Origin of the sequence: Geothrix campi (assembly GCF_024609265.1) — a bacterium.
Classification (GTDB): domain Bacteria; phylum Acidobacteriota; class Holophagae; order Holophagales; family Holophagaceae; genus Geothrix; species Geothrix campi.
Genome location: NZ_JANHMP010000001.1, coordinates 1 through 55358, shown reverse-complemented (window position 1 = coordinate 55358; position 55358 = coordinate 1). Strand labels below are relative to the sequence as shown.

General features: G+C 67.1%; 50 protein-coding genes, 1 tRNA gene and 1 rRNA gene (1 of these 52 running past the window's edge). 19 read left to right on the top strand and 33 right to left on the bottom strand.

Annotated elements, in window-relative coordinates:
• From lpxK to NOV65_RS00235, 6 genes are all read left to right on the top strand, one after another.
• Positions 1–862: the 3' portion of a tetraacyldisaccharide 4'-kinase gene (lpxK, locus tag NOV65_RS00260; protein ID WP_257303191.1), read on the top strand. It extends 167 nt beyond the left edge of the window; the window shows 862 of its 1029 coding nt (coding positions 168–1029); the start codon falls outside the window, past its left edge; it ends in the stop codon at positions 860–862.
• Positions 863–970: 108 nt separating this feature from the next.
• Positions 971–2248: an ABC transporter substrate-binding protein gene (locus NOV65_RS00255; protein ID WP_257303190.1), complete on the top strand. Its 1278-nt coding sequence runs from the start codon at positions 971–973 to the stop codon at positions 2246–2248.
• A gap of 75 nt (positions 2249–2323) precedes the next feature.
• Positions 2324–3202, top strand: coding sequence for a branched-chain amino acid ABC transporter permease (locus NOV65_RS00250; protein ID WP_257303188.1), 879 nt, complete (start codon positions 2324–2326; stop codon positions 3200–3202).
• Position 3203: 1 nt separating this feature from the next.
• A complete protein-coding gene (locus NOV65_RS00245) occupies positions 3204–5159 on the top strand; it encodes a branched-chain amino acid ABC transporter ATP-binding protein/permease (protein WP_257303187.1) in 1956 nt (651 codons plus the stop codon).
• 11 nt (positions 5160–5170) lie between these two features.
• Positions 5171–5887, top strand: a complete 717-nt coding sequence (locus NOV65_RS00240) for an ABC transporter ATP-binding protein (protein WP_257303185.1) — start codon at positions 5171–5173, stop codon at positions 5885–5887.
• A gap of 47 nt (positions 5888–5934) precedes the next feature.
• A tRNA-Gly gene (locus NOV65_RS00235) sits at positions 5935–6009 on the top strand.
• A gap of 73 nt (positions 6010–6082) precedes the next feature.
• Here NOV65_RS00235 and NOV65_RS00230 read toward each other — a convergent pair.
• From NOV65_RS00230 to NOV65_RS00210, 5 genes are read right to left on the bottom strand one after another with little or no spacing between them, the layout of a single operon-like run.
• Entirely contained in the window at positions 6083–7192 is a 1110-nt protein-coding gene (locus NOV65_RS00230) for a hypothetical protein (protein WP_257303184.1), read from the bottom strand.
• Positions 7189–8004 (bottom strand): helix-turn-helix domain-containing protein, encoded by an 816-nt coding sequence (locus NOV65_RS00225; protein ID WP_257303182.1) that lies wholly within the window; start codon positions 8002–8004, stop codon positions 7189–7191. The genes NOV65_RS00230 and NOV65_RS00225 overlap by 4 nt, the downstream gene beginning before the upstream one ends.
• Complete coding sequence (locus NOV65_RS00220) at positions 8001–8984, bottom strand: AAA family ATPase (protein ID WP_257303180.1); 984 nt, start codon at positions 8982–8984, stop codon at positions 8001–8003. Before NOV65_RS00220 ends, NOV65_RS00225 begins: the two co-directional genes overlap by 4 nt.
• Positions 8981–10234 (bottom strand): sigma-54-dependent transcriptional regulator, encoded by a 1254-nt coding sequence (locus NOV65_RS00215; protein WP_257303179.1) that lies wholly within the window; start codon positions 10232–10234, stop codon positions 8981–8983. The genes NOV65_RS00220 and NOV65_RS00215 overlap by 4 nt, the downstream gene beginning before the upstream one ends.
• 33 nt (positions 10235–10267) lie before the next feature.
• On the bottom strand, positions 10268–11647 hold the full coding sequence (locus tag NOV65_RS00210) for a bifunctional type I 3-dehydroquinate dehydratase/shikimate dehydrogenase (protein WP_257303178.1): 1380 nt from the start codon (positions 11645–11647) through the stop codon (positions 10268–10270).
• A gap of 172 nt (positions 11648–11819) precedes the next feature.
• Between NOV65_RS00210 and NOV65_RS00205 the strand changes: the two genes are divergently transcribed.
• A complete protein-coding gene (locus NOV65_RS00205; protein ID WP_257303176.1) occupies positions 11820–13157 on the top strand; it encodes an anaerobic C4-dicarboxylate transporter in 1338 nt (445 codons plus the stop codon).
• A 59-nt stretch (positions 13158–13216) separates the two neighbouring features.
• On the opposite strand, the gene NOV65_RS00200 is transcribed toward NOV65_RS00205, so the two are convergent.
• Positions 13217–14992: an anion permease gene (locus tag NOV65_RS00200; protein ID WP_257303174.1), complete on the bottom strand. Its 1776-nt coding sequence runs from the start codon at positions 14990–14992 to the stop codon at positions 13217–13219.
• A 147-nt stretch (positions 14993–15139) separates the two neighbouring features.
• Here NOV65_RS00200 and NOV65_RS00195 point away from each other — a divergent pair, with 147 nt between their 5' ends.
• Positions 15140–16195, top strand: coding sequence for a tartrate dehydrogenase (locus tag NOV65_RS00195; RefSeq protein ID WP_257303172.1), 1056 nt, complete (start codon positions 15140–15142; stop codon positions 16193–16195).
• A gap of 164 nt (positions 16196–16359) precedes the next feature.
• On the opposite strand, the gene NOV65_RS00190 is transcribed toward NOV65_RS00195, so the two are convergent.
• From NOV65_RS00190 to NOV65_RS00175, 4 genes are all read right to left on the bottom strand, one after another.
• Positions 16360–16884, bottom strand: coding sequence for a hypothetical protein (locus NOV65_RS00190; RefSeq protein WP_257303170.1), 525 nt, complete (start codon positions 16882–16884; stop codon positions 16360–16362).
• Positions 16881–17669, bottom strand: coding sequence for a nucleoside triphosphate pyrophosphohydrolase (gene mazG, locus NOV65_RS00185; RefSeq protein ID WP_257303168.1), 789 nt, complete (start codon positions 17667–17669; stop codon positions 16881–16883). The genes NOV65_RS00190 and mazG overlap by 4 nt, the downstream gene beginning before the upstream one ends.
• 109 nt (positions 17670–17778) lie before the next feature.
• Positions 17779–19731: a L,D-transpeptidase family protein gene (locus NOV65_RS00180; RefSeq protein ID WP_257303166.1), complete on the bottom strand. Its 1953-nt coding sequence runs from the start codon at positions 19729–19731 to the stop codon at positions 17779–17781.
• A complete protein-coding gene (locus tag NOV65_RS00175; RefSeq protein ID WP_257303163.1) occupies positions 19731–21674 on the bottom strand; it encodes an aconitase family protein in 1944 nt (647 codons plus the stop codon). The genes NOV65_RS00180 and NOV65_RS00175 overlap by 1 nt, the downstream gene beginning before the upstream one ends.
• A gap of 157 nt (positions 21675–21831) precedes the next feature.
• On the opposite strand from NOV65_RS00175, the gene NOV65_RS00170 reads away from it, so the two are divergent.
• Positions 21832–22623, top strand: coding sequence for a VOC family protein (locus tag NOV65_RS00170; protein ID WP_257303162.1), 792 nt, complete (start codon positions 21832–21834; stop codon positions 22621–22623).
• A 63-nt stretch (positions 22624–22686) separates the two neighbouring features.
• Here NOV65_RS00170 and NOV65_RS00165 read toward each other — a convergent pair whose 3' ends face one another.
• The 5 genes from NOV65_RS00165 to NOV65_RS00145 form a co-directional block, all read right to left on the bottom strand.
• Complete coding sequence (locus NOV65_RS00165) at positions 22687–23034, bottom strand: DUF1292 domain-containing protein (RefSeq protein WP_257303161.1); 348 nt, start codon at positions 23032–23034, stop codon at positions 22687–22689.
• Between the two features lie 153 nt (positions 23035–23187).
• Positions 23188–23391 (bottom strand): cold-shock protein, encoded by a 204-nt coding sequence (locus NOV65_RS00160; protein WP_243285857.1) that lies wholly within the window; start codon positions 23389–23391, stop codon positions 23188–23190.
• Between the two features lie 152 nt (positions 23392–23543).
• Positions 23544–24488, bottom strand: a complete 945-nt coding sequence (locus NOV65_RS00155; RefSeq protein WP_257303160.1) for a diiron oxygenase — start codon at positions 24486–24488, stop codon at positions 23544–23546.
• Between the two features lie 97 nt (positions 24489–24585).
• Entirely contained in the window at positions 24586–25383 is a 798-nt protein-coding gene (locus tag NOV65_RS00150) for a C40 family peptidase (RefSeq protein WP_257303159.1), read from the bottom strand.
• Between the two features lie 64 nt (positions 25384–25447).
• Positions 25448–25747 (bottom strand): PilZ domain-containing protein, encoded by a 300-nt coding sequence (locus NOV65_RS00145; protein ID WP_257303158.1) that lies wholly within the window; start codon positions 25745–25747, stop codon positions 25448–25450.
• Positions 25748–25848: 101 nt separating this feature from the next.
• On the opposite strand from NOV65_RS00145, the gene NOV65_RS00140 reads away from it, so the two are divergent.
• Together NOV65_RS00140 and NOV65_RS00135 are read left to right on the top strand one after the other, a co-directional pair.
• Positions 25849–26409, top strand: coding sequence for a helix-turn-helix transcriptional regulator (locus NOV65_RS00140; RefSeq protein WP_257303157.1), 561 nt, complete (start codon positions 25849–25851; stop codon positions 26407–26409).
• An 85-nt stretch (positions 26410–26494) separates the two neighbouring features.
• Positions 26495–26758 (top strand): Ada metal-binding domain-containing protein, encoded by a 264-nt coding sequence (locus NOV65_RS00135; protein WP_257303155.1) that lies wholly within the window; start codon positions 26495–26497, stop codon positions 26756–26758.
• Positions 26759–27033: 275 nt separating this feature from the next.
• Here NOV65_RS00135 and NOV65_RS00130 read toward each other — a convergent pair whose 3' ends face one another.
• Positions 27034–28062: a DUF2911 domain-containing protein gene (locus NOV65_RS00130; RefSeq protein WP_257303153.1), complete on the bottom strand. Its 1029-nt coding sequence runs from the start codon at positions 28060–28062 to the stop codon at positions 27034–27036.
• Positions 28063–28367: 305 nt separating this feature from the next.
• Entirely contained in the window at positions 28368–28976 is a 609-nt protein-coding gene (locus NOV65_RS00125) for a hypothetical protein (protein ID WP_257303151.1), read from the bottom strand.
• Positions 28977–29939: 963 nt separating this feature from the next.
• Here NOV65_RS00125 and NOV65_RS00120 point away from each other — a divergent pair.
• The 4 genes from NOV65_RS00120 to NOV65_RS00105 all read left to right on the top strand — a co-directional run bounded on the left by NOV65_RS00120 (position 29940) and on the right by NOV65_RS00105 (position 32895).
• Entirely contained in the window at positions 29940–30596 is a 657-nt protein-coding gene (locus NOV65_RS00120; RefSeq protein WP_257303150.1) for a nucleotide-binding protein, read from the top strand.
• A 103-nt stretch (positions 30597–30699) separates the two neighbouring features.
• On the top strand, positions 30700–31092 hold the full coding sequence (locus NOV65_RS00115) for a TIR domain-containing protein (protein WP_257303148.1): 393 nt from the start codon (positions 30700–30702) through the stop codon (positions 31090–31092).
• A gap of 9 nt (positions 31093–31101) precedes the next feature.
• Entirely contained in the window at positions 31102–32076 is a 975-nt protein-coding gene (locus NOV65_RS00110; protein WP_257303146.1) for a caspase family protein, read from the top strand.
• Positions 32077–32262: 186 nt separating this feature from the next.
• A complete protein-coding gene (locus NOV65_RS00105; protein WP_257303144.1) occupies positions 32263–32895 on the top strand; it encodes a hypothetical protein in 633 nt (210 codons plus the stop codon).
• Positions 32896–32983: 88 nt separating this feature from the next.
• Here the strand turns inward: NOV65_RS00105 and NOV65_RS00100 are convergent, their stop codons facing one another.
• The 7 genes from NOV65_RS00100 to NOV65_RS00070 form a co-directional block, all read right to left on the bottom strand.
• Positions 32984–33286, bottom strand: a complete 303-nt coding sequence (locus NOV65_RS00100) for a helix-hairpin-helix domain-containing protein (protein ID WP_257303143.1) — start codon at positions 33284–33286, stop codon at positions 32984–32986.
• Positions 33273–33803: a DinB family protein gene (locus NOV65_RS00095; protein ID WP_257303142.1), complete on the bottom strand. Its 531-nt coding sequence runs from the start codon at positions 33801–33803 to the stop codon at positions 33273–33275. The genes NOV65_RS00100 and NOV65_RS00095 overlap by 14 nt, the downstream gene beginning before the upstream one ends.
• Positions 33804–33902: 99 nt before the next feature.
• Positions 33903–34313, bottom strand: coding sequence for a nuclear transport factor 2 family protein (locus tag NOV65_RS00090; RefSeq protein WP_257303141.1), 411 nt, complete (start codon positions 34311–34313; stop codon positions 33903–33905).
• A gap of 76 nt (positions 34314–34389) precedes the next feature.
• Positions 34390–34911, bottom strand: a complete 522-nt coding sequence (locus tag NOV65_RS00085; RefSeq protein ID WP_257303140.1) for a DinB family protein — start codon at positions 34909–34911, stop codon at positions 34390–34392.
• Between the two features lie 84 nt (positions 34912–34995).
• Complete coding sequence (locus NOV65_RS00080) at positions 34996–37935, bottom strand: helix-hairpin-helix domain-containing protein (protein ID WP_257303139.1); 2940 nt, start codon at positions 37933–37935, stop codon at positions 34996–34998.
• 8 nt (positions 37936–37943) lie between these two features.
• Entirely contained in the window at positions 37944–39065 is a 1122-nt protein-coding gene (locus NOV65_RS15355) for a Y-family DNA polymerase (protein WP_306671895.1), read from the bottom strand.
• A gap of 181 nt (positions 39066–39246) precedes the next feature.
• Positions 39247–39681: a molybdenum cofactor biosynthesis protein MoaE gene (locus tag NOV65_RS00070; protein ID WP_257303138.1), complete on the bottom strand. Its 435-nt coding sequence runs from the start codon at positions 39679–39681 to the stop codon at positions 39247–39249.
• Between the two features lie 54 nt (positions 39682–39735).
• Between NOV65_RS00070 and lat the strand changes: the two genes are divergently transcribed.
• Positions 39736–41076: an L-lysine 6-transaminase gene (lat, locus tag NOV65_RS00065; protein ID WP_257303137.1), complete on the top strand. Its 1341-nt coding sequence runs from the start codon at positions 39736–39738 to the stop codon at positions 41074–41076.
• Complete coding sequence (gene rnhA / locus NOV65_RS00060; RefSeq protein WP_257303136.1) at positions 41073–41516, top strand: ribonuclease HI; 444 nt, start codon at positions 41073–41075, stop codon at positions 41514–41516. Before lat ends, rnhA begins: the two co-directional genes overlap by 4 nt.
• A gap of 126 nt (positions 41517–41642) precedes the next feature.
• Here the strand turns inward: rnhA and NOV65_RS00055 are convergent, their stop codons facing one another.
• The 3 genes from NOV65_RS00055 to NOV65_RS00045 all read right to left on the bottom strand — a co-directional run bounded on the left by NOV65_RS00055 (position 41643) and on the right by NOV65_RS00045 (position 45648).
• Complete coding sequence (locus NOV65_RS00055) at positions 41643–43466, bottom strand: energy transducer TonB (RefSeq protein ID WP_257303135.1); 1824 nt, start codon at positions 43464–43466, stop codon at positions 41643–41645.
• Positions 43467–43565: 99 nt separating this feature from the next.
• On the bottom strand, positions 43566–44234 hold the full coding sequence (locus tag NOV65_RS00050) for a hypothetical protein (RefSeq protein WP_257303134.1): 669 nt from the start codon (positions 44232–44234) through the stop codon (positions 43566–43568).
• The gene (locus NOV65_RS00045; protein ID WP_257303132.1) at positions 44227–45648 is read right to left on the bottom strand and encodes a sigma-54-dependent transcriptional regulator; all 1422 of its coding nucleotides are present in this window, start codon (positions 45646–45648) and stop codon (positions 44227–44229) included. The genes NOV65_RS00050 and NOV65_RS00045 overlap by 8 nt, the downstream gene beginning before the upstream one ends.
• Before the next feature lie 66 nt (positions 45649–45714).
• Here NOV65_RS00045 and NOV65_RS00040 point away from each other — a divergent pair, with 66 nt between their 5' ends.
• Positions 45715–48057, top strand: a complete 2343-nt coding sequence (locus NOV65_RS00040) for a ComEC/Rec2 family competence protein (RefSeq protein WP_257303131.1) — start codon at positions 45715–45717, stop codon at positions 48055–48057.
• Here NOV65_RS00040 and NOV65_RS00035 read toward each other — a convergent pair.
• From NOV65_RS00035 to ettA, 4 genes are read right to left on the bottom strand one after another with little or no spacing between them, the layout of a single operon-like run.
• Positions 48026–48607: a phosphorylase family protein gene (locus NOV65_RS00035; RefSeq protein ID WP_257303129.1), complete on the bottom strand. Its 582-nt coding sequence runs from the start codon at positions 48605–48607 to the stop codon at positions 48026–48028. The genes NOV65_RS00040 and NOV65_RS00035 overlap by 32 nt on opposite strands.
• Positions 48608–48616: 9 nt before the next feature.
• A complete protein-coding gene (locus NOV65_RS00030) occupies positions 48617–49483 on the bottom strand; it encodes a DNA cytosine methyltransferase (RefSeq protein WP_257303127.1) in 867 nt (288 codons plus the stop codon).
• A complete protein-coding gene (locus NOV65_RS00025) occupies positions 49483–50073 on the bottom strand; it encodes a hypothetical protein (protein WP_257303125.1) in 591 nt (196 codons plus the stop codon). The genes NOV65_RS00030 and NOV65_RS00025 overlap by 1 nt, the downstream gene beginning before the upstream one ends.
• A gap of 26 nt (positions 50074–50099) precedes the next feature.
• Positions 50100–51797: an energy-dependent translational throttle protein EttA gene (gene ettA, locus NOV65_RS00020; RefSeq protein ID WP_257303122.1), complete on the bottom strand. Its 1698-nt coding sequence runs from the start codon at positions 51795–51797 to the stop codon at positions 50100–50102.
• A gap of 209 nt (positions 51798–52006) precedes the next feature.
• On the opposite strand from ettA, the gene NOV65_RS00015 reads away from it, so the two are divergent.
• Complete coding sequence (locus NOV65_RS00015) at positions 52007–52402, top strand: DUF6982 domain-containing protein (RefSeq protein ID WP_257303120.1); 396 nt, start codon at positions 52007–52009, stop codon at positions 52400–52402.
• Between the two features lie 8 nt (positions 52403–52410).
• Here the strand turns inward: NOV65_RS00015 and ppdK are convergent, their stop codons facing one another.
• Both ppdK and rrf read right to left on the bottom strand, forming a co-directional pair.
• Positions 52411–55125 (bottom strand): pyruvate, phosphate dikinase, encoded by a 2715-nt coding sequence (gene ppdK, locus NOV65_RS00010; RefSeq protein ID WP_257303119.1) that lies wholly within the window; start codon positions 55123–55125, stop codon positions 52411–52413.
• Between the two features lie 115 nt (positions 55126–55240).
• Positions 55241–55356: ribosomal RNA gene (rrf, locus tag NOV65_RS00005) — 5S ribosomal RNA — on the bottom strand.
• Positions 55357–55358: the final 2 nt, after the last annotated feature.

Sequence of the window (55358 nt, the reverse complement as noted above, 5' to 3'; positions counted from 1 at the left end):
CACCCTGTTCCTGGCCGAAGGGCTCGAGGCGGCCGGCTGGAGCAACGCCGTGCTGTCCCGGGGCTATGGTGGGCGGCGCGAGATTGATCCCATGAGCGTGGAGGCGGATTCGAACCCCCGGCAGACCGGCGACGAGCCCCTGCTCATGGCCCGGCGCCTGGGACCGGAGCGGGTGGTGGTGGGGCGGAAGCGCCACGCCGCGGCCCTCCGCGCCCTGGCCCAGAGGCCGGGTTTACGCTGCCTGCTGCTCGACGACGGCTTCCAGCACCGCGCCCTGCACCGGGACCTGGACCTCCTGGTGCTTGATGGCGTGCGGCTCTGGGGCGATGGCCGCATGCTCCCCCTGGGGGATCTGCGGGAACCGCAGGAGAGCTCCCGGAGGGCCCATGCCCTGGTCGTCACGCGCGCCGGTCGGGTGCGGGATCGCACCGCCGTGGAAGCCTGGTGGGCTCGTTTCGGCAGCGGCGGTCCCATCTTCTGGGTGGACTTCGCCCTGGGCGCTCTGCGGCGTTGGGGTACGGAAGCGTCTTTCCCCATCCCCCTTCCTGAGCAGGGGCCAGCCTTCGCCTGGTGCGGTCTCGGTCACCCGGAGGCCTTCTACGCCGATCTGCTGGTGGCCGGCCAGGTGTGGGCGGGATCCCATAGCTATCCCGACCACCGGGGCCCCACCCCCGCGGAACTAGGCCGGCTCCAGCTCCGTGCCCAGGCAGCAGACGCCGCCTGGCTGGTCTGTACGGAGAAGGATGCGGTGAAGCTGGGGCCCGAACATGCCAGCGTGCTGGAGATGCCCCTGCTCATCGCCGAGCAGCGCATCGTCGGTGGGGAACCTTTGCTTGCCTGGGTGCAGGCCCATCTGGCTTGAAAGCCCGGCAAGGAAGGAACCGGCCAGTCTTTCCAAAGCCTGGCCGGACCGCTATGCTAGCGCCCACCTTGCCACTCCAACCAGATCCACCTCTCTACGGGGGATACGATGCTCAGGCAGATCTTCTACAGTTCTCTTTTGCTGGCGGCCCTCGGCCTTCACGCCGGGGATTCGGTCAAGCTCGCCATCACGGGCCCGTTCACCGGCGGCTCGGCCCCCATGGGCGCCTCCATGCGGGACGGCGCGAAGTTGGCCATCGCGGAGATCAACGCCGCGGGCGGCATCCAGGTGGGTGGGAAGAAGCTGAAGATCGAGACCATCGAGCGCGATGACGAAGCCAAGAACGAGCGCGGCGCCCTCATCGCCCAGGAACTCGCCGCCATGAGCGACCTGTCAGGGGTCATCGGCACCGTGAACACCGGCGTCTGCATGGCGGGCGACAAGCACCTGCAGGAGAAGGGCGTCACCAAGATCATCTGCCCGGCCGCAGGCTCAGCTTCCATGACCCAGTGGAGCAAGGCCGGCGTGAAGGATCTCTCCATCTTCCGGTTCGCCGCCCATGACGGCATCCAGGCCGCCATGGTGGTCGAGGAGGCCATCAACCGCAAGTTCACCAAGGTGGCCGTGATCTTCGATTCCACCAACTACGGCGTCTCTGGCCGGGACGACATGCTGAACCAGATCAAGCTGCAGGGGAACAAGCTCCAGGTCGTGGCACAGGAGAAGTTCAACATCGGCGACAAGGACATGACCGCCCAGCTGCTCCGCGCCAAGGCCGCGGGCGCCCAGGCCGTCCTGATCTGGGCCATCGGCCCCGAGCTGGCCGCCGTGTCCAACGGCATGGCCAAGATCGGCATGAAGGCGCCCCTCATCGGCGGCTGGACGCTGTCCATGTCCAACTACATCGACAATGCCGGCAAGAACGGCAACGGCACCCTCATGCCCCAGACCTTCATCGAGGAGCCCATCACGCCCAAGGCCAAGGCATTCATCGACGGCTACCACAAGACCTACAAGGTGGAGCGCATCCCTTCCGCCGTGGCCGCCGCCCAGGGCTACGATGCCGTCCTCATCTTCGCCGCCGCCGTGAAGCAGGCCGGCACCACGGACACCCACAAGATCAAGGAAGCCCTGGAGGATCTCAGGGAGCCCGTGAAGGGCGTTATCGCCACCTGGAACCACCCCTACACCAAGTGGAATCCAGCGGACGTGACCACTCACGAGGCCTTCCGCCGCGAGCAGACCGTCATGGGCATGGTGCAGGACGGCCGCGTGGTCTTCGGCAATGCCGCCGACAAGGCGCGCCTGATCAAGGAAGCCGCCGGGACTCCCGCCAAGCCCGCCGCGAAGCCGGCCGCCAAGCCCACCAAGGGCAAAACCAAGTAGCCGATCCGGCACCATCGCCGCTCCGGGGGGCTTCGGCCCCCCGGCTTTTCCGCCCTTCCTCCAGGAAGATCCGGTATGAACCCTTCGATCATCGGACAGATGGCCGTCAGCGGCGCCCTCATGGGCCTCGTGTACGCCCTCATCGCCTACGGTTTCCAGCTCACCTACGCCACCAGCAAGAGCATCAACTTCGGCCAGGGCGAGCTGGTGATGGTATCTGCCTTCTTCAGCCTCACCCTCACCAACCTGGGCCTGCCCTATTGGCTGATGGTGCCGGGGGGCCTGCTCTTCGGCGCCCTGATGGGGCTGGCCATCGAGCGGGCGGGCATCCGCCTGGCCCTCGAGCAGAAGAGCGAAGGCTGGATCCTGCTCTCGATCATCATGGGTCTCTTCCTCTTCTCGGCCGCAGAGAACATCTGGGGGCGCGACGATCGCCCCTTCCCCACACCCATCTCCGCCGATCCGATCCGGGTGCTGGGCGTGGATATCACGCGGCTGGAACTCTCCGTGGCGGTGGGCGTCTTCGCCATCATGGGCCTCATCGAGCTGTTCAAACGCCGCACACTGCTGGGCAAGGCCTTCGAGGCGGTCTCCGCTGACCGGGACGCCGCCGAGCTCATGGGCATCTCCGCGACACGGACCGTGATGCTGTCCTACGCGCTGTCGGGTGCTGTCGCGGCCCTGGCCGGCATCCTCGTCTCGCCCATCACCACGGTGGGTCCCACCATGGCCTCGGCCCTCATCCTCAAGGCCTTCTCCGTGGCCGTGGTGGCGGGCCTCGATTCCGGCTTCGGCGTGGTGCTCATCGGCATGGCGCTCGGTGCGCTGGAAAGCCTGGCGAGCTTCTACCTCGGCAGCGGCTGGCGCGAGGCGCCGGGTCTCAGCCTGCTGATCCTCGCCCTGGCCGTGCGCCCCACCGGCGTCTTCGGCAAAGCCGTCATCCGGAAGGTGTGACATGCGCCGCATCCTCCTCCTCCGTGGCGCCGAGCTCATCGTCTTCGCCTTCCTCGCCACCGTCCCCCTGCTGGTGGTGAACCCCTATGCCCTGGGCCTCCTCACCCTGCTGGCCATCTACGGCATCCTCCTCATCGGGCTGGATGTCACGGTGGGGTACCTGGGCCAGGTGAACCTCGGCCATGTGGCCTTCCTGGGGCTGGGCGCCTACGCGGCCGGCCTCGTCGTCACCCGATTCGGACTCGGCATGGTGCCTGCGCTGCTGGCGGCCACTGTCGTGGGCCTGCTCCTGGGAGCGCTGCTCGCCCTGCCCGCTCTGCGGCTCGAAGGGCCCCAGTTCGCCCTGGCCACCCTCAGCTTCGCGGCCCTCAGCACGACCGCCCTCAACGAACTGGAGAGCCTCACCGGCGGCGCCCAGGGCCTCAGCCTCGTGCGTCCGCCGGTGTTCGGACATGCCCTCACGCCCTCGCTCTTCTACTGGCTCTGCATGGTCCTGCTGGCCCTGGTCTGGATGGTGATGCGGAACCTGCTGTCCTCCCAGTGGGGCCGGGCCTTCGAGGCCCTGCGCGACAGCCCCATCGCCACGGACGCCATGGGCGTGGGCACCTACTACCACAAGGTCGCCGCCTTCTCCCTGGGCTCGGGCCTCGGTGGCCTCGCGGGCGGCCTCTACGCCTTCAACTTCCAGTACCTCCAGCCCCAGAGCTTCGTCTATGAGCTGATGATCATTCTCCTGCTGGGCGTGGTGCTGGGCGGACGCAAGAGCCTGTGGGGCGCCTTCGTGGGCGCCACGGTGGTGGTCCTGCTCCCCAACCTGCTGTCCAACCGCCTGCTCTTCCACATCTTCAGCGGGGCCGGATTCGCCGTGGCCCTGGCGGCGGGCCTGCGGGGCCTGGCCAAGAAGTCCACGCGCCCCTTCCAGGCCCTCGCCCCGGTCGTGGCCATGGGCCTCCTCGCCATCGGCGGGTTCTTCGTGGAGAACACGGAAGACTGGCGCAAGGGCATCTTCGCCCTGATGCTGTTCTCCGTCGTGGTGGGCCTCCCGGAGGGGCTGATGGGGTTCCTGGCCATCTTCCTCGCCAAGCTGTTCCGGGTGCCCCCCTCACCCCTGCCTGAGCCTTCCGACCTGGATTCGGTGCTGCCCCCGCGGGCCCAGGGGGACGGCCCCCTGCTCGTCCTGGCCGACCTCAAACGGCACTTTGGTGGGGTGAAGGCCGTGGACGGGCTGTCCATGCAGGTGCGCGCTGGCACCATCCACGGCCTCATCGGGCCGAACGGCTCGGGCAAGAGCACCGTGGTGAACGTGATCTCCGGCCTGTACACGGCGACCTCGGGCGGGATGTCCCTCCGCGGTTCCGAACTGCCCCAAGGCAGCCTCAACCGGGTGGCCCGGGCCGGTGTGGCGCGCACCTTCCAGAATCTCCAGCTCTTCAGCGAGCTCACGGCCCTTGAGAACGTGATGGTCGCGCTGAAGGGGGTCTACAAGATGCCCCTCCCCCTGGTGCTGCTGGGTTTTGCCCGCCTCGAAGAGCGACGCGCCCAGGCCGATGCCCTCGCCCTGCTCGACCTCATCGGCCTGAAAGACCAGGCGCGGGCCAAGGCGAAGGATCTCACCTACGGCGCCCAGCGCTTCCTGGAGATCGCCCGGGCCCTGGCCCGCAGGCCCGACCTGCTGATCCTCGACGAACCTGCGGCGGGCCTCGCCCATCCGGATGTCCTCCAGCAGATCGAGATCATCAGGCGGGTTCACGCCCGGGGCGTCACCATCATCCTCATCGAGCACCACATGGATGTCGTGAGCGAGCTTTGCGACCAGGTGACGGTGCTGGACGGCGGCAAGGTCATCGCCGAAGGCGCGCCGGACGAAGTAAAGCGGCATCCCAAGGTGATCGAGGCCTACCTGGGCACCGCCAGCGGTTCCGGGCCTTCCGGCGGCGTCGAGCCGCTGCCCGCGTGAAGGAGACCGGCATGCTTGTGGTGGAAAATCTTCACGCGGGGTACGGCGCCAGCGAGGTGCTCATCGGCACCTCGCTGACCGTGAAACCCGGCGCCGTGGTGGCGCTCATCGGCGCCAACGGCGCCGGCAAGACCACCACCATGCGCGCCATCTCCGGCGTGCTGCGGCCGTCTCGCGGGCGTGTCGTCCTCGATGGCAAGGACGTGCAAGGCCTCGACGCCTCCCGCATCGCCCGGCTGGGCCTCGCCCACTCCCCCGAGGGCCGGAAGGTCTTCGGCCCCCTCTCCGTGGAGGACAACCTGCTGCTCGGCGCCTACAGCCGCCTGCCGAAGTTCCTCGGATACAAGGCCAGCGCCCGGGCGGACCTGGACCGCATCTATGAGCTGTTCCCCCGCCTCAAGGACCGTGCCCGCCAGTCCGCCGGCACCCTCTCCGGCGGCGAACAGCAGATGCTCGCCATCGGCCGCGCCCTCATGGCCCGGCCCAAGGTGATGCTGCTGGATGAACCTTCCATGGGTCTGGCCCCGGTGATCGTGCAGGAGGTCTTCCGCACCATCCGGCGCCTCAAAGAGGAGGGCATCACCCTCCTCCTCGTGGAGCAGTTCGCCAAGAGCGCCCTCGAAGTCGCCGACTACGCCTACGTCATGGAGCGCGGCCGCATCGCTGTCGAAGGCACCCCGGAGGAACTGGGCCGGAACGAGCGGGTCATCGCGGCGTATCTGGGCTGACCAGGGTTGGCCCCCAGCCCGCACTTGCGCTAGGATGGACCCCTGCCGCGGGCGTAGTTCAGTGGTAGAACGTCAGCTTCCCAAGCTGAATGTCGTCGGTTCAATCCCGATCGCCCGCTCCAAATCAGAAGGCCCGCCGAATGGCGGGCCTTCTGATTTGGAGCTGGAGAAAGACTGGGCTGAAACAGAGGGTGCCTAGCCCTTCCCCAGCGCCTTCTGCTCCAGGAAGCGCTTGGCTTCCCGGCGCAGCAGCTCGGCGACGTTGCGATCCTTCACCAGCAGCTTCATGTCGCTTTCGAGCAGGCGCTTGAAGTGGGTCATGGCCAGCGGGAGCGGCGTGCGCGGATTCAGGACCAGGGCCTTGGTGATGGGGTACTTCTTCATCCATTCGCGGTTGCCCGCGATGATTCGCAGCACCTCGTCATTCACGGTGCGCATCTGGGCGATGTAGGCCACCTCCCCTTCCGTGATTCGGCCGTTCCGCATGACGTTCACCTGGATGAGGCGGTTGGCCTCGCGGATGAGGATGGTGCGCTCCTCCTTGCCGCCCTTGATGGCGAGCATGATCTTCTGGTTGGTCCGGAGCCTCGCCACCCGCTGGGAGAGGGTGAGGACGATTTCCTGGCCCTGGTCATCCACCAGGGGTTTCTGCGCCAGCAGGCGGCGTTCGGCGGCCAATTCCTCGGATTCGATCTCCGCCTCGGCCTCCTCCTTCGACTTCTCCTTGGGCAGGGGCAGCTCGGCCCAGGCCTTGTCCAGGTGCCCGGCCTCGACTTCATCGAGGATCTCCAGCCGCTCCTTTTTGACCTCTTCAGGAACCAGGCGCAGCACATCGAACCGGAACTCGTTCACCCGGCGCTTGATGACGTACTCGCCTTCCGGATGGACTTCCAGGAGGTCGAGGATCGTTGGGCGCTCCATCCACATCACCTGGTTGTTCAGCACGATTTCCAGCACCTTGCCCGGCAGGCTGGGGACCGAGGCTTCCACGATCTCCGCTGTCAGCGAAGGGTTCAGCAGGGCCTCCTCCAGCAGGGCCGGCTCCTTCCGGTGGCAGAGCACCAGCTGCAGGGGGCTGGGCGGCTCCATGGGATCGAGCAGGGCGCCCGCGAGCATGGATTCCGGCATCGACCCGAGGCATTCGAGTGCCCGCGCCGTGTAGGGCGTCTCCTGAAGGGCGGCATGGGCCAGGGCCTGGAGCAGATCCCTGGTGGGCACCGGCAGGCCGCCCCCCACCAGGGTCATGCCCATGGGCTCGGGCAGGCTGCCCTGGAGGAAGCGCTCGACGATGGGATGCAGGCTCATGGCTGGGTTCCGTCTTCTTCTTCGGGGGGCTGGGGCTCGACCGGCACTGGAGCTGGCGGCGCGGGCGGCCGGAGCCAGTGGCCACTGGCGTCGAAGTGGCCGGACCAGGCCTCGCCCACGTTCTGGCCATGGAGGATCCGTACGCCGGCCACCTCCACGTTCACCACGCCCGCGTTGTCCAGACTGAGCGTGAAGGGCCCCTTCGCGCGGAGCCGCCAGGGTTCAGAGACCCGGAGGGTGCGAGCCTGGGTCGGCTCCCCCGACTCCGGGGAGGGCTCCAGACGCACCTCACAGGTATCCATGGATCGCAGGCTGATCAGCACGCCCTGGTCGTTCAGGGGTGCTTCCGGAAGCAGTTCGCCCAGCACGGGGTAGGCCGAGGTGGAGGGCGCGGGCGGTGGCGGCAAGGTGCTCTTGGGCAGGGTCGTCAGATAGCTGGCGGACGGCTTCCGGCCCAGGCTGGGGCCGGGCACCACCAGCCATAGCGCCACCAGCACCGAAGCGACCGTGAGAAGGCCCATGACGATGCGCTCCAGGCGCTCCTGCCGGGGGTCGGGGGGGGCCAGTTCCTGCACGCCGGGCACGGTCTGGAAGGCGCCCGTGTGGAAATCCAGATCCACCCCCAGGCGCGCAGCCAGCTGCCGGGCCAGGGGTCGAGGACGCCCCGGCGGGAGGGCCGCCCAGTCATCGGACTCGATGGCCTCGATGTGGCGCAGGGGCAGCTTCAGCTCCACCGCCAGGATCTCGCGGGAAAGCCCTTTGGCCACGCGTGCGTCCCGCAGGATCTGGCCTACGGTCTCGTCCTCTCTCATCCCGCCCATCCTACGGGCAGTTCCTTGACCAGGCGGGCCAGCTGGTCCCGGCGATCGGTGCGGTTGAGCCGCCGATCGTCCAGGCTGCCGCGATGGGCCATGGTGTCGGCCAGGGTCGCCTGCAGGTCGTCAGGCGTGATGAAGTCGCGGCCGTCCAGCCAGGCCTCGGCCTGGGCCAATCCCAGCCAGTGCTTGACCGCGCGGGTGGAGCAGAAGCCCCCGCCAGTGCGGATGCGATCCACCATCCGCTCCGCATAGTCCATCACGGCCTCGGCGATCCGGACCGCCCGCACCGCGGCGCGGGCCTGTCGCCAGCCCTCCAGGTCCAGGGCGGGATGCAGCCCATCCAGACGCTCAGAACCGGCTTCCCCCTTCAGGATCCGCCGCTCCGCCTCGCGGTCCGGATAGCCCAGGTGCAGAGAGCAGGAGAAGCGGTCCAGCTGGCTTTCCGGCAGGGGGAAGGTGCCCGCATGGTCCAGCGGATTCTGCGTGGCGATGACGAAGAAGGGATCCGGCAGCCGGTGGGTGCTGCGGTCCAGCGTCACCTGGCCCTCCACCATGGCCTCGAGCATGGCGCTCTGCGTCTTGGGCCCGATGCGGTTCAGCTCGTCCAGGAGCAACACCTGGCAGAACACCGGGCCGGGCTGGAACCGGAAGGCCTGGTCCTTGGCGTCCCAGAGGTGGACACCCAGCAGGTCTGAAGGCAGCAGATCATTGGTGCCCTGCACCCGCTGGAAGCTGCCGCCGAGGATGCGGGACAACCCCTTCGCCAGGGTGGTCTTGCCCACTCCGGGCAGGTCCTCCAGCAGCACGTGCCCCCCCGCCAGCAGGGCCGCAAAGGCCCGCCGGACCTGGGAATTCTTCCCCACCACCACGGCCTGGAGCGCCGTGAGGCCCGCGCGGGCCGCGGGACGGATGCCTTCCGGCGACCGCACCGGCGGAGCGAGGACAGGAGGTGCCTGGGGTGGATCCTGGATCATGGGGCCTTCCGGGGGACGGGGCTTCCTCTATCTTCCAGAGGGATACCATAGTCCCGCAAGCGCTGAGCCAGACCGCGCAGGGTGAGGCCGAGTCTTTCCGCCGCCCGCGGGAGGTCGCCGTCGGTTTGGGCCAGGGCACGCCGCAGCAGCTGGGCTTCAGCCGACCGCGATGCGGCCCGCACCATGGCCTCCAGAGGCCCCTCCTCAGGCCAGGGGAGGCTCAGGAGCTCCGAACAGCCCAGTTCCAGGTCCGGGAAAGCCCGGATGGCGGGCCCGTCCGAAAGGCCCAGGGTCCGGCTCAGCAGCGCCTCCAGCTCCCGCACGTTCCCGGACCAGGAATGGTCGAGCAGCTGGCGCTCCGCCGGCCGCTCCAGCCAGGGCACGGGCCGACCTTCCAGGCGGGCGCCACGGTCCAGCAACGCCTTGGCCAGGGCCAGAAGGTCCTCCCGCCGCTCGCGCAGCGGCGGCACCCGCAGTTCGAGCGATCCCAGGCGCTGGGCCAGGTCCGGGGACAGGGTGGCTCCCGTTTCCAGTCCGGCCATCCAGTGGAGTCCCGGACCGGCCGCATCGATGGCCCGGACCAGAGGCCCCACGGCCTCCGGCGCCAGATGCTCCAGCCTCGCAAGGTACAGGCTCCCTCCCCGCACCAGTTGGAGGTGGGCCGGGTCCGGCCCCTCGGGCCCCAGCGTGGCCGCAGCCAGCGTGAGGTAGGGCGCGCCGGGGTGCCGCAGGGTGTGGAGGCGCCGGGCGCACCGGCCCTTCCCGGCCCCCCGTTCCCCGAGGAAGAGCACCGGCAGGTCCGTACCCGCAGCCCGCCGCAGGGCCTGGTCCAGAGCCTGCATGGCGGCGCTGTGGGCGATCCAGGGCTCCGCCGGGTCCGGGGGCGGGGCGCCCACCAGGGCCCGCAGGCGGTCCAACAGCGTCAGGAAGACGTCCAGGTCGAAGGGTTTGGGCAGGAAATCCTCCGCGCCCAGGCGCATGGCCTCCACGATGTCCCGAGGTTCCCCGAAGGCGGACATCAGCACCACCCGCAGTGTGGGATGCAACTGGCGGGCCCGCCGGATCAGCTCCAGCCCGCTCATGCCCGGCAGCCGAAGGTCCGTCACCAGGACCTGGGACGGCGCCGCCTCCAGGGCCCGCAGGGCCTCCTGGGGATCCGCCACCGCCCGCACCGACCAGGATGAACCCTCCAGGGCCTGGATCAGCAGGCGCCGGAAGCTGTCCTTGTCCTCGACGAGAAGGAGGTCCATGGGTAGACGCTATCAGCTATCGGCCATCGGCTGTCAGCCGCAGCCCTCGAGGAGCCGCCGGCTCTGGGCCTCGGCCTGGGCCTCGAAGAGGGTGGCGCCCCCGACGAGCCTCAGGCCCGCTGTCCGGGCCCAGAGGGCGAAGGCGGTGTCCTCCTTGTAGATCCACTCCACTGCCCAGCGCACGCCGGGAAGTGCGGCCTCCAGCAGCTCCGGGAACGGCGGGGGATCCTCCGGGTTCATGCCCAGGCTGGTGGCCTGCACCACGCCCACAGGCGCGAAGGCGGCCACGGCGGCCGGGCTGGCGAGGGCCTGACGGGATACGTGCAGCACGGGGCGACCCAGGGCCGCCAGCACCTCCCGGCTCGTGCGGCCCACGCCCCCGCCCCCCAGGAGCAGTACGGGGCCCGGTTCCAGATGCGACAGCGACTGTCCAAGAGCCTCCGCGTCGGTGTTGGCCCCCTGCCAAGGGCAGCCCGGCGCCCGGCGCCAGAGGGTGTTCAAGGGGCCCGCCAGACCGAGGGCCTGCGGCAGGGACAGCTTGAGAGGGGCGGTGATGCTGAGGCCCAGGATATCGAGGGCCTCCAGGGCCTCCGCAGCTTCGTCTGCCTCGCCGCACAGGAGCGGAACATACAGCAGGTTTCGGCCAGCCGCCTGGAACCGGGGATTGTGGAAGGCCGGTCCCCGAGAATGCAGGACAGGATCACCGATGACGCCGCAGAGGCCGCAGGCCGCAGGCAGGCCGGCGCAGCGCCAGGCCCGCAGCGTGGCCAGAGGCACCTGCCCAGGGGCGGCGGGCGGGCCGTCGTCCGGCGCCGCGTAAGTGAAGGCGCCCCCCCAGGCCGCCTGCAGGGCCCGGCTGACGAGGCCTTTCGGGCCCATCAGGAAGGCGGACAGTGGGATTCCGTGGGCCCGGGCCCACACGAGGGCCGGCCTCAGGCGGCCGCTATCTCCGAGGCGTCCGGCCCAGCCCACCCACTTGAAGGCATCCCCTTCAGGGAGGGCTGCCACCCGCTGGTCCAGGTCGAAGACGCCGGGCGCCACATGCACCGAGCGCAGCAGGCCGACCCCAGGCCGGGCGGCCTGGAGCGCCGGCGGCACCGGCAGGTCCCACTCCAGGTCCACCCAGGCCGGACGCGCTTCCACGGCCCCCAGCAGGCGGGCCAGCCGTCCCGTCTCGTCCTCGTCCGGCCACCGACCGCCTTCCGATTGCCGCCGGCAGGTCACGAGACAGTGGCCCCCGAGCGCCCGGACCAGGTCCCGGGGATCGGTTTCCGGAAAGAGATCCAGCCTCAGTTCAGGCAGCGCCTCCGGGCCCAGGCTGCGGGCGCAGGCGAGGGCCCGGTCCCAGGTGGCGTGGGTCAAGGTCACCAGATGGAAGGGGAGGGGCATCACCGGGAGGCGCTCACAGGTCATCGTAGCCTGCCCAGGAGCCGTCGCGGGGCGGGCCCGGCACCCTTCTGCCACCCCGGGGGAAGGTTTACCAACTAAAGAAAGTGCTGACAGCGATCATTCTCTACCGGTCGGTCTGCTACGCTCGCCCCGCGAGGGTTGCGAAACCAGAGACCCTCGATCTCAAGGAGAAGACATGTTGTCCCCCGCATTCATGTTCTGGGTCCAATTCATCCTCGTCCTCGGCGCCATCCTGATCGGCATCCGCAAGGGCGGCGTCGCCCTGGGCCTCATCGGCGGCCTCGGCGTGGCCGTCCTCGTGCTCTTCTTCCGCGTGGCGCCCGGTACGCCGCCGGTAGACGTGATGCTCATCATCCTGGCGGTGGTGACGGCCTCGGCCACCCTCCAGGTGGCGGGCGGGCTCGACTACCTGGTGCAGCTGACGGAACGGCTGCTCCGGGCCCATCCCAAGTACGTCACCATCCTGGCCCCGCTCTCGACGTTCTTCCTCACGGTCTGCGTAGGCACGGGCCATGCGGTCTACGCCCTGCTGCCGGTCATCTCCGACGTGGCCCTGAAGACCCGCATCCGACCCGAGCGCCCCATGGCCATCTCCAGCGTCGCCTCCCAGATGGGCATCACCGCCAGCCCGGTGGCCGCCGCCGTCACCACCTTCCTGGCCATGGCCGCCAAGAACGGGCACCCGGTAGGCCTCTTCGACATCGTCCGCATCACCCTGCCGGCCGGCATCATCGGCGTGCTGGCCGCCGCGGCCTGGAGCTTCAACCGCGGCAAGGAGCTGGACCAGGACCCCGAGTTCCTCGAGCGCATGAAGGATCCCGAGTTCGCCAAGGGCCTGGAAGGCGACGTCACCACCCTGGACAAGGTGATCCCCTTCAAGGCCAAGCTCTCCGTGGGCCTCTTCTTCGCGGGCGTGCTCACCATCGTGCTCATCGCCCTCAAGCCCGGCCTGCTGCCCATGGCGAACGGCAAGCCCATCCCCATGACCACGGTCGTACAAGTCATCATGCTGGCCTTCGGCGCTTTCATCCTCTTCGCCACGGAAGTGAAGGCCCCCGAGATCGCCCGCTCCAGCGTCTTCATCGCGGGCATGATCGCCGTCGTCTCCATCTTCGGCATCGCCTGGATGAGCGAGACCTTCATCAAGGCCAACGAGGGCTACCTGGTGGCGCACATCAAGGCCATGGTGCAGATGGCCCCCTGGACCTTCGCCATCGCCATGTTCTGCGTGTCCGCCTTCGTGAAGAGCCAGGCCGCCACGCTCACCATCATGCTGCCCTTCGGCTACGCCCTGGGCCTGCCCACCTCCCTGCTGCTGGGCCTCATCCCCGCCAGCTACGCCTACTTCTTCTTCGCCTTCTATCCCAGCGATCTCGCCGCCATCAACATGGATCGCACCGGCACCACGCGGATCGGCAAGTACCTCCTCAACCACAGCTTCATGATCCCCGGCCTCATCGGCGTCAGCGTCTCCACCTGCGTCGCCTTCGGATTGTCGAAGATCTTCGCCTGAACTCCATTCCATGCGAAAAAGCCCCGCCGACGGCGGGGCTCTTTCGTAGGTGAGAGACGCTACCAGAGGCCCAGCACCTTCCACCAGAGGCCGCCGAGGCCCACCCAGATGACGATGTTCACGACGCTCACGATGAGCCCCGTGCGCCACCAGGTGCCCAGTTCCACATAGCCGGTGCCGAAGAGCACCGGCGCAGGTCCCGTCCCGTAGTGGGTCATGCCGGCGAAGAGGTTGCTGAAGAAGGCGAGCACCAGGGCCGCCAGCACCGGCGGCGCGCCGGCCACGATGGACACGCCGAGGAAGGCCGCGTACATCGAGGCCACGTGGGCGGTGTTGCTGGCGAAGAAGTAGTGGCTGTAGAAATAGACCAGGGCCAGCACCAGGAACGCCGCGATCCAGCCCTTGCCCGCCACCATGCCGCCCATGGACTTGCTGAACCAGGGCACCATGCCCAGCTTGTTGAGGAAGCTGGCCATCATCACCAGGGCCGCGAACCACACCAGGGTGTCCCAGGCGCCGGTCTCGGCCTTGATGTCATCCCAGGTGAGAACGCCGGAGATCAACAACACCGCCAGCCCCGTGAGCGCCGAGGTGGTCGCATTGAGGTCGCCCAGCTGCTTGGCGAAGATCCACAGCACCAGCAGCAGCACGAAGACGCCCAGCATCATCCATTCCTGCCGCTTGACGGGGCCGAGGTCGCGCAGGTGGCCCTTGGCCATCTCCACGGCCTCCGGCGTCTCCGTGATCTCGGGCCGATGGAGGCGGTAGATGATGAACGGGATCAGCAGCAGCGCGACGACGCCTGGAACCACCGCCGCCAGTGCCCAACCCACCCAGGTGATGTTCACCTTGAGGTCGCCCGCCAGCTTCTGGGCCAGGGGATTGGCCGCCATGGCCGTGAGGAACATGGCGCTGGTGATGCAGTTCACCTGGTAGGCCGTGAGGGTGAGGAACGAGCCCATCCTGCGGGCGCTCCCATCCCCGGGGTTGCTCCCGTAGGCGCGGGCCAGCGAGGCCATGACCGGCATGACGATGCCGCCGCCGCGGGCCGTGTTGCTGGGGATGGCCGGTGCCAGCACGAGGTCGGTGGCCGCCAGGCCGTAGCTGAGGCCCAGGGTGCGCTTGCCGAGCAGCGCCATGAAGTTGTAGGCGATGCGGGCGCCCAGCCCCGTCTTGATGAAGCCCCGCGAAATGAAGAAGGCGAGGACGATGAGCCAGATCGTCACATCGGAGAACCCGCTGATGGAATCCGCGATGCCGAGGGTGCCCGACAGGGCCGTGATGGCGATGCCGACCATGGCCACTGCGCCCATGGGCAGCGCCTTGACGATGATCCCCACGATGGTGCTCACGAAGATGGCGAAGAGGTGCAGCCCGCGCACCCAGTCCGCCTTCCGCTTGGCCTCGGCATCTGCCTTGGCCTTGGCGTCGGCCTCGGCCTTCACCTTCGCGTCGGCCTCCGCCTTGGCCTTGGTCTCCGCCTCGACCTTGGCCTTGGCTTCCGCCTCGGCCTTCGCCTTGGCCTCCAGCTGGGCCTTGGTCAAGGGTTTGGTGGGAGCCGGAGCAGCGACGGGAGCAGCGACGGGAGCAGCGGCGGGCGCCGCCACCGGTGCAGCTGGCTTGGCCGCGGGTTTCGCAGGCGCCGCGGTGGCCGGCTTGGGGGCCGGGGGCTGGCCGGTGAAGAGCTTGGCGTCCGGCACCGACACCATCTGGGGCAGTCCGAAGTACAAGATCAGGCCGAGGGCCAAGGTGGCCAAGGCGGGAATGGGCCTGGCGCCTTGCCAGCCGGGCAGGCCTCCGCCCGGGGCCGTTCCTGAAACGGGGTCGTGGCTCATGAGGAGCCTCCATGTGTGGGAAGGGGGTCGAATTTCGGTGCGTAGTCTACCCCCGAGTCGCATAGTGTGAAGAGGTATCTGCGCGTCCGTTCAACCCCATAACAACGTCGATTAGATACATTTGCAGCTTTTTCACAGGAGCCTCACATGCGCGATTTGAGGATCGCGGTCATTCCTGGCGATGGCATCGGCAAGGAAGTGGTACCCGAAGGCATTCGCGTGCTGGAGGCCGCTGCGGCGAAGCATGATCTGCGTTTCAAGTGGGACGAGTTCCCCTGGAGCTGCGAGCACTTCCTCGAACATGGCCGCATGATGCCGGAGGACGGTCTTGATCGCATCCGCCATCACGACGCCATCTTCCTCGGCGCGGTGGGTTTCCCCGGCGTGCCCGATCACGTCTCACTCTGGGGCCTGCTCATCCCCATCCGGCGCGGTTTCAAGCAGTACGCCAACGTCCGCCCGGTGAAGCTCATGCCCGGCGTGCCCTGCCCCCTGGCCGGTCGGCAGGTGGGCGACATCGACTTCATCGTGGTGCGCGAGAACAACGAAGGCGAGTATTCCTCCATCGGCGGCCGCCTCTACGAAGGCACCGACCAGGAGATGGCCACGCAGCAGACCGTCTTCACCCGCCAGGGCGTGGACCGCATCCTGAAATACGCCTTCGACCTGGCCCAGTCGCGCCCGAAGAAGCACCTCACCTCGGCCACGAAATCCAACGGCATCGCCATCACCATGCCCTACTGGGACGAGCGGGTGAAGGCCATGTCCGCGAAGTACCCCGAGGTGAAGGTGGACCAGTTCCACATCGACATCCTCTGCGCCCACTTCGTCCGCAACCCCCACTGGTTCGACGTCGTGGTGGGCTCCAACCTCTTCGGCGACATCCTCTCGGACCTGGGTCCCGGGTGCACGGGCACCATCGCCATCGCCCCCAGCGCGAACCTGAACCCCGAGCGGGAATTCCCATCCATGTTCGAACCCGTCCACGGCTCGGCGCCGGACATCTACGGCAAGGGCATCGCCAACCCCATCGGCCAGATCTGGGCCGGAGCCATGATGCTCGACCACCTGGGCTGCCCCGAGGCCGGCGCCTCCGTCGTGGCCGCCATCGAGACGGTACTGGCCAGCGGCCTGCGCACCCCGGACATGGGCGGCAAAGCCAGCACCACCGACATGGGCAGGGCCATCGCCGACGCGGTGTGAAACTTCGAATCGGGCGTCAGGATCGGAAAGGAATTCCATAAGCGGAGGGGCTGAGGAAAGCTGAGAGCAGAAGACAGCCTTCCTGCCTCAAGGCTTTCCCCCGCTCTCGTTCACTCCTCCACCGTCCTCCGCTTATCCAGTTCCTGTTCGGTGACTGCCCTCAATCACCGCGGACGGATGGCGCCATGCCCCGGCGAGTTCCGATCTGGATAAAACCCAATTCCGGCGCCTTGCTTCTCCAGCACCATCGCCTGGAGGGTCCGGGCGGCCTTGCCACGCAGGCGGATTACCCGCCCATCGGCGCCCAGCCGGAATTCGGCCGCGCTGAGGAAGGCCCAGGATGACTCGCTGGCCTCCTTCTCCACACGGATCTGGTCCCATGGGATGGAGGCCGGCCCCTGCCACCAGGCGGGCTGGAAGGGGAAGGGCTGCTTCAGGTGCAGGCAGCGCCGCCCCGCCTTGAGGGAGATGGGCGAGTGGCCGCGCAGGGCGCCGAACTCCACCTGCGGCCAGCCCAGGCTCCGCTCGATGGGATCTGTGGGATCGGCGGGGAAGGCCGCGTAGAGCGCCGGAAGGCCCATGAGCCGGTTGGAGAACCAGGAAATCACCAGGAAGACCGCCGGGACCAGCAGGAACACGAAGGGCGGCGGGGGACCACCCCGCGAGGCGAGCAGCGCCAGGGCCATCATGACGTCGCCTTCCGCTTGGCGGCCTGCCAGGCGGCTTCCATCTGGTCGAGGTTCCGCTGGTCCCAGCCGCCAGCGCTGCGCGCATCATCCTCCACCGAGGTGAAGCGTCCCTTGAAGCGCGCCATCTGGCGGCGCAGCGCGGTATCGGGGTCCACGCCCATCTTGCGGGCCCACTGCATGAGGCTGAAGAGCACATCGCCGAACTCCTCCTCCACCCGCACGGGATCGGACTCGGCCTGCAGCTCTGCGACTTCCTCCTTCACCTTGTCGAGCACACCCTCCATATCGGGCCACTCGAAACCCACCTTCGCGCAGCGGCGGCCGATCTCCAGGGCCTCCTCCATGGGCGACAGCGAGGCGGGGATGCCCTCCAGCAGCCGCGGCTCCTCGCCGTGCAGCCCTTTCTCCTCCCGCTTGATGGCGGCCCAGTTGGTGAGCACCTCCTCCGCGCCATCCACCGCGACCTCCGCGAACACATGGGGATGGCGGCGCACCAGCTTCTCCACGATTGTGCGCTCCACATCGTGGATGTCCCAGGCGCCGCGATCTGCCGCCAGCTGGGCGTGGAAGGCGATCTGCAGCCAGAGGTCGCCCAGTTCCTCGCAGAGGTGCGCCTCGGTGGCCGCTTCTCCAGGTTGGTGGGCCGCCAGGGCGTCCAGCACCTCCGCCGCCTCCTCGCGCAGGTAGCGGGCCAGGCTCTGGTGGTCCTGCTTCAGGTCCCAGGGGCAGCCCGTCTCCGGCTTGCGGAGCGCGGCCATGACAGCGCGGAGGGTCGTGGGTTCCATGCCTCAGGGTACCGGGTGATGGAAAGAGAAAACAGCCACCGATGAACAGAGATGAACACCGCTGAAAGCAAATTGAGCTTGGTCGGTGTTCATCAGCTTTGATCGGGGTTCATCGGTGTGCTTCAGTCTGTTCCATTCGATGAAGGACGGCCCTGGCGAAGTCCGTGAGCGAGGGGTCCCGGGCACCCATCACCAGGATGAGGTCGCCGGCCCTCGCCTCGGCCGCCAGCCGTCCCACAAGCCACTCCCGCGAGGGGGCCGATTCGGCGACCACCCCCCGGGCGGCGATGTCCCCGATCACTTCGGCGCTGCTGATGTCCCGGGCAGCGGTGCCCCCGGCGTAGAACACCTCCAGGAACCACAACCGGTCCCGGGGCGCCAGTTCTGTAGCGAAGGCCTCCACGAAATCGGCCCGGAGGAACTTGAGGGGTCCGAAACCGTGGGGCTGGAAGACCGCCAGCACGCGCCCTTCCCCCGCAGCCACCCGCAGGTGCGCCGTCCGGATGGAGGCCGCCACCTTGGCGGGGTTGTGGCCGAAGTCGTCCACCACGGTGACGCCCCGTCGTGTGCCCAACACCTGGAAGCGCCGCGCCACGCCCTGGAAGGCGGCCAGCGGGGCCACCATCGCTTCCAGCGGTACGCCCAGGGCCGCACAGGCCGCGATGGCTGCGATGGCATTCTCCACGTTGTGGCGGCCCGGCACGGGCAGGCGAAAGGGCACGCCGAGCACCATGAAGGCCGAACCATCGGCTTCGAGTCGCAGGCCTTCGGCCCGGAAGTCCGCCCCGTCACCGAAACCGGACACTGCGGCCCCGGCCGCGAACTCCGCCAGGTTCTCCGCCTCGCCCACCACCACGGCTTCCCGCACCTGGGCACGGAAGGCGCGGAACATCTCCGCCACGGCGTCCATTTCCTTGTGATCCTTCTGCAGGTTCAGGATGACGCCCACGGCGGGGTGATAGCGCACCACCGAGCCGTCGCTTTCGTCAGCTTCGATGACGAGCAGATCGGAAGCCCCGGCCCAGGCGTTGCCCCAGCGGCCCTCCCGCTGGAGGGCCACCAGCTCGCCACCGGTGATGACCGAAGGATCGCGGCCCGCCCCCCGCAGGATCTCGAACACCATCGCCACGGTCGTGGATTTGCCGCTGGTGCCCGTCACGGCCACGGTGCGGTACCGCGCCACGAAGTGAGCCAGCAGCTCGGAGCGGTGCAGCACGGGCACACCCAGGCGCCGCGCGGTCACCACGTCGGGAACTTCGTCCTCCACGGCCGTGGAGACCACCAGGGCGGAACAGTCACCTTCCAGCCCCGAACCGTCCTGGGGATGGAGCACCACACCCAGGGCTTCCAGCTGGGTCCTCGCCTCGGGCCGCTGCCCCCGGTCGAAGCTGCGATCGCTGCCGCTGGCCCGGCCGCCCTTCAGGGCCGCGAACTGGGCCAGGGCGCTCATGCCGCTGCCCGCCACACCGGCGAAGTGCAGTCGGCCGAGGCCCAGGCCATCGCCCGGCAGTTCCTCGGCGATGAGCACGGGATCACCCTCGGCCACCAGCTCGAAGAGGCCCGCCACAGCGGTGTTCGACAGCCGCACACAGCCATGGGACACCGGCTGGCCCAGCTGCGGTTCCTGGTTCGTGCCATGCAGGTAGATGAAGCGCTCCAGAGAGTCGCGGCCCGGGCCGCGGTTCCAGCCCTCCTCCAGGCCATCCAGGGTGAGCACGCGGGTGAGGATCAGGTCCTCCTCGCGCGGCTCCCCGCGCCAGACCTCGCCCGTGGCCTCGCGGGCGCGGAAGATGGTGCCGGGTTCCGCGCCTGCGCCGATGCGCGCATGGATGCGGTGCCAGCCCGTGGGCGTGCGATAGGAGTTCTCCTCGCAACCCAGGCCATTTTTTGCCGTGGAGATGACCGCCTCGAAAACCAGGCGGCCTCCCTCCAGCAGGCCCAGCCGCTGGCGGGCCGGATCCACCACCAGAATCCTGGAGCCTCGGTCCAGCGCCGGCGCGCCTGCGCGCGCACCGCTCGCCAGGATCAGGGCACGATAGCGGGCCATGTGGACGGGATCCATCAAGCCCCCGCGATGCGTCCCGCCAGGGCGCTGGCGGCGACGGTGGCGGGGCTGGCCAGCCACATTTGGCCGGGGCCGCTACGCCCCGGGAAATTCCGGTTGATGGCGCTGATCGTCACCTGGTCCGGGCGAGTGGAGACGCCTGGCCCGGCGTTGATGCAGGCTCCGCAGGAGCTGCCCAGCACCACGGCCCCCACGGCCTCGAAGGCCGCAAGCCAGCCCTGTGCCTGGGCGAACCGGCGCACGTCCTCGCTGCCGCATTGCACGAAGAACTGCACGCCTTCCGGTACGTGCCGCCCTTCGGCCGCGGCGACCCGAACCACCTCGTAGGCGCGGCGCAGGTCCTCGCGCTTGCCGCCGGTGCAGCTGCCCAGGTAGGCGATGTGGATGGGCACAGCCTCGCCCAGCTCCGCCAGCGCCACGCCGTTCCCCGGATCGCCGGGCCGGGCCAGCATGGCGCCCAACGCCGCGCAGTTCACCTCCAGGGTGTGGGCGTACTCGGCGTCCTCATCACCCTGCATCCAGGGTTCGAGCGTGAGCTCCACGCCCCGCCGCTCTTTGACGAACCGCACGGTTTCCGCATCCGGAGCCATCAGGCCCGTGAAGCCGCCGATCTCCGCGGCCATGTTGGTGAGCGTGGCCCGCTCGTCCGTGTCCAGGTCCAGCAGGCCTTCGCCCTGGTACTCGATGACATGGCCGATGGCGCCGCCTTCGCGGATGAGGGGCTGGGCCAGCAGGTGCAGCACCAGATCCTTGGCGGACACGCCGGGGCGCAACCGCCCGGTCAGGCGCACCCGCAGCGTGGGCGGGACGGTGACCCGCACATCACCGGTCACCCAGGCGCAGGCGATGTCCGTGGTGCCCACGCCGAAAGCCAGACAGCCCAGCGCGCCGGCATGGGGCGTGTGCGAATCCGTGCCCACCACCACCTGGCCCGGAAGCGCGTAGCGCTCGGCCATGAGCGCGTGGCAGATGCCCTCGCTGCCGGAACCGTCGGGCAACTCGCCATGGAGCCGGATGCCATGCTTCGCGCAGAAGGCCTCCTGGGCGGGTTTCAGGCGCTGGGCCACCGTCAGCAGGCCCATGGCCCGGTGCTCGGCTTTCATGCTGTGGTGCAGGAAGGTCAGGTGATCACGGAAGGCCAGGATGGAGGCGGGATCGCGCAGCACGGCCTCCGGTCCCATGGCCTGCTCCAGGAAGCTCGCCGCCATGGGCGTCACGTACTCGTGGCTGAACCGCCAGTCAGCCTTCACGAAGAGTCCATCGCCGGGCCGAACCGCCGGAAGGCCCACCGCGCCAGCGGCTGCGTCCACCACAGCGTGGCGGGCGAGCACCTTCTCGGCGTAGGTCATGGGGCGCGGCGCGGCGGCGGGCAGTGGTGGCACCACCTCGCCCCTGAGGCGGGCGGCGTTGTAGGGGAAGAGCCCACCCCGGCACACGATCTCGGCGGTGACCGGATCCAGACCGGCGGTGAACTCCGCCAGGGGGATGGCCTCGCCCCGCCGGATGCGCGGAATCAACCCGAAGTCCGTGCTGGTGAGCAGGCCCAGGTTCTGGGCGTTCTGCCGGTAGATGCGCTCGAAACTCTCGGCGATCACCAGGCGGAGGCCCGCGCACCGTTCGGCGTAGGGACTGGCCTCCCGGCTGCTGCCCTTGCCGCGGCGCTTGCCGGCCACGCTCACGGCGAAGCCCCCCGCGCGCACGGAGCCCTCCTTCACTGGGAAGGCCTCGCCGCACTTCAGGCCCAGGTAGGGGAAGTCGCCCAGCTTCTCGTCGAAGTGGTAGCAGATGAAGGCCGGCGTGATCTCGTCCGTGCTGATCTGGTCGCGCAGGGGAAGCGCTTCGTCCAGTTCCAGGTCCTCACCCGCGAGCTGGCGGAGGATCTGGTCCGGATCCTCCGTGAGAAAAAGAATGCGGCCAGTGAAATGGATCGGGTCGAACACCATCGATTCAGCTTACGCCAGGTGCCGGCGAGGTCCGAACCGCCTCAGGATGAATGACTCTCAACCGCTTGGTTCGCCGTGATGCATCGGGCAGGAATTATCAGTGTTGATCCGGTCCGAGAACGACTTATTCTTCCCTTCCCTTCCGGAGGTCATCATGGCCCAAGCCACCCTTCCCGCGATCGGAACCTTCTGCTGGCCCGAACTGGCCACCCGCGACCTCAAGGCCGCCCAGGCCTTTTATGGAGAGCTGTTCGGATGGCAGTCCAACGAGGTCGCCACCTCCATGGGCAGCTATGTGATCCTCTCCACCGGCGAACGCCAGGCCGCCGGGCTTTGCCTCCAGAGTGACGAGCAGCGCCAGCAGGGCACCCCTTCAAACTGGCTTTCGTACGTCTCCGTGTCTGACGCCGATGCCACCGCGGTGAAGGCGAAAGAACTCGGCGCCCAGATCCTGGTGGGTCCCTTCGATGTGATGGAGGAGGGCCGCATGGCCGTCCTCCAGGATCCCTTGGGCGCGGTCTTCGCGCTCTGGCAGGCCCGGAACCACAAGGGCGTCTCGGCCTACCTGGAACCCGGTGCCCTCTGCTGGACCGAACTGGCCACCAAGGACGCCAAGGCGGCCCAATCGTTCTACACGCGCCTCTTCGGCTGGACCACCAAGGCTCCGACCGATCCAGGCATGCCGTACTTCGAGTGGGAGCTGGGTGGTGCCCACTTCGGCGGCATGATGGAGATCAGCGAACACTGGGGCCCGGCCTGGAAGGACATCCCCTCCCACTGGATGGTGTATTTCATGGTCAAGGACGTGGATGAACGGGCGGCGCGGGCCCAGGCCCTGGGCGCCACCATCCATCTGCCCCCCCGAGACATCCCGAAGGTGGGGCGCTTCGCAGTGATCGCGGACCCGCAGGGTGCCGTCTTCGCCCTCTTCCAGGGCAGACTCTAGCTTCACCCCATCCAGAGGAAGGCCCCCAACCGGGGGCCTTCGTGCGAATGCTGGGTGCTGCGGTCAGTCCTTCTCTTCCTCGGCCTTGAGCTTGGCTTCCTGCTCGTCGAGGTGCTTCATGAGGCGCTCGGCCAGCTCCTCGTCCTCGAGGGGCGTGAACATGTCGTCCTTCACCTCGAAGATCTCCAGGCTCAGGCCCGCCTCGGGATCCGCGGTGCCCTCTTCCTGGGCCTGGAGCTCAGCCAGGGGCGCCAGGATGGCGAAGTTGCGACCCTCGAACTCGAGCTCTTCCAGGATCGCGAATTCTTCCTTCTCGCCATTCTCGTCTTCGAGTTCAACGACTTCAATTTCGAAGGAATCGTCGTGGTCGTGGTTGCAGTTCGGTCCGTGTTCGTGATCTTCGTGAGCCATGGGCTCCTCCTTGCGCAAGGGACCAGAATACGGTCGGAAGCCTTTCGGGCCAAGGAAATATGCTCAACGGGGCCAGCCGGCGGCCACGACATCCCGGGGGCACCCAAAAAATCGGCCTCCCGAAGGAGGCCGATTCATGGTGAACAGTAGGGTCTAGATCTTGGTGACGTTGGTCGCCTGGGGGCCCTTCTGGCCCTGACCTACGTTGAAGCTGACGCGCTGATTCTCGTCCAGGGTGCGGAAACCCGTGGTCTCGATGGCGGAGTGATGAACGAACAGATCCGCACCACCGTCATCGGGGGTGATGAATCCGAAACCCTTTTCGGCGTTGAACCACTTCACGGTTCCCTGAGCCATTTGACTACCTGCTTTCTTCGTCCTGGATGTAGATGCATTGTTCCTTCCAGGCGAGGCAGCAACGCTTTTAGATACCCGCACGACCGGCGGGCGATTTCCAGTGTATGCCGATTCCGCCGCCAATTTTCAAAAAATCGACGAACATTCGCAATTCAGTTCAATCCCCTGACCGGATGAACGGGATTCTCCTGCAGCAGAAGGTCCACGGCCAGCCGTACCCCCGCCTGCTGGGCCGGAGTCGTCACGGCCCGAATGAGTTCCTGGAAGTTGGGATGGCTCGCCCCGCTCTCGATGAAACAGTGGCGCTTCGCCTTCAGCAGGCTCTGGCGGATGTCCCGACGCTCGCCCAGCGTGAAGACGCGGCCGAGGTACCGGCCCAGGTTCGTCATGTCGCAGGCGACCTGCTGCTGGAGGAGCCCATCCAGCGCGGCCAGCAGCCAGATCAGATCCTCGATGGCCTGGTCCCGGTCGCCCTCGGACATGTCCTTGAAGGCCCGCAGCGCCTCGAGGTGGTCCAATCGCGCATGCTGGGCCTCCTCCAGCCAATGGCACCGGAAGATCTCCCTGGTGAGGGGATCCAGCACAGCCGAATGCTTCATCGCGCTGAGGAAGTGATCCTGCGTCAACCATTCGATGGCTGCCGTCAGCAACAGCACGGCTCCCCGCTGCCTGCCCAGGATGGCGTTGGCGGCCACGCTCTGGCCCTCCAACAGCTCGAGTGGAAAACCCACCGCCTCATCCACCATCTTCCGAACCTCGTCGAAGAGATGCATGTGCTTGACCTCTTCCGACGCAAAGTTCGTGAGGGCCTCGAAGGCCTCCTTGTTGACCCGTTCAGAGTCCCGGGCCAGGCTCAGCATTTCGGGGGCGATGAAGGCCTCCACGTAGCGGAACAGGTGCGCGTAGGCGCCCATTTCCAGGTGGGTCAGCTTGCGCTTCTCGTCGGCATTCAGACAGGAGATGCCACCGGCGCCTGAGAGCTCCATGGGCAGCCAGGGACGCCGCAGATCGAACCCACCCATTCCCAGCACATCCCTGATCCTCCAGTTGACCCGGTAGGACCGTTCCAGGCATTCCCCGTAGGAATAGGGGGCCATGCGAACACCTCCCGGGCCGAGGTCCCTTGGGCGCTCCGGATAGAGCCTCGGGGAATATGTGTCTCGCACCGACCGCAGTCAATCGCCGGCCGCTTTTCTACAGGTAGTTCCTCGCCCCGATGAAGGCCCGGCTGTAGTAGCGATCCGCAAGCCGATCCTGGCGGATGCCCTGCCCTGGGCGCGGCGCGTGGATGAAGGTCCCCTGCCCCAGGTACAGCCCCACATGGCTCACGCGGCTGCCGCCATTCGTCGCGAAAAAGAGGAGGTCCCCGGCCCTGGCCTCTTCCAGCTCCACCGGACTGCCCGCCTCGAACTGCGCCTGCGAGGACCGCGGCAACCGCAGCCCGTTCAGCCGATACACCGCCCCGGTGAGACCGCTGCAGTCAAACCCCCGTTCCGTGGTGCCGCCGAAGAGGTAAGGCACGCCGAGGTAGCCCTTGGCCGTATCCACCAGGCTGGCCCGCAGGCCCCGCTCATCCGACGGGTGGAATCGGGGCGGGCCCGAGGCGCCTGGCGCCGACCCATCCGGCGCCACCACCCAGTAGGCCTCGATGGTCCCCGCGGCCTTCAGGGCTTCGCCCCGGCTCCGGGCCTTCTCCTTCGTGGCGAAGTCCCCGAAGCGCACGCGGTAGAGGCCATCCCCCGAGGCGTAGTAGGCCGCCTCCAGCCCATGGGCCTGGAGCGTTTCCGAAAACCGCGCCGCGTTCTCCACCTTCGCGAAGGCACCGGCCTGCAACGTGTAGCCCAGGCGCGGCAGCGCCTTCGCCACCGCGGGCTGAGCTACCGGGCGCGCAGGCACAGGGCGCGGGGGCCGGGAACAGGCGGTCGCCAGCAGCAACCCCGCCGCCAGCGGTGGTCCCAGCCTGAAACCTTGCAGGCGCTCGAAGGAGGACATGCAGGGATCCTAGCAGGAGCCCGCACGGAGAACCCCGGCGATGCCAGGTCCGGGTGATGGCGCCTTAGGCGAGGAACTGCAGGCCCACGCGGAAGCCGTTCCGCGTCCGCTGGGTCCATTTCACCTGGGAGAAGACCGGTACGCTGGCGAGCTCGGATTCGATGGGGACATGGAGCTTCACGACCTCCCCCTGATGCAGGGGGCAATCCGTCAGCAGGCTCGCCCCCTCGGGGCTGATGTCCCGCCCGATCCCCTGGGTCGGATCGTCTTCCGGCCGGCTGGGCTCCGCGGCCGTACGTTCAAAGCGGACGACCTGATAAAGGACCGTCCGGGGGGTGGCTCGCTTTTCCGATGGGGTATCCATGCTGCGAAGCTTAGTGGCCCAGCCTCCCTCCGCCAATCCCCTCGAAAGGGTGATTTTTTCTTATCCCATCCTTTTCGACAAATGACCTATTCTTCATCCAGATGAACAGTCTCTCAAACATCGTCCGCCAGCGCTCCGCCCCCGGAGTTCTCGTCGTGGATGCCGCAGGCCGGATGCTGTTCGCCAACGAACGGGCTCTGGATCTGCTGGCCACCCTGCGTGGACCCGAAGACGGCACCGAGGCCCTCCCCGAGAGCATCCGCGACCTCTGCCTGCAGGTCCTGCGCGGGGGGAACGATGCTACCAACCTCTGGCCCCTGGACATGACCTGCCCCGGGCTCTCCCCCGAGGTGCTGCCCGCCTGCTCGTTGCGGGCCCTTCCCCTGGGCACCCCCGGCAGCAGTGAGCCCCCCACCCACGTCATGGTCCTCATGGAACGGATCGTCGAGAAGCACCTGATCGATCTGGAGAAGGCCCGGATCACCTTCCAGCTTTCGAAGCGGGAAGCCGACGTGTTGAACCTCGTCGGCCTGGGCTCCACCAACAAGAAGATCGCCGAGGTGCTCTGCATCTCCGAGCACACGGTCAAGGATCACATCAAGAGCATCATGAAGAAGCTGGGCGCCGGTTCCCGGGGCGAGGTCGTGGCCACCCTGAGATAGGCACCCGCACCCACCGGCGGCCCTGGCGCGAGCCTCCGCAGGACCGAAACTGAGTCTCTGGATTCCCATCCTGGGGAGGTGTCCGATGCGGAAACTCTCGTTCGCTGTCCTGGCTTGCCTGATGAGCCTGCCCTTGGCGGCCGCCCGACGGAGCGATACCCCGAAGGCCGAGGACAAGGCCAAGGCCGAAGTCATCGTCGGCTGTTCGGATACGAAGCTGTACCACAAGGCCAACTGCAAGTGGGTGAAGGAGATCGAGAAGGCCGGCACCCGCGTGGACTTCAAGTCCGTGGCCGAGGCCAAGAAGGCCGGCATGAAGCCCTGCGAGGACTGCAAGCCCGGCAACTGAGGCCTTTCGGACAAGGAAGGTCCGCCACGCCTGGGCGAACCGGGCCTGGGTGACTGTATGGACTCAGGCATCTTGGCGACTACCTCGGGGCGGCCAAGGCATCTCTGTCCTGGCGGAACGCGGGTTCAAAAAGCAAAAGCGCCTTCAGCCGGTGATGAACGGTGATCCACAGTGATTGGGCCCCAGTGGGTACCAGCCCTGCCTTATCACCGTTCATCACCGGCAAAAGATCCTTGTCAGGAATCCTTCGCCGGTGACTCAAACGCCCGTCTGAGCTACTTGAGCTTGTCGAGCTCGCCCTGGATGCGGGTGCGCTGGTCCGCCTGCTTCACCTTGTCGAGGGCCTTGCGGTAGTTCGCGGCGGCCTGGGCCTTGTCGCCTTTGAGGGCGTAGGCCTCGGCGAGGCTGTCGTAGACATTCCAGGAATCGGGGTGATCCTTCACGTTCCGTTGGAAGAGAGTGAGGGCCTCATCCACCTTCTTCTGGCTTAGCAGCGTGTAGCCGAGCTGGTTGACCTCCACTTCCGTGGCCTTCGTCAGGGCCTTTTCCCGCAGGACCTCGGCACCCTTGGCGTCGCCCTTCTTGTCCAGCAGCGCGGCCTTGGTGCGCAGGGCCGCGAAGGACTCCCGCATGGTGAGGGAGCGGTCGACCCAAGTCATGGCCTCATCCAGGTTCACGTCGTTGCGGGCGCACCAGCCCGCGGCGCCGCTCCAGGCCTCCGGGAAGAACTGGTGGAGGCCGCGCAGCTGCTCCCGCAGGCTCTGCACCACCACGGCTTTGGTATCCACCGCCACCGGAATGGGCACCCGCAGCTTCTCCCAGCGCAGCGACAGGGTGACGCCCTGCTCGCTGGGATCGTCGAAGGTGTAGACGAGGCGCTCGGTCGGCTCGGCAGCCACGGGCGTCACCGGCACGCGGGCCACGTCCTCCTTGGCGTCGTAGCTGTAGCTGCCCCAGCCATGGGACTGGCTGCTGAAGATCACGGTCCATTCCGTGGCCGTGGGCAGCATGTGGAGGCCGTAGCGCCCGGCGGGCAGCGTGGTCCCGCCCACACGGACGGGGCTGGAGAAGGTCACCACGGTGTTCTCGTTGGCCCCGGCCCGCCAGACCTGGCCATAGGGCACGAGCCCGCCCCAGACCTTGCGGCCGTTCACCGCCGGCCGATGGTAGCTCACGTCGATGTCCGTCAGCCCCACCGTCTGGCTGACGTGGGCCCGGGGACTGGCCTCGGGCAGCATGAGGGGCGGCGCCTGGGCGAAGAGCACGGGCGCGGCCGCGAGCAGGGCAAAAGCGATAGGACGCATGGAACACCTCCGCGAGCATCCTGCCCCGAAACCCCTCGGAACCGGAAGCAGGCTGGGGTGAGCGGTGCGATTCCGGGGGTGGACCGGGAGACCAAGGATGGTTTGAGCCACGGAGGGATGCCGATCGAAAAGCAAAAACAACAGGGCGTGTTTTCAACTTCGCAATCGTCACCCGGCAAACGATGTGCCACGAATGTCGAGCCTTAGAGTGCCTAACAAAACCCCGACGAGGCCGCGAGGGGTGTGTTAGGCACTCTTAGCTGGCGCTGCGGCACCGACTCGAAGGCCGGCGCGGCGAAGCGCACTCACGGGCCCGGGTTCGGGTTGTTGGGCAGCGACGGGATCGCGCTCAGGTACTCGTAGATGGCCGTCAGTTCGCGATCGGTCTTCTTGCCGAAGACCGGCCACGGCATCACCTGAAGGATTTGTGGACGACCCGATGCCGGGGTCCAATCCGGATCGACGCCGGTGCGCATCAGGTTCATGAATTCGCTCAAGCTCAGGCCGGCTGGGCGCCCCGTGCTATCCGGCGTCAAGTTGCGCGAGGTGAACGGCCCGAACTGCCGACCTCCCGTCAAGTACTGTGCGCTGTTCACGAGCTCCGGCTGACCGGCAAAGGGGTCGTTGCCGGGCAGGTACGAGGGATGCGTATGGCAGTCATTGCAGCCGGTCGTGTTCACGATGTAGCTGCCCAGTCCGACCAGCGCACGGTTGCGGCCCTGCAGGTTGAGCGTCACGCCCTGCGGAACGATGGCGAAGCCGTGTGCAATCTCGCTCTCGTTTTGTTCGCCGCCGGCCTGGCCTGAGGCCGGCACGCAAATCCCAACGCCGACCGCCAAGGCGATGGCCAGCGCGAAGCGCCCGAGCGTGCGGCCGGTGCGTGAGGCGAAGGTGAGGCTTGGAGCCTGGTTCATGACTTTCTCCCCTGAATTGGTTCACCAATTGAAAATAAGTCTCACACGCTATATGCATGCGGATTTTTTCAATATAGGCGCCAGCGATCTCAATGCAACATGCCGACTGACTGACGAACCATAGGTCGTCAATGCCCGGGGCCGTGACCATCACGGCAAGGGTTTTGGGTGTTCGCCGGCCGGGTCAGCGCTCTCGATCACAAGGCACCCTGAGAAAGCCAGCGTGCACGCTCAGCAGGAGCCGACCCAGAGCCGAGCGGCCGGCAGTGTGACAGTGAAAAGAGTCAGGCAAGACAAGGCCATTCGACGCTGGAAGCCCGGGAGCGGAGCAGCGGGCCGAAGACAGGCCGTTTTGCCACGGATCAACACGGGTGGACACGGATTGAAAAGCAAAAGCATTCAGCCGGGGATGAACGGTGATGGACGGGGATTGGACCCTGGCAGCACGTAGCCTGGGCTCCACCCAGGGGCGACTCGCGAGGCGATGGATGGTTGGAGCCACCGATGGATACGGAGGCGGGTCGACAGGCAAAAGCAATTAGCCACTGATGAACGGTGATTCACGGTGATTGGGCCTTGGCAGCACGCCGCCTGGGCTCCATCCAGGGTCACCGTCGCCGCGCCCTTTGAAAGCGCGGCGGCGGTGACCCTGGGTGACTTCCGGCCCCGCCGGAAGCCGCCGAAGGGGGGCCCAGGCGGGGGCCTGCCCTGCTTTATCACCGTCATTACTGAAATCGGTGGCGAAAAAGCCTTTTCAGTCACCCCACAATTACCGTTCGGGGGTCGATTCAGGCCCGTTCGCCCGGTTGTGACGAGAGTCCGCCCAGCCTAATGGCAGCATGAGCACGGAATTTCCACCATCCAGCAATTCCTCACCACAATCCAAATAAAGACACTGCTTGCCGTCTGGGCGTGCGGTTTGCGAAATACTGAGTTAGGCATTTCACATTTCAGGAGTCGAACTTGAGCGAGCTAAAATCTGATCGCAAACAAGTTTTTGTAGCTTACTCCTATAGGCTCTATCCCAAGGACGATTACAGGAAATTGTTTAAGGAATTGGAAAAGCAATACGAGGTGACATTCATTTTTGCCGACGAAAAAATCACCAATATGCACATCATGAAGAAAATCGAAACCTACATCCGTGGTTCGGATTTTTCATTCTTTGACATTTCTGGATGGAACCCGAATGTTACGCTAGAACTCGGCTTTGCAATGGCTGTCAGTGAGCAATGGTACATCGCCATTGATCCTTCTAAAACAGAAGTTTCAGAGGTTCCTAGTGACCTTCGTGGCCTAGATAGAATTCAGTATTCATCGTACTCAGAGCTACAAGCGAAATTGGCTGTCCTAATCGAACAGCGCTATCCAAAGCGTAAACCATCCACAATTGATGACTTTCTCACTGAACGCAAAGCATCCATTTTGGAATTGCTACGACGATCTCCAGGCCTAACGATGACGACAATCGCTCAGGTGTTGAGTACCGACGTCAAAATCCTTCAAATGGTTGTCCAACCCATGCTTGATCATGATCTCCAATCACAGGGCGTCAGAAAGGGTATGAGATATTACATTAAGGGTACTGCCCCAACTCAACCAAATTCCTCAAACATCTAACTCTCCGCTCAGACCTCGGTGTAAGCGGAGACGGTTGGCTTCATTCGTTAGGCGTCTTCAACATCCTATTTTTTCACTCACCAAAACACTCCAGGAGGGCACCATGGCATCAAAAAAACGCGTTTTTATCAGCTTTGATTTCGATAATGATGAGGACGCGAAGATCATGCTCGCGGGTCAAGCGAAGCTTCCGGATAGCCCATTTGATTTCACAGATGCTTCCGTCAAAGATCATCTCAAAGGCGACTGGAAAGATAAGGTCAAACACAGAATGGATAATGTAGACATCGTTGCAGTGCTTTGCGGCGAGAAAACCCATACTGCAAGTGGCGTTTCCGCAGAACTTGAAATCGCAAAAGAGAAAGGAAAGGAATACTTCTTACTGGCAGCGTACTCAGACAAGACTTGCACTAAACCTAAGTCCGCTTCTTCGGACGACAAGCTATACAAATGGACCTGGGATAATCTCAAGGAGCTCATCGGCGGTAGCAGATAGTGAGGCACCATGCGAAAAGCATTGATTGTCGGGATCAATTATTATCAACGTATTAGCGGTCTCTATGGCTGCGTGGATGATGCTCATGCAGTCAAGGCAGTTCTCGACAGAAACAGCGACGGAACCGTGAACTTTGGATCAAAATTGCTCACGGGAACGGGTCCAACAGACATGGTCACTCGGACTGCACTCCGAGAAAGCATCAAAGAATTGTTCGCTGGTGATTGTGAAACAGCACTCTTCTATTTTGCTGGTCATGGTCATGTTGAGAGTACAGGCGGTTATATCATTGCTAGCGATGTGGCGGAAGGTAGCGAAGGAATACCGCTAAATGAAGTCCTTGCCTTTGCGAACCAGTCTGCCGCACGCAACCGCATTATTGTTCTCGATAGTTGTCACTCCGGCATTGCAGCGACTTCGTTAACTGCAAACGGGTTTGCTGAGATTAAGGAAGGAACAACTATTCTTACAGCGTCGACCGCCGAGCAATATGCAACGGAGGAGAATGGCGCTGGTGTCTTCACAACCTTATTCGTCGATGCACTGGGTGGCGCCGCTGGAAATCTTGTAGGTGAAGTTACGCCAGGTAGCATATATGCCCACATTGACCAATCCCTTGGACCCTGGGATCAGCGCCCTGTGTTTAAGACAAACGTCAAAAGTTTCGTCTCCCTTAGAAGGGTTCAACCTCCGATCTCGCTGGCAGAATTGCAGTGCATTACGGAATTCTTTCCTAAGCCAGGCCTAGACTTCCTACTTGATCCAACCTTCGAACCGGAACGTCAAGGGACAGATCCTTTGATTCCTGCTCCGAACCCGATTAACACAGCTCGTTTTGCGATCTTGCAGAAATATAACCGCGTGGGCCTAGTTGTGCCGGTGGATGCTCCACATATGTGGCACGCTGCTATTGGAAGTAAGGCTTGTCGGTTGACAGTGCTCGGCGAGCATTATCGGCGCCTCGTGGAACGTGGGCGAATCTAGCCATCAATGCGTCTGGGGTATTGCAGCAAGATGCCTTACCCTCCGTTCAACTTGGACTTCACCGGTTTGGAGGCGGTTTTTATATCGTCGTTCGGATTCCTCGGCTTCGCTCAGCACCCCAGTGCAGGCGGCGCCGATTAACTTCATTACGTTAATCACCTCCCTTTCTCCGTTACCAAGGCCCCCATGAAACGCTTCCTGATTCCCTCCGCCATCCTGCTCTCGCTTTTCGCCTGCACGCCCAAGCCGCCGATCTATGTGGTGACGACGGCTTCGGCGGACAGCCTTCGGCCGCTGCGGGACGCGGCTTTCCGGACCGGCCCGGTCGCCAAGATCGACTTGCATGACTTCAAGCGGGCTTTCGTCAAGAAATACGGCAGCGAGGCGGCCTTCATCGAGGGGTTCCAGAAGGATCTGGCGCAGTCGCTGTCCGAAGGCGTGGCTACCGGGGCGGGCTCGACCTACGCCCTGGAGCTGCCCCGGCTGGATGTGGACAGCGTGACCATCGGCTACTGGACCTCCATGGGCGGCGGGCCCCACATGCCGCCGCAGCAGGTCTACCACAGCACCGAATACTGCGTGATCACCCTCGACTACCGCGTGAAGGACGCCTCGGGCCGCGAGCTCCTCGGCGGCACGGTCCGGGAGAAGACAGCCAAGGGCGAGTTCCTCCACCCCAACCAGAGCAAGCTGGCCAACGCGGTTCAGGGCGTCCGGGCCCACCTGGTGGACTACCTGCGGGGCCGCCTGGCCCCAGAGAACATCAGCGCTCCCGAGGCCCCCAAGGCCGCCCCGGCACCCGCTCCTCCCGCCAAGTAGGCGCCAAGCAGACGTCCCCCTCCCACGGCCACGCGCCTCAGTCCCCGGGCCACGGCTGCGGTGGCCAGGCGGCTTCCCAGGCGTGCCTTCAGCGCTGGATGCCCCCTTGGCTGTCTTCCAGCAGGCGCTTCCCTTCGGTGGCGAAGGCCCACCACGGCAGGGCTTCGCCGCACCGGAGGAAGTGCTGCGCCGAGAGCAGCGTGTAGAGCACGCAGGGATCGTGGCGGGGGCCCATGGCGCCCGCCAGCTCCTGGAACACGGCCAGCGGCTCGCGCCCGGCAAGCTGGTCGGGCACGAGGATGCCGATCCGGCGGAGGTCGGCCGCGATGGACTTGCCGATGCTCGGCAAGTCTTCCAGTCGGGTGGGTTGGTCGCGTCTAGGCCGTGGCATCGTACCTGCGCCCCATGTGGCTCAACTCCCAGTAAAGCAAGTCGATGTTCCCAGGATCCGCGCCCACCCGGCGGATGCCAGCGGCGATCTGGGCGCGGGTGTGGGTGCCGTGGTTCGCGACGTGGAGCAGCAGTTTCCAGAGCGGGGCGGCATCGGAATGGCCATCGAGGTTCGTCCAGGCGCACGATTCCGCCAGTGCCGCGTCGGTCAACGTGTCGACGAAGGCATGGGCCTGCCGATCGATGGCGGCCCAGTGGACCCGCGCCTCGGCCACCGTGGCGATGGCTCCCCCGGGAAGGGTCAGGCCGTAGGCCTCCTCCAGGCTCTTGGAACCGTCGAGCCAGGAGAACCACCCCCACTGGCAGGACAGCAGGTGGGCCAGGGTGTCCCGGAGCGACCCGTTCCCGCTGCACTCGGGGCCGTTGTATTCCTCTTCGCTGAGCCCTTCGAGGGCGTCGAGCACCCGGGCGGTGGCCCAGGTGTCGTAGGCGTAGCTGGTCTTGATCACATCGAGCATGGATGACTCCCCATCAACCGGTGGCGGCGAGACTCCCGGTCACCCCACGAAGGTGTTTCGCGGATCGGGCCAAAAGGGTTAGCGACGCGGTGGCTCCGGTCACGCCTTGACGTAACCCATCGCCTCGACAATGAGCCCCTCCCTGACCCGCATCAGGTTGAGGCCGCGGATGGATTGGGCGGCGTCGCCACCCCACCGGTACCGCCACCGGATGACGACGCGCTCGCCAGCGACCAGCACCTCCTCCCGCTCGAACCAGGTGCCGGCGGCGCTCGCCAAGCCCTGCCAGATCTCCAGGCACGCGGCCTTCCCGATGGCCCGGGCACCGCCCGGGGCGGGTTTGATGGTCTCGATGACGCAGTCGTCCGCCACGAGCGCCTCCATGGCCTGGGGGTCGTGGTCGTCGAAGGCCTGGTGGAACCTGCGGATGGTCTCTTTCGTGGCCTGCGAAACGCGGTCGGCGGGTCCCAGGATCTCGATGTGGGCTGGGGCGAGGGATTCGTGGTGCATGGGCGACTCCTTGTCGAGGTGAGGGCAGGGCCGGCCCTGCCAGGTGGGGACACGGGGTGCGGGGCCGTGGCGCCCGTCAGACTGCGGGCGCGGACAGGCCCATCGCCTCCCAGCCTTCCCGGGTGGGGCCGTAGAACTCGGGGACGAGGATGCCGGCCTGGCGCATGAGCACCGTCATCTGGCCCCGGTGGTGGACCTGGTGGACCAGCACGGCAAGGAGGATCTGGCCCCGTCGCCAGTGCAGGTGCCCGAAGACGACCTCCACCTTCTCGAGGTCGGCGTCCTCCCAGGACGCCAGGGCCTGCAGCAGGGATTCGGCCGAGCGGGTGTAGGCCTCCACGATCGCGGCCATGTGCTGGGGCGGCGGCGCCACGACCTCACCCTGCTCATCGCGGGCCGGCCCGCCGATGCAGAGCCCGACCTGGGCGGCGAGGGTTCCGATGCCGCCCACCAGATGCCACGCCAGGCGGCGCAGATCCCGGTACCCGGGCGCCACGGACTGCTCCAGGGCCTGATCGGGGATGGCCCTCAGGACCTTCAGGGTGTCCTCGACCTCCTCCTTCCACGTGGTTCTGAAGTCTTCCAGGCGGTTGAACATGACGGCCTCCTCAGGGTGAACGAGGAGTCTGCGCCCCCCCTCCTGACAACCTGGTGGCAGGAGGCTTCGCGAGCACCTCCTGGTTCAGCCCACCTCCAGCACGGGGAGCAGCCCGTCCTGCAGGGTCGTCCTCCCGCTGATGGAGACGACCTCGCCCACGCGGAAGGGGCGCTGGCGACGGCGGAGGACGTCTGGGAAGGCGACGGCTTCGCAGAGGCCGGTGTCGTCCTCGAAGGTGACGAACTGCATGCGCTCGCCCTTTTCCGTGCCCACCTCCTTGTCCGCCACGACCAGGGCCCAGAAGCGCAGGCGGCGGCCCGGTTTCTCCCCGGCCAGGACCTTGGCCACATCGGCGGCACGATCGGGGCCGCCGCCCTTCCGCACGCGGGCGAGGGCGGCGGGGTGGACCTCCAGGGTGAGGTCCATGGTCTGCAGCTCCAGGTCTGCGCGGTCGAAGGCGTCCGTGGGGCGCGGGCGCACGCCGGGGGGCACGCCGCCCAGCCGCGCCCACATGAGGCGCGTGCGGTCGCCATCGGGCGCCCAGCGGTCGAATGCCCCGGCGGCGCAAAGGGCCTCGGCGGTGGTGACGGAGGGCTTCACCCGGCCCAGCAGGTCGTCCAGGTCCGCGAAGGGGCCCTGCTGCTCCCGGTTCTCCAGCAGCCGGTGCACCTCGGGTGCCAGGGCGCCCTGCACCTGCATGAGGCCCACGCGCAGGGCCTGGTCGCCCTCGGCGGTGAAGGGCCAGGCGGAGGCGTTGGCATCGGGGCCGCGCACCACCAGCCGGTGGCGGCGGGCGTCGCCCAGGTAGGCGCTGGGGGGGTAGTAGCCGCCTTTGTTGGTGACCACCGATGCAAAGAACACGGCCGGATGGTGGGCCTTGATCCAGGCGCTCTCGAAGCTCACCTGGGCGTAGCTGGCGGAGTGCGGCTTGCAGAAGGAGTAGCCCTGGAAGGTGCGGATCATGTCCCAGGCCTCGTCCACCGTTGAAGGGCGCACGGTGCGGGCCGCGCAGCCGTTGCGGAACCGAGCCTCGAAGTAGGGCAGCTTGTCCTCGCAATCGGGCTTGCCCAGGAGCTTGCGGAGCTGGTCGGCCTCGTAGTGGCTCCAGCCCGCCAGCGCCACGCAGACCTTGATGACGTCCTCCTGGTAGACCAGCACGCCGTAGCTCTCGGACAGCAGCTCGTTGAACACGGGATCGCTGGGCTCCCAGACCTCCTCGCCGCGGCTGCGCTTCACGTAGCGGTCCACCCACCGGTAGGCGGCGGGGCGGATGAGGCTGGAGTGGATCACCAGCGTCTCGAAGTCGCCCTTCCGCACCCGCTGCTGGAGCTGACGCGTGGCGGGGCTCTCGACATAGAACACGCCGATGCTGTCGCCCCGGGCCAGCAGGGCCTGGGTGTCGGGGTCGTTGCGGGAGTGGTCGCCGGGATCGGAGGGCTTACGGTCGCCCAGAACCTCGTAGGCGTCGCGGATGACGGCGAGGCTGCGGTTGCCCAGCAGGTCGATCTTCACCAGGCCGTAGTTCTCCACGCCATCCTTGTCCCAGGTGGTGGTGGACACCTTGTCCTTGGCGGGCGCGGGTTGGAAGGCGGCGTGCTCCCAGAAGCCCTTGGGCGTGACGACGGTGCCGCCGGGATGCACGGAGAACTGGTGGAAGTGGCCCTTCAGCGCCAGAGCCTGGCGCAGGATCGTGTCCCAGGCGGGGTTCTCGGCGGCGCGGACGAGGCCCCCTTCCCAGCCGCGGACGTAGCGGGCCAGCTGCTTCAGCTCGCTGTCGGGCCGCCCGTGGGCCTGGGCCACGGCCCGCAGGGCGCCCTTGGCCTTGAAGAAGGCGTGGTTGGCCACCATGGCCACGCGATCGCGGCCGTAGCGCTCGAACACCTTCTGGATGACGTCCTCCCGCTCGTCCCAGGCGAAGTCGATGTCCATGTCCGGCGGGTCCTTGCGCTCCTTCGTGAGGAAGCGCTCGAACATCAGGTTCGTGGCCACGGGATCCACGTTGCTGAGGCCCAGGGCGTAGCTCACCAGGGAGGCCGCGCCGCTGCCCCGGCCGCAGATACGCGGCGTGGCGCCCTGCGCGGCCTGCACGATGTCCTCCACCAGCAGGAAGTAGCGGGCGAATTCCATGCTGGAGATGAGGTCCAGTTCCCGCTCCATGCGGGCGAGGATGTCCCCACGAACCACCGGGAAGCGTCGTTCCACACCCGCGCGCACCTTCTCCCGCAGGAGGGCATCGAGATCCCGGCCTTCCTGGCCCAGGGGCTCGGCCAACACCCACTTGCCCCAGTGGATGTTCCAGCCCGAGATCCGTTCCAACACGGCCGCCGTGGCCCGTTCCACGGCGGGCTCGCCGAAGGGGAAGCGGGCCTCCCAGTCGGCGCGGGGAACAGCCGCCTCGGCGGGATCCCACAGGGCCTCCGTGCGGATGAGCGTCGTCTGATGGTCGATGGCCCGCTTGAGGCGGTGCATCTCCAGGCCCTCGGCCGTGCGGAAGCGCAGCACCTGGGGCGCCACCACCTCCAGGCCCGCCGCCAGGGCCTTCCGCGCCTCCTGCGCCCGGCGGGGGTGGGCCAGCAGGGCGCCGTAGAGCCCTTCCCGCAGCAGGGCATCCAGACCGGCAAGGTCGTCGGCCAGCAGCACGCAGTCCTGCGGTGGCTCGGGGGCACCCAGGCCCGGGATGTCGGGCCCCGGTGCCGCGTCATGGGCCTGGGCCGAGAGCAGGCGGTTCAGGGCGGCGTAGCCCGCGTCCGTGAAGGGCAGCGCGCCGTACCCGTGGCCCCGCCAGGTGAAGCGGCTGCCCAGGTGCAGGCGGAAGCCCGTCCAGCGCGGGTCCGGCGGCAGGCCCTCCAGCCGCCGGGCCTCGTGGATCCATTCCAGCTCCGCCCGCAACTTCGGGTAGCCCGCCACCCCCCGATCCCAGCAGACCAGGTCGCGGTAGCCCAGCTGCCGCGCCAGCGACAGCAGCTGCTTCGCCGGGTAGACCCCTTCGCCAATAGAGAAATCGGAGATGCCGAGGGCGAACATGGGGGGCCTCAGGCGCCCGGGGCCATCCACCCCGGCAGGACAGCCCGGTCGGGGAAGCGGCGGCGGAGGCGGGCGAGGGCGGGTTCGAGGCGCTCGAGCTTGGCGTTCCGGGGATCCTCGAAGAGGGCACGCTCGCGGCCCAGGCCCCAGGCCAGGCGCAGCTCCACCTCGCGCACGAGGAGGCGGCGGGTGGCGCCCGCCAGGAAGGCCTGCTGGAGGCGGCGGGCCAGGACCAGGGGCGGCACGGTGAGGTCCTCGGGAGAGGCCCGCCAGGTGTGGGGTTCGCCGTCCACATCCCACCAGTGCAGGGTCAGCGTGCGGGGGTGGCGGGGGTCGGACCAGAGCCAGTCCAGGCAGCGGGTGGCCAGGGCCACCTCCTCGGGCAGGCGGGGGGGCTGGAGGCGCCAGCCGTGGCGGGCGTGGCCGGGGCGCTCGGTGAGCAGGGGCAGCCGGGGCCGGTCCTCGCCGCGCACCCGGGCCCGCAGATCCGGCGCCAGCTTGGGGTTCGTCAGTTCCACCAGCACGGACAGGGGCACGGGCTGGAGGTCCCCGAAGGCCCGCAGGCCCAGGCGGTGGAAGCGATCCTGGAGGCGTGGGGCCAGGTCCGGCAGGCGGCGCAGGGGCTGGGGGGCGAGGAAGGCCGCCTCGGCGCCCTCCGCCACCAGTTCCAGATGGTGCTCGGCGTGGGCGGCGAGCTGGGCGGCGGTGGCGCTCAGGGACAGGCCCCCGTGGCTGTCCCAGCCGTTGCGGGCCGCCAGTTCCCGGCGCATGCGCTCGGCGGTGTCCGCCGGGGGCCCGAAGAGCCGCTGGGTGCCCTGGAGCTCCACCAGGGCCTCGCCCAGGCGCCCCAGCTGGCCCTGGGGCGTCCAGTGCTGGAGGAAGTCACTCAGGTCGGCCTGGGCCTCCCACCAGACCTGGGGCGAGGGATCCAGCACCCGCAGGCCCGGCGCGGCCCCGATGGCCCGGTCCATGGGCATGCCCGCGGCCAGTCCCTCCGCCCGGCCCAGGCGGTTCACGAACCAGAGGGTAGGCGAACGGGGGGTGTCAGGGCTCAGGAAGGCCAGGGGCCGGTCCCGAAGCCCGCCGTCCCGCCCACAAGCCAGCTGGAACGGCAGTTCGGGAACCCACATCGCCAGCACCGGATCCTCCTGGGGGATCCAAGTATGGCGAATTTTTAGCGAAAATCAACCAGCCAGAAAAACCTGAACCGCGAAAAGCACGAATCGCCCTTCGGGCGCGCGAAAGCCGTTGCTTCAGAGGGGTGGCCCAGCCCCTTTTCGCGCATTTTCGTGTTTTTCGCGGTTCCAGTCCCTACATCTGGAACCGGTGCGTGCACTCCACCCAGCTTTCGCTGCCATCCCTGTAGCGCTCGCGCTTCCAGATGGGCACGCGCTGCTTGATCTCGTCCATGATCCAGGCGGCGGCCTGGAAGCTCTCGGCGCGGTGGGCGCTGCTGGTGGCGACGATGACGGCGGCCTCGGTGAGGGGCACCACGCCGATGCGATGGTGGATGGCGCAGCGGGTGAGGCCGTAGCGCTCGATGGCCTTCTCCCTCAGGAGGCCCAGTTCCTTCTCCGCCATGGGGACATAGGCCTCGTAGGCCAGCTCCAGCACGGGGCGGCCTTCGTGGTGGTCCCGGGCCCGGCCTTCGAAGAGGACGAGGGCCCCGGCATGGGGGTCCTCCATGACACTTCGTAAAGCCATCGCCTCCAGAGGCGCTTCCTGAACCGATATCCAGGGAATCATGCGTGTCTCCGCTTCGATCCCAACCATACACTGAACCGTTTCCAGGGGTTTGCCATGTCCAGTCTGCACGTTGATCCGAATGCCGTTTTCGACACCCTCGGCCGCCACATGCTGGTGGACGGGTTCCATCTGGTGATGGACCTGGAGAAATCCCATGGCTCCTGGATCGTGGATGCCCGGGACGGCCGCAAGTACCTCGATTTCTACACCTTCTTCGCCACGACGCCGCTGGGCCACAACCACCCGCGCCTGCGGGAACCGGAATTCGTGCAGCGCCTGGGCGAGATCGCCGTCAACAAGCCCGCCAACTCGGACATCTACACCACGGCCTTCGCGGAGTGGGTGGAGGCCTTCGGCACCCACGCGGCGCCGGACTACCTGCCCCACCTCTTCTGGATCGACGGTGGCGCCCTGGCGGTGGAGAACGCCCTGAAGGCGGCCTTCGACTGGAAGGTGCGCAAGAACCTGGCGGCGGGCAAGGGCGAGAAGGGCTCGCAAGTCATCCACTTCCGCGAGGCCTTCCACGGCCGCAGCGGCTACACCCTGAGCCTCACCAACACGGCGGATCCCCGCAAGCACCAGTACTTCCCCAAGTTCCCCTGGCCCCGGGTGCCGAACCCCAAGCTGACGTTCCCCATGGACCTGGCCAAGATCGAGGCGGCCGAGGCTGAATCCATCGCCGCCATCGAGGCCGTCGTGGCCAAGGATCCGGATGACATCGCCTGCCTCATCGTCGAGCCCATCCAGGGCGAGGGCGGCGACAACCACTTCCGGGGCGAATTCCTGAAGAAGCTTCGCGTCCTGGCGGATCGTCATGATTTCCTGCTGATCTTCGACGAAGTGCAAACGGGTTTCGGCGCCACGGGCAAGTGGTGGGCCCACCAGTGGTTCGACGTGCAGCCCGACATCATCGCCTTCGGCAAGAAGGCCCAGACCTGCGGCATCGCCGCGGGCCGGCGCCTGGATGAGGTGGAGGGCGTCTTCAAGGTGCCCAGCCGCATCAACAGCACCTGGGGCGGCAACCTGGTGGACATGGTGCGCGGCACGCGCATCATCGACGTCATCCGCGAGGAGAACCTGCTGGACCACGGCGTGAAGCAGGGCGAGCGCCTGCTCAAGGGCCTCCAGGAGATCCACCGCGATTTCCCAGAGTTCACCGCGAACCCCCGCGGCCGCGGGCTCTTCTGCGCCCTGGACATCGCCACGCCGGAGTTGCGCAATGCCGTGGTGGCCAAGGGCCACGAGCTGGGCATGATGGTCCTCTCCACCGGCGAGAAGGGGCTGCGCTTCCGCCCCGCCATGAACCTCACGACGCCGGATCTGGACCTGGGCGTGGAGCTGCTCCGCAAGGCTGTGGCACAGGTGGCCGCCACATCCCCTACCCTGGTGGGATGAAGATCGAGCTCTACTGCGATGGCGCGTGTCTAGGTAACCCCGGTCCGGGCGGCTGGGGGTACCTGCTCCGTGTCCACCTGACCGGCGGCATCCAGGAGAAGGAAGGCTCGGGCTCCGAGGTGGATACCACCAACAACCGCATGGAGCTGACGGCCGCCATCCGCGGGCTGGAGGCGCTCACCAAGCCCTGCCAGGTGCTGCTTCAGAGCGACAGCCAGTACGTGGTGAAGGGCATCACGACCTGGCTGAAGGACTGGAAGCGGCGCGGCTGGAAGAAGGCCGATGGCAAGCCCGTGCTCAACGCGGATCTCTGGCAGGCGCTGGACGCCCAGCTTGCCCGGCACCACGTGGAGGCCCGCTGGGTGAAGGGCCACGCCGGGCACGCGGAGAACGAGCGGGTGGACCGCCTGGCCAACGCGGCGGCGCAATCCTTAACGTAGAAGGACCGCTTGTAGGCGGTCCTTCGGCGGTGGAGTAGCGGCTTCGCGGGGCGGGTTTCCCGACCCGCGAAGCGGGGGTCCGGGGGACATCGCGAGCAACGCGAGCAGGCGGTCCCCCCGGAGCAATCAGCGGCGCTTGGGGAACTTGTAGATGATCTCGGGCGTCCAGCCACGCACGGGCCTGCCGTTGCGGATGGCAGGGCTGAAGGTGGACTTGTTGGCCGCTTCGATGGCCGCTTCGTCGAAACCGAAGGCCCCGGACACCCCTTCGATCACGGACACCTTCAGGGGCTGGCCCTGCTCACCCACGAACACTTTCAGGCGCACGAAGTGGTCCAGGTTCGCCTCCCACCGCATCTGGACGGCGCGGAGGGGGAAGACTGGCACGATCTGGTTCATGACCCGGGCCGGCTGGTCATTGGCTGTCGAGGCCGCCAGCTGGGCTGCGGGAGCCTGAGGCGTGGGCACGGACTGGGGCGTGGGCACCGCGGCCTGGCGCAGGGCGTCCTGCATGGGCTGGGGCTTGGGCGCCTCCGGTACCGGTGGCGCTGCGGCCACCTTGGTCTCGGTGGCCCGCTTCTGTTCGGCCAGCTTCTGCTCGGCCTGCCGCTGGTCGGCCAGCCGCTGTTCAGCGGCCTTCTGCTGCCGCTCAAGGTCCTGCTTGCGCTGCTGGTTCTCCTCGAGCTGCTTCTGGATCTTCGCCTTCTCCTCAGCGGACTTGGTCTCGCCGAGCTGCTTCTGGAGCTGGGCGGTCTTGTCAGCCTCGGCCCGGGCCTTGGCGTCGAGGTCGGCCTTCTGCTGCTCCATCTCGGCCTTGATCCGCTGGAACTCCACCAGCTGCGCCTGGATCGCCGGGTCCACCTTGGGACGGCCGAAGAACATATAGCCCAGGCCCAGGATCACCACCGCGGCGAGGCCGCCGCCGATGAGGACGGTCTTGTTCTTCTGGTTGGCCTGTTCATCGGCGTGGCCGTCGATGTGTTCCACGCGCGTGGCGCCGCTGCGCAGGCTTTCGCCGGCGGCGGTGTAAGCGAGGAAGTTGTCGCCCTGCTCCGCCTTCATGGCCACGGCATCCCGGTCGTTCTCCTCCCGGAAAAGCGTGTGCATGAAGAAGGCCATGTTGAAGGTGGTGGGGCTGTACTCGCCGTCGTAGAGGACGCGCTCGAGTTCGGTGCTGAAGGCTTCGACCGTGGGGAAGGGCTGGCGGCCCAACAGCAGGCGGCCGAGGAAGGCGCGGATCTCCGCGGGCAGGGACGCCTCTTCCTGGGCGGCCTTGAGGGTGGCCTGGTCCAGGGTGGCCTGGAGGTCGCCGCCGACGGGCAGCTTCTCGAACGTGAGGAGCTCATAGAGCACCGCGCCCAGGGCGAAGAGATCCTGCTGGAGGGCGTCGTTCTCGGGGCCCTGGAGGTAGGGGGCGAGCTTACGCTTCGCCATGGGGGCCTTGGCCAGCATGCTCTTGGCGAGGGCGGCGAAAGGCGCGTCCACGACCTGCGTGGCCCCCTCGAAGCTCACCCACACGCTGTAGGGGCTCAGCACCCCGTGGCTGACGCCCTTGGCCTGCATCTGCACGATGGCCTGGGCCACCCCCTGGATGACGGTCAGCGCGTGATCCACGCCGAAGGGGATCTGCTCCTGCTTCGCCTTCTCGATGAGCTGGGCGAGGCTGCGGCCAGGCACGTAGTCCCAGGCCACGTGAGGGGCCTTGCTGGTTTCCAGCCGGTAGCCGAGGCCGTAGATGCGGGCGCCGCCGAGCAGGGGCACCACACGGCCGGCCTCGGCCAGGCGCGTGTTCATACCTGCCTGGAACAGCTCCTCCGAGAAGGTCCGCACCAGCATGTGGCGATCGAAGTTGCTGCCGGCGATGACCACGGCCCGATGGACCGAACCGAAAGGATCAGTGGCCAGTTCGGAGGCCAGGAGGTAGGACCCGAGGCGGGTGTAAGTGCCCATGACTTCTCCAGAGGGATGGTTGGAACGATAGCCCGAAAGTCGCGATTCGCCTAGCCCAAGCGGGTAACAGGGATCGAGCGCGATCCCTCCCCGTGCCCCTCAAGGCTGGGAAGGTATTTCCCACTGGTCGCCAGCCACCCGCCAAGCGAGGATCCAGAGGTTGGCGGTGGCGTGGACACCGTTGGAAAAAGCCAGCTGGAGCTGGGCGAAGGGAACGGACAGGTCGTCCCACGGACCGATGCGGCGACCGCCACTTTCATCGAAGTTCTCCCGGAGTCGGCGGTTCCGTTCCAGCTTGGTGGCCAGGAGGCGGCGGAGGGCCGGTGCTGGATCCAGGCTGCCCGTGGCGGCCCAGTACGGTTCCTGGGTCACCAGCAGATGGGCCAGGTTCTGGTCCGCATAGGCCTCGAAGCTCTCCCGGAGCGGGCTCAGGCCTTCCGTGGCGGAGGGATCCGTCAGCAGCTGGGCCATGTGCGCCAGCACGCCCAGATCGCGGACGATGTCCTCGGGTCGGCGGTGTTCCTCGCTGAGACGAAGTACCGTGCGGAACTGGGCCTCCACCTGCTCCGCCGTGGGGGGCTGGTCATTGGCCACGCCGCGGGCGCCCTCCAGCAGTTCTTGGGGGTGGGCCCGCAGCAAGGCGGCCATTCCCCGGGGCAGCAGGCGGACGGCCTTGGCTGTCTGGGCCTCGTGGACCTTGGGCGACCAGGCCCCCAGCGGAAGACAGGCCAGTGCCAGGGCCAGGATGGCGCTGTTCGGGTTACGCATCGGGAGTCTCCGCAGCGGGGGCAGGTTCCGCCATGTCCACCTGGGGATCCAGGGAGATGCCCAGGGCCCGGAGGCGGTGCAGCAGGGTGGTGCGGCGCATGCCGAGACGCCGGGCCGATTCACTCTTGTTCCAACCCGTGGCCCGGAGTGCTTCGAGAACCAGGTGGCGTTCCAGGTCCTCCAGGAAACGGCCCAGGTCCTGGTTCTGGGGCAGCCGCGGGAAGGCCGGGGAAGGCAGCAGCCCGGCCACCGAGGCCGGGAGATCCTGGTGCAGCAGCCGGTCGGGATCGGAACCCAGGGCCATGGCCCGCTCCACGGCGTTCTCCAGCTCGCGCACGTTGCCGGGCCAGGCGTAGGCTTCCATGGCCTGGAGAGCGGCGGGCTCCACCTGCTTGAGGGGCAGGTTCAGCTCCCGGGCGAACTTGCGGAGGAAGTGGGCCACCAGCACCGGGATGTCCTGGGGGTGCTCGCGCAAGGGGTGGATCTGCACGGGGATCACATTCAGGCGGTAGAACAGGTCCTCCCGGAACCGCTTCTGCTCCACGAGGCTGCCCAGATCCTCGTTGGTGGCCGCCACGATCCGGAAGTCGGCCTTCAGGGTGCGGGAGGACCCCAGCGGAGTGAACTCCCGCTCCTGGATCACCCGCAGCAGCTTCACCTGCAGGCTGAGGGGCATGGTGCCGATCTCGTCCAGGAACAGGGTGCCGCCTTCCGCCTGCTGGAAGCGGCCTGGGCGGTCCGTGCGGGCGTCCGTGTAGGCGCCCCGCACGTGGCCGAACAGTTCGTCCTCCAGCAGCGTCTCCGGGATGGCGCCGCAGTGGATGGGCACGAAGGGGCCCTGGGACCGTGGGCTCCACTGGTGGATGGCGCGGGCCGCCAGTTCCTTCCCGGTGCCCGAAGGCCCCATGATCAGCACCGTGGAGGGCGAGGGCGCCACCCGCCTGAGCAGGGCCTGGAGTTTCTGCCAGGTATCGGAACAGCCCACCATCTGGGGGCCTGACGCCTGTCCCTGGATCTGCTCCCGCAACCGCTTGTTCTCCTGGTTCAGCTGCGATTTCTCGATGGCCCGCAGCAGCGTGTGCTCCAGTTCCTCCGTGCGGAAGGGCTTGGGCACGTAGTCATAGATGCCCATGCGCATGGCCTGGAGCGCCGTCTCCACCGAGGTGGATCCCGACAGGACCACCACCACCGTATCGGGCTTGGCCACGGCTTCCCGGGCCAACTCAAGGCCATTCAGATCCGGGAGCATGAGGTCCACCACCGCCAGATCGAAGAATTCGTTCCTCAGGAACTGGGCGCCCCGGCGGCCGGAACCGGTACCCACCACTTCATGCCCATGCCGGGACAACAGGGTGCCCACCACCTCGAGGATGGTGGGATCGTCGTCCACCAACAGGGCCCGGGCCGGATTCATATCTGTCAGAGTCCCGGGCTCGAGGCACCCTGTCAAGGTTTGGACAGTCGGGATAGACTTCCCCCCATGCTCTCCAGATCCAGTTTGTGGCAGCGCTTGTCCGGGGCCTCGCTCTGGCCCCTGGCCTGGGCCCTGGCCGCGGCCTGCGCCGTGCCCTGGCTAGTCCCGGAACGCTGGGACGGAACCGTGCCGGCCCGATGGGTGGTGCTCGGCCTCCTGGCCTGGCTCCTCTCCCTTCCGCTGTTCAGGATCCGCCGGTGGGCCGTGGTGCCCCTGGCCCTGGGATTGGCGGGCTTCACCTTCCTGGGGCTCGCGCGGAAGGCCCGCTGGGGGACCGCCCTGCCCGCCGGCTTCCTGGCGCTGGAGGGCAGGATCGACGCCCCCTGGACGGTCCAGGGCGAGCGGCTGGGAAGCCGCCTGGAGGTAGCCGCCCCCGAACCGTTGAAGGGCCTATCCTTGCCCCTCACGCTACCCGCCGGTAGCGACCAGACACCACCCCCGCCCGGCACCCCCGTGCGCCTGCGCGCCGAGCTGCGCACCATCCAGCCCGCGCCTGTCTTCCTGGCGGAACGCCCGCTGTGGCGAGCCCGCAGCGATGCGGCTCCGCGCCGCATCCACCTGGCCTCGGCCCAGCTGATGGAACCGCTGGGGCCGCCCAAACCCTCGTGGCTACTGCGCCTGCAAGTCTTCGCCCGGCGCCGGTTCGAGGCCCTGCCCCTCGGCCCCACGGCGAAGGACCTGTGGGGCGCGCTGGCCCTGGGCATCCCGCCTGCGGACGAGGCCCATTTCAGCGTGTTCGCCGAAAGCGGCACGATCCACATCCTGGTGGTGTCCGGCCTGCAGGTGACGCTGGTGATGGCCGCGGTGGAGGCCCTGCTGCGCCGCCTGCGCCTGCGAGGATCCGCGGCGGGCTCCATGGTCGCGGGACTGCTCTACTCAGCCCTGGTGGGCTTCTCCGCACCCGTGTGGCGGGGCCTCTTCATGGGCATCGCCTGGGCCGTGGGACGGTCCAGCGGCTGGAAGCTGCCCCCGGTGGCGGGCCTGCACCTGGCCCTGCTGCTGTGGTTGCTGGGCCACCCAGCGGCGGGGGTGGAGCCGGGTTTCCTGCTGGCCTGGTGGGCCCTGCTGGGCCTGCTGTGGGGGGCGGAACCCCTGGCCGGCCTGCTGTCGCCCCTGCTGGGCCGCCTCGCCCTGCCTTTCACCCGGCTGGCGGCGCCCTGGCTGTCCACGCTGCCGCTGCTGGCCCTGCTGCATGGAGGAGCGCCCTGGTGGGGGATCCTCGCCAACCTGCTGGTACTGCCCCTGGTGGCCTTCCTCACGCCCCTCTGCCTGGCGCTGATCCTGCTCCCCCTGCCCGGCCTCACCCAGGGCGCGGCGACCGTTCTGACCTGGATGGGTGATCGTCTGGTACCGGCCCTCACGGGCATCGCGCCCCTGGCCACGGGTCTTCTCTGGCCCTGGCTCCTGCTCGCCCTGGGCTGGCTGGCCCTGGCCCACCTCCAGGGGCGCCTGCAGCGTACCCGGGCGTTGGCCGTGGGGCTGGTGGCGGCCTCCATCGGTCTCCTGGCCTTCCGCGGCACCGGGCGGGCGGCGGATACCCTGTCGCTGGAAGCCGTGGATGTGGGCCAGGGCGATGCCCTGCTACTGCGGGTGCCCGGTGGGGAGGCCACCCTCATCGACACCGGGCCCGGCCCCTGGACCGGGCGACGGCTTGCGCGGGTCCTCAGCCGCCGGGGGGTGCGGGAGCCGGTGCACCTGGTGCTCACCCATGCCCACGGCGACCACGCGGGCGGCTGGGCCACCCTGGCGCGCATCTGGCCCCTGGCCTCCACTTCGGTGCCGGTCACCGCCGATGAGGAGGATCCCTGGGCGCCCTTCCGTCCTGCCTCTGGAGCGGACCCCGCGGGCCTGCTGCGGGGCGATGCCTGGACCCGAGGCGAGGCGGCCTTCAGCGTACGTTGGCCCGCCCGGGCCTATGCCCTGCCCGACGCCAACATGGTGTCGGCCGTTCTCCGCGTCACCTGGCGGGACCGCGAGCTTTGGCTCATGGGCGATGCCCTCGCCATCCAGGAGCGGGACCTGATGGACCTGGGGGATCCAGGCGGCCAATCCCGCCCTCGACCCCATCGCCTGCTGAAAGTGGGGCACCACGGCAGCCGCAATGCCTCGGACCCGGCCTGGGTGGCAGTGCTGGAACCTGAAGTGGCCATCATCCCCGCAGGTCTGCGCAACCGCTTCGAGCACCCGCATCCGGAGACCCTGGCGACGCTGCGGCAAGCGGGGAGCTCCTGGTGGATCACGGGCCCCTGCACCGGCGTGCGCCTGTCAGCCGTTCCAGCGGGCTGGCGCGTGGAGACCGGCGATGGCGCCGTGGTGGTCACACCTCTTCGAAGAAGCCCGACGCCCTGAGCGCTTCCACCAGCCGACGGCTGCCCTCCGCGTGCTGGGTCTTCCACTGGACCTGGGCCTCGGGCCCCACATCGTTCACCACCACCAGTGCCCCGCCGCAGGGCACGCCCGCCGCGTGGCAGGCTGCGAAGACACCGGTGAGTTCGAGATGTTCCGCGGGGGCCACGCCGGCCAGGATGGCTGCGCCTTCCTGGGTGGAAGTGATGGCGGGTGGGACGGCCACGGAATGGTTCGGCAGCGGCCCGGCGAGCGTCGAGGCCCACCGGATGCGTTCGAGACCGGGCCGGTAGGCGCCCCCGCGTCGCTCCTCCAGGGAGGTCGCGACGGCCTCGGAAGCCCACAGGCACTCGAACAGGGCCAGCCGCTCGTCGTAGCGCCCGCAGGTGCCGAGAAAGAGCACGGCCTTGGGTCGCCGCTCCGCCAGCAGGCGGGCGGTGGCGGCCGCCGCGGTCACGGCGCCGATGCCCACGGTGGCGGTCTCCCAGCCCGGGGGCGGGTCTTCCGCGAGGGGGCCCAGTTCCGGGGTGAAGGCGGATAGCAGGAGGCGCATGGTGAGAGTCTAGCCGTCCACGAGGTGATCCAGGACCCAGGCCGCGACGGGGATGGCCAGGCCATTGCCGAGCAGCCGGTAGCGCGCTTCCAGAGGCAGGCCCTCCGGGAATTGGAAGTCTCCGGGAAGCCCGAGCAGGCGCCCCACTTCGGAGGGCGAGAACCGGCGCACGCCCTTGCCGGTCTTCAGAAACGAGCCGCTGCCCACGAACCGCTGGCCGTAGCCGCCGATGAAGCAGGTGCTGCGGCGATCCTCCGGCACGACGAAGTCCATGCCGTAGTGGTGCCGGGCGAGGAGCTCGGGCCGCAGGTAGAGGCGCTCATCCTCCTCCGGATCCAGGAACGCCGACAGGGGAAGGGTTGGACGATCGGGCAAGGAACGCGGCACCAGCGGTTTCCGGGACGCCACGATGAACACCCGGGGTCGTTGGTTCGGCACGCCGAAACGGCTTGGGCAGGCCTCCAGATCGAGCTGATGCATCCCGTGGGCCTTGAGCCGATCCGAGAGCAGGGTGTGGGCATCAGAGCCCAGGAAGCCGCGCACATTCTCCAGCACCAGGCGGTCGGGGGGCGCTTCGCGGAAGACGTCCATGAGGTGGCGGAAGGCCCGGGAGCGACGATCCTCGAGGCCCTGGTGGTTCCCCATGCGGCAGAAGGGCTGGCACGGCGGGCTCAGGACCCAGGTGTCGGCGCCCTGCGCCGCCAATTCTGCTGGCGGCACCGTGGCCAATTCGCGCGCCTTCGGCGGGTCGCCGTGATTCAGGGTGTAGGTGGCATTGGCGGTCTCGCTCACATCGTAAGCGGCCATGACGCTGCCCCGGTCTCCCAGGGCGTAGCGCCAGCCCCCCAGACCCGAGAACAGCTCGAGAACCCGCATCACCCGCAGCCGCAGCTTCCGCAACCGCCACAGGAAGCGGCCTGGAGGGTGGTGACCTTGGCCAATGTACGGCCTTCAAGAAACAGGCGCAGAGCCATGGCAAGTCCAGTGGCTGCGTCAGCCCAGGGGAACCAGCGGCCCAGGAGCCAACCTACGAGGACCAGGACCGCGAGTTCCAGCAGGGTGCGGGTACGTGCGGCATCGAGTTCCAGGCTTGGATGGACCCCAGCCCAATCCCGCTTCGCGAGCCAGAGAGGGGTTATAAGCCCAGCGGCCAGGATCGCCACGCCCAGGGCGGAGAAGCCGGCCTGGGGGGACCGGTCGCCCATAAGTGCAGCCACGGAAGTCAGGACCACGCCCAGAGCCAGAAGGCGCAGGAGGTGGCTGATGGTCCGCAGAGTGAGACGTTCACGGTTCAGGCCACGGTTCCCAAAACCCTCCCGAATACGCTGCCAGACACCCAGAGAAGGGATTACCAACAGAAGGCAGGCGGCGCCGAAACCCCAGAGGACAGTGGCGCTTTCCGCGAGCCCAAGCCACAGCGCGGCTCCGCCCACAAGGAGGAGGACTCCGGCTGCCAGGAGGGCCAAGCGGGAAGCCCGAGAACCATCCACGGTCATCGCGTCAGCTTCCGGTACTTGATGCGGTGGGGATCGAAGGGCTTCAGGCCCAGCACATCCTTGCGGTACTGCTCGTACTCGGTGTAGTTCCCGTCGAAGAACTGCACCTGGGAATCGCCTTCGAAGGCCAGGATGTGCGTGGCCAGGCGGTCCAGGAACCAGCGGTCATGGCTGACCAGCACGGCGCTGCCGGCGAAGGACTCGATGGCCTCTTCCAGCGCGCGCATGGTGTTCACATCAAGGTCGTTGGTGGGTTCGTCGAAGAACAGCAGGTTGGCTTCGCTCTTGAGCGTGAGGGCCAGATTGAGGCGGTTCTGCTGGCCGCCGCTCAGCTCGGAGACCTTCTTCTGCTGCGAGTCGCCGGAGAACCCGAAGCGGCTCAGCCAGGCGCGGGCGTTTATGAGCTTGCCCCCCAGCTCGATCTGCTCGTAGCCGCCGGAGACGGCCTCGAACACGCTCTTGTCGGGGTTGAGCCCCGAGCGCAGCTGGTCCACGTAGGCCATGCGGACGGTATCCCCGAGGCGGATGGTGCCCGCATCCGGTTGCTCCTGGCCCGTGAGCAGCCGCAGCAGCGTGGACTTGCCGGCGCCGTTGGGGCCGATGACGCCGAGGATGCCGGCGCGGGGAATGGCGAAGCTCAGATTCTCGAAGAGCACCCGGTCGCCGTAGGCCTTGGAGACGCCGTTCAGCTCGGCCACCAGATCACCCAGACGGGGGCCGCTGGGAATGTAGATCTCCAGCTCCTGCTCCTTCTGGCGGCCCTCCTCGCCTGCCAGCCGCTCGTAGTTGGCGATGCGATCCTTGCTCTTGGCATGCTGGCCCTTGGGCGACATGCGGATCCACTCCAGCTCCCGCTCCAGGGTCTTCTGCCGCTTCTGGTCGGACTTCTCCTCGCGGGCCAGGCGGCCCTGCTTCTGCTCCAGCCAGCTGGAGTAGTTACCCTTCCAGGGGATGCCTTCGCCGCGGTCCAGCTCGAGGATCCACTCGGCCACGTGATCCAGGAAGTAGCGGTCATGGGTGACCGCGATGACCGTGCCCTTGTAGTCCTGCAGGTGCTTTTCCAGCCAGGCCACGGTCTCGGCGTCCAGGTGGTTGGTGGGCTCGTCGAGCAGCAGGATGTCCGGCTCCTGGAGCAGCAGACGGCACAGCGCCACGCGGCGACGCTCGCCGCCGGACAGCACGCCAATCTTCGTGTCGGGCTCGGGGCAGCGGAGGGCGTCCATGGCCTGCTCCAGGCGCGAATCCAGGTCCCAGCAGTCGTGGGCGTCGATCTTCTCCTGCAGCGCGGCCTGCATGGCCAGCAGCACATCCATGTCGGCATCGGGATCCGCGAACTGGTCGCTGATGGCGTTGTAGTCCTTCAGCCAGCGCACCTTCTCGGCGGCGCCCTCCTCGACGATGTCGCGGACAGTCTTGTCGGGGTCCAGCTGGGGCTCCTGGTCCAGGATGCCCGTGGTGTAGCCCTTGCTCAGCACGGCCTCGCCGTTGAAGTCGTGGTCCACGCCCGCCATGATGCGCAAAACGGTGCTCTTGCCGGAGCCATTGAGACCCAGGACGCCAATCTTGGCACCATAGAAATAGCTTAGAGATATATCTTTGATAACAGGCTTGTTGTTATAGATCTTGCTGACCCGCATCATCGAATAGATGATCTCGGGCTGGTCTGAGGATGTCTTGGTGGTGGTCTTGGCCATGATTCGCCCGAAAAGGTCGATTCTACCGCGCTTAGCGCCTGCACCCAGGCACGGCTTTCCCCTTGGGCGAGCGTCCCGGCCCGGACGACCCGAGTTTTCTTCGGGGGAATGGGTCTTGCACGAAGGAGTGAGCGCTTGTAATTTAAAGGCACCTAATTCAATATTCGGGCAAATTAAAGCCCGTTTGTCTGCACGACCTGGAGACTCCCATGAACCAAGTGGTGGCGCGATTCCTGGACGGAACGACCCTGAAGGGCCAGACCAACGACTTTCTTCCGGCAAAGAATCTCTTCCACATCTCCACGAACGGAAGCCTGGATGCCAAGCCGGTGGAAGTGAAGGTCCCGGATCTCAAGGCCGTGTATTTCGTCCGGAGTCTGAACGGCGACCCGGATCACATGAAGACCAACGAATTCCCCCCTCAGGCCCCGGTGCCGGGACGGAAGGTCAAGGTCACCTTCAAGGATGGGGAGGTGCTGGTGGGCACCACGCAGGGGTACCAGCCGGGCCGTCCGGGCTTCTTCCTGCTCCCGGCCGACCCGCGCTCCAACAATGAGCGGTGCTACATCGTGACGTCCGCCACGCAGGCGGTGGCGTTCGTCTAGGCGAGCCGTCAGTCCAGGGCCGCCTGGGCCGCCGCCAGGGTGGCGATGGGCACGCGGTAGGGGCTGCAGCTCACGTAGTCCAACCCCACGTGGTGAAAGAAATTCACGCTGCGGGGATCGCCGCCGTGCTCGCCGCAGACGCCCAGCTTGATCCCGGGGCGCACTGAGCGGCCTTTTTCGCAGGAGATGCGCACCAACTCGCCGATGCCTTCCTGATCCAGGCTCTGGAAAGGATCGTCGTCCAGGATCTTCTTCCCGACGTATTCCGGCAGAAAGGTGCCCGCGTCGTCCCGGCTGAAACCGAAGCCCATCTGGGTGAGGTCGTTGGTGCCGAAGCTGAAGAACTCGGCCTCCGCCGCGATCTTGTCGGAGGTGAGGGCGGCCCGGGGGATCTCGATCATGGTGCCGATGGGGCAGGTGAACTGGGCGCCCCGCTCCTGGTTCACCTGGGCGATCTCGTCGAGCATCTCGGTCTTGGTGTAGGTCAGCTCGCGCACGGTGCCGATGAGCGGCACCATGATCTCGGGGAAGGCCTTGATGCCCTTGGCGGCCACGTTCAGCGCAGCCTCGGTGATGGCGCGGACCTGCATGCGGATGATCTCGGGGTAGGTGATCCCCAGGCGGCAGCCGCGGTGGCCCATCATGGGGTTGAACTCGTGGAGCTGCGTCACGCGGCGCTCCACGGTGCCGAGGTCCACGCCCAGCACTTCGGCCATTTCCCGCTGCCCGGGCTCATCCTGGGGCAGGAACTCGTGCAGCGGCGGATCCAGCAGGCGGATGTTCACCGGCAGGCCATCCATGGCCGTGAAGAGGCCTTCGAAGTCCTCGCGCTGTATGGGCAGCAGCTTGGCCAGGGCCTTCTTGCGGCCCTCGGTGTCCGAGGCGAGGATCATCTCGCGCACGGCGAGGATGCGGTCCCCCTCGAAGAACATGTGCTCCGTACGGCAGAGACCGATGCCCTGGGCGCCGAAGGCCCGGGCCACGGCCGCGTCATGAGGCGTATCGGCGTTGGTGCGCACCTTCATGCGCTTGGCTTCGTGGCTCCAGCGCATGATCTTGGCGAAGCGCTGGTACAGCTCACTGTCTTCGGCCTTCAGGCGGCCATCCACCAGCACCTGGTTCACCTCGGAAGGGTGGGCGCTGAGCTTCCCGGCGAACACTTCGCCGGTGGAGCCGTCCATGGAGATCCAGTCCTGGCCGGCCTTCAATACATGCTCACCGACCTTCACCACGCCGCGGGCGATGTCGATCTGCACGGCCGAGGCACCGCAGACACAGGGTTTGCCCATGCCCCGGGCCACCACCGCCGCGTGGCTGGTCATGCCACCGCGCGCCGTGAGGATGCCCTGGGAGGCCACCATGCCCGAGATGTCCTCCGGGCTGGTCTCCACCCGCACCAGCACCACAGGGCCCTCCTGGGCCATCTGTTCCGCCTGTTCAGCGGTGAGGGCGATGCGGCCGGTGGCCGCGCCGGGGCCGGCATTGAGCCCCTTGGTCAGCAACTGGCCTTCCTTGCGCAGGCGGTCCTTCTCTTTCGGATCGAAGACGGGCGCCAGCAACTGGGAGAGACTGTCGGCGTCGATGCGCTTCAGGGCCGTGTGGCTGTCGATGAGGCCCTCGTCCACCAGATCGATGGCGATGCGGATGCCGGCCATGGCCGTGCGCTTGCCGTTGCGGGTCTGCAGCAGGTATAGCTTCCCGCGCTCGATGGTGAACTCGATGTCCTGCATGTCCTTGAAGTGGGTCTCGAGGCGCTTGCAGGTGGCGTCCAGTTCTGCGAAGGAAGCGGGCATGGCCTCTTCCAGGCTCTTCAGGCCCGTGCCTTCAGCCTGCGAGCTGGTGATGGGCTGGGGCGTGCGGGTGCCCGCCACCACATCCTCGCCCTGGGCGTTGATGAGGTACTCGCCATAGAACAGCTTCTCGCCCGTGGCGGGATCGCGGGTGAAGGCCACGCCGGTACCGCAGTCGTCGCCCATGTTGCCGAAGACCATGCTCTGCACGTTCACGCCCGTGCCCCAGTCATCGGGGATGCGGTGCAGGCGCCGATAGGTGATGGCGCGGGCCGTGTTCCAGCTTTCGAAGACGGCCCGGATGGCGCCCCACAGCTGGTCCATGGGGTCTTGCGGGAAGGCCTGGCCAATCTCCTCCTGCACGATGTCCTTGAAGGCGGCGACGAGGGCCTTCCAGTCTTCGGCAAGCAGATCCGTATCCTGGTGCTTGCCCAGGCGCTCCTTGGTGCGCTCCAGCTCTGCTTCGAAGAGGGCGTGCTCCACGCCGAGCACCACATTGCTGTACATGGTGATGAAGCGGCGGTAGGAGTCCCAGGCGAACCGCGGATTGCCGCTGGCCTTCTCCAGGGCCAGGACGGTACGGTCGTTGAGTCCAAGATTCAGAACTGTGTCCATCATGCCGGGCATGGACACGCGGGCGCCCGAACGCACGGAGAGGAGCAGTGGATTCTCGGTGGAGCCGAAGCCGCAGCCGCGCACCCCTTCGAGCCACTTCAGGGCTTCGAGCACCTCGGCCTTGAGCCCGTCGGCGAGCTGGCGGCCGTTGACGTAATAGGCGCTGCACTGTTCGGTGGTGAGCGTGAAGCCCGGGGGTACGGGGATGCCCAGCCCGGCCATTTCAGCCAGGTTGCAACCCTTACCTCCGAGAAGGTTGCGCATGGCGGCGCCGCCTTCGTTACGGTTTCCCCCGAAGGTGTAAACACCTTTGTTCATCAGATCCTCCACGCGGAACCTTCAGTGTATCCGGCGTGACAGATAATTGGCCCGCGGATGCGAGTTCGGTACGCAAGAACGGGCCACCTGTTTAGGGTGGCCCGTTGGGGATTTAACGTCGCAGCGACCTACTTTTCCACTCCTGTGAGGAGCAGTATCATCGGCCCTCCAAGTCTTAACTGCCGTGTTCGGGATGGGAACGGGTGTGACCCTTGGGGAAAAGCCACGACGAA

Coding starts and splice junctions, on each gene's coding strand:
- NOV65_RS00255 (WP_257303190.1), top strand. CDS start 971: ATGCTCAGGCAGATCTTCTACAGTTCTCTTTTGCTGGCGGCCCTCGGC.
- NOV65_RS00250 (WP_257303188.1), top strand. CDS start 2,324: ATGAACCCTTCGATCATCGGACAGATGGCCGTCAGCGGCGCCCTCATG.
- NOV65_RS00245 (WP_257303187.1), top strand. CDS start 3,204: ATGCGCCGCATCCTCCTCCTCCGTGGCGCCGAGCTCATCGTCTTCGCC.
- NOV65_RS00240 (WP_257303185.1), top strand. CDS start 5,171: ATGCTTGTGGTGGAAAATCTTCACGCGGGGTACGGCGCCAGCGAGGTG.
- NOV65_RS00230 (WP_257303184.1), bottom strand. CDS start 7,192: ATGAGCCTGCATCCCATCGTCGAGCGCTTCCTCCAGGGCAGCCTGCCC.
- NOV65_RS00225 (WP_257303182.1), bottom strand. CDS start 8,004: ATGAGAGAGGACGAGACCGTAGGCCAGATCCTGCGGGACGCACGCGTG.
- NOV65_RS00220 (WP_257303180.1), bottom strand. CDS start 8,984: ATGATCCAGGATCCACCCCAGGCACCTCCTGTCCTCGCTCCGCCGGTG.
- NOV65_RS00215 (WP_257303179.1), bottom strand. CDS start 10,234: ATGGACCTCCTTCTCGTCGAGGACAAGGACAGCTTCCGGCGCCTGCTG.
- NOV65_RS00210 (WP_257303178.1), bottom strand. CDS start 11,647: ATGACCTGTGAGCGCCTCCCGGTGATGCCCCTCCCCTTCCATCTGGTG.
- NOV65_RS00205 (WP_257303176.1), top strand. CDS start 11,820: ATGTTGTCCCCCGCATTCATGTTCTGGGTCCAATTCATCCTCGTCCTC.
- NOV65_RS00200 (WP_257303174.1), bottom strand. CDS start 14,992: ATGAGCCACGACCCCGTTTCAGGAACGGCCCCGGGCGGAGGCCTGCCC.
- NOV65_RS00195 (WP_257303172.1), top strand. CDS start 15,140: ATGCGCGATTTGAGGATCGCGGTCATTCCTGGCGATGGCATCGGCAAG.
- NOV65_RS00190 (WP_257303170.1), bottom strand. CDS start 16,884: ATGATGGCCCTGGCGCTGCTCGCCTCGCGGGGTGGTCCCCCGCCGCCC.
- mazG (WP_257303168.1), bottom strand. CDS start 17,669: ATGGAACCCACGACCCTCCGCGCTGTCATGGCCGCGCTCCGCAAGCCG.
- NOV65_RS00180 (WP_257303166.1), bottom strand. CDS start 19,731: ATGGATCCCGTCCACATGGCCCGCTATCGTGCCCTGATCCTGGCGAGC.
- NOV65_RS00170 (WP_257303162.1), top strand. CDS start 21,832: ATGGCCCAAGCCACCCTTCCCGCGATCGGAACCTTCTGCTGGCCCGAA.
- NOV65_RS00165 (WP_257303161.1), bottom strand. CDS start 23,034: ATGGCTCACGAAGATCACGAACACGGACCGAACTGCAACCACGACCAC.
- NOV65_RS00160 (WP_243285857.1), bottom strand. CDS start 23,391: ATGGCTCAGGGAACCGTGAAGTGGTTCAACGCCGAAAAGGGTTTCGGA.
- NOV65_RS00155 (WP_257303160.1), bottom strand. CDS start 24,488: ATGGCCCCCTATTCCTACGGGGAATGCCTGGAACGGTCCTACCGGGTC.
- NOV65_RS00150 (WP_257303159.1), bottom strand. CDS start 25,383: ATGTCCTCCTTCGAGCGCCTGCAAGGTTTCAGGCTGGGACCACCGCTG.
- NOV65_RS00145 (WP_257303158.1), bottom strand. CDS start 25,747: ATGGATACCCCATCGGAAAAGCGAGCCACCCCCCGGACGGTCCTTTAT.
- NOV65_RS00140 (WP_257303157.1), top strand. CDS start 25,849: ATGAACAGTCTCTCAAACATCGTCCGCCAGCGCTCCGCCCCCGGAGTT.
- NOV65_RS00135 (WP_257303155.1), top strand. CDS start 26,495: ATGCGGAAACTCTCGTTCGCTGTCCTGGCTTGCCTGATGAGCCTGCCC.
- NOV65_RS00130 (WP_257303153.1), bottom strand. CDS start 28,062: ATGCGTCCTATCGCTTTTGCCCTGCTCGCGGCCGCGCCCGTGCTCTTC.
- NOV65_RS00125 (WP_257303151.1), bottom strand. CDS start 28,976: ATGAACCAGGCTCCAAGCCTCACCTTCGCCTCACGCACCGGCCGCACG.
- NOV65_RS00115 (WP_257303148.1), top strand. CDS start 30,700: ATGGCATCAAAAAAACGCGTTTTTATCAGCTTTGATTTCGATAATGAT.
- NOV65_RS00110 (WP_257303146.1), top strand. CDS start 31,102: ATGCGAAAAGCATTGATTGTCGGGATCAATTATTATCAACGTATTAGC.
- NOV65_RS00105 (WP_257303144.1), top strand. CDS start 32,263: ATGAAACGCTTCCTGATTCCCTCCGCCATCCTGCTCTCGCTTTTCGCC.
- NOV65_RS00100 (WP_257303143.1), bottom strand. CDS start 33,286: ATGCCACGGCCTAGACGCGACCAACCCACCCGACTGGAAGACTTGCCG.
- NOV65_RS00095 (WP_257303142.1), bottom strand. CDS start 33,803: ATGCTCGATGTGATCAAGACCAGCTACGCCTACGACACCTGGGCCACC.
- NOV65_RS00090 (WP_257303141.1), bottom strand. CDS start 34,313: ATGCACCACGAATCCCTCGCCCCAGCCCACATCGAGATCCTGGGACCC.
- NOV65_RS00085 (WP_257303140.1), bottom strand. CDS start 34,911: ATGTTCAACCGCCTGGAAGACTTCAGAACCACGTGGAAGGAGGAGGTC.
- NOV65_RS00080 (WP_257303139.1), bottom strand. CDS start 37,935: ATGTTCGCCCTCGGCATCTCCGATTTCTCTATTGGCGAAGGGGTCTAC.
- NOV65_RS15355 (WP_306671895.1), bottom strand. CDS start 39,065: ATGTGGGTTCCCGAACTGCCGTTCCAGCTGGCTTGTGGGCGGGACGGC.
- NOV65_RS00070 (WP_257303138.1), bottom strand. CDS start 39,681: ATGATTCCCTGGATATCGGTTCAGGAAGCGCCTCTGGAGGCGATGGCT.
- lat (WP_257303137.1), top strand. CDS start 39,736: ATGTCCAGTCTGCACGTTGATCCGAATGCCGTTTTCGACACCCTCGGC.
- rnhA (WP_257303136.1), top strand. CDS start 41,073: ATGAAGATCGAGCTCTACTGCGATGGCGCGTGTCTAGGTAACCCCGGT.
- NOV65_RS00055 (WP_257303135.1), bottom strand. CDS start 43,466: ATGGGCACTTACACCCGCCTCGGGTCCTACCTCCTGGCCTCCGAACTG.
- NOV65_RS00050 (WP_257303134.1), bottom strand. CDS start 44,234: ATGCGTAACCCGAACAGCGCCATCCTGGCCCTGGCACTGGCCTGTCTT.
- NOV65_RS00045 (WP_257303132.1), bottom strand. CDS start 45,648: ATGAATCCGGCCCGGGCCCTGTTGGTGGACGACGATCCCACCATCCTC.
- NOV65_RS00040 (WP_257303131.1), top strand. CDS start 45,715: ATGCTCTCCAGATCCAGTTTGTGGCAGCGCTTGTCCGGGGCCTCGCTC.
- NOV65_RS00035 (WP_257303129.1), bottom strand. CDS start 48,607: ATGCGCCTCCTGCTATCCGCCTTCACCCCGGAACTGGGCCCCCTCGCG.
- NOV65_RS00030 (WP_257303127.1), bottom strand. CDS start 49,483: ATGCGGGTTCTCGAGCTGTTCTCGGGTCTGGGGGGCTGGCGCTACGCC.
- ettA (WP_257303122.1), bottom strand. CDS start 51,797: ATGGCCAAGACCACCACCAAGACATCCTCAGACCAGCCCGAGATCATC.
- NOV65_RS00015 (WP_257303120.1), top strand. CDS start 52,007: ATGAACCAAGTGGTGGCGCGATTCCTGGACGGAACGACCCTGAAGGGC.
- ppdK (WP_257303119.1), bottom strand. CDS start 55,125: ATGAACAAAGGTGTTTACACCTTCGGGGGAAACCGTAACGAAGGCGGC.